Origin of the sequence: Pseudomonas sp. 20P_3.2_Bac5 (assembly GCF_025466035.1) — a bacterium.
Taxonomy (GTDB): Bacteria; Pseudomonadota; Gammaproteobacteria; order Pseudomonadales; family Pseudomonadaceae; genus Aquipseudomonas.
In genome coordinates, this window is the sequence record NZ_JANLOA010000042.1 from 57,672 (window position 1) to 115,342 (window position 57,671).

General features: G+C 64.8%; 46 protein-coding genes (2 of these 46 cut by a window edge). 22 read left to right on the forward strand and 24 right to left on the reverse strand.

Features of this window, described 5'->3' with window-relative positions; genetic code table 11:
* The 11 genes from NTD88_RS06545 to NTD88_RS06595 all read left to right on the forward strand — a co-directional run.
* Positions 1-597: the 3' portion of an acyl-CoA dehydrogenase family protein gene (locus NTD88_RS06545; protein WP_262156177.1), read on the forward strand. It extends 558 nt beyond the left edge of the window; 597 of the gene's 1,155 nt are visible here — the last part of the coding sequence; the start codon falls outside the window, past its left edge; its stop codon occupies positions 595-597.
* A gap of 18 nt (positions 598-615) precedes the next feature.
* The gene (locus NTD88_RS06550) at positions 616-2,295 is read left to right on the forward strand and encodes a class I adenylate-forming enzyme family protein (protein ID WP_262156178.1); all 1,680 of its coding nucleotides are present in this window, start codon (positions 616-618) and stop codon (positions 2,293-2,295) included.
* A 98-nt stretch (positions 2,296-2,393) separates the two neighbouring features.
* Positions 2,394-3,776 (forward strand): DUF1329 domain-containing protein, encoded by a 1,383-nt coding sequence (locus NTD88_RS06555; protein WP_410017260.1) that lies wholly within the window; start codon positions 2,394-2,396, stop codon positions 3,774-3,776.
* 516 nt (positions 3,777-4,292) lie between these two features.
* The gene (locus tag NTD88_RS06560; RefSeq protein WP_410017261.1) at positions 4,293-4,484 is read left to right on the forward strand and encodes a DUF2170 family protein; all 192 of its coding nucleotides are present in this window, start codon (positions 4,293-4,295) and stop codon (positions 4,482-4,484) included.
* 16 nt (positions 4,485-4,500) lie between these two features.
* Positions 4,501-5,208: a PspA/IM30 family protein gene (locus NTD88_RS06565; protein WP_095153490.1), complete on the forward strand. Its 708-nt coding sequence runs from the start codon at positions 4,501-4,503 to the stop codon at positions 5,206-5,208.
* 69 nt (positions 5,209-5,277) lie between these two features.
* Positions 5,278-5,838 carry a rhomboid family intramembrane serine protease gene (locus NTD88_RS06570; RefSeq protein ID WP_262156180.1) on the forward strand — a complete coding sequence of 187 codons (561 nt, stop codon included), beginning with the start codon at positions 5,278-5,280 and terminating at the stop codon, positions 5,836-5,838.
* A gap of 19 nt (positions 5,839-5,857) precedes the next feature.
* Positions 5,858-6,523: a YjfK family protein gene (locus tag NTD88_RS06575; RefSeq protein ID WP_262156181.1), complete on the forward strand. Its 666-nt coding sequence runs from the start codon at positions 5,858-5,860 to the stop codon at positions 6,521-6,523.
* A 12-nt stretch (positions 6,524-6,535) separates the two neighbouring features.
* Positions 6,536-6,961 carry a DUF350 domain-containing protein gene (locus NTD88_RS06580; RefSeq protein WP_095153487.1) on the forward strand — a complete coding sequence of 142 codons (426 nt, stop codon included), beginning with the start codon at positions 6,536-6,538 and terminating at the stop codon, positions 6,959-6,961.
* Between the two features lie 17 nt (positions 6,962-6,978).
* The gene (locus NTD88_RS06585) at positions 6,979-7,770 is read left to right on the forward strand and encodes a DUF1190 domain-containing protein (protein WP_262156183.1); all 792 of its coding nucleotides are present in this window, start codon (positions 6,979-6,981) and stop codon (positions 7,768-7,770) included.
* Positions 7,771-7,782: 12 nt separating this feature from the next.
* On the forward strand, positions 7,783-8,937 hold the full coding sequence (locus NTD88_RS06590) for a glutathionylspermidine synthase family protein (protein WP_262156184.1): 1,155 nt from the start codon (positions 7,783-7,785) through the stop codon (positions 8,935-8,937).
* A gap of 94 nt (positions 8,938-9,031) precedes the next feature.
* A complete protein-coding gene (locus tag NTD88_RS06595; protein ID WP_262156185.1) occupies positions 9,032-10,126 on the forward strand; it encodes a metal-dependent hydrolase in 1,095 nt (364 codons plus the stop codon).
* Positions 10,127-10,153: 27 nt separating this feature from the next.
* Here the strand turns inward: NTD88_RS06595 and NTD88_RS06600 are convergent, their stop codons facing one another.
* The 11 genes from NTD88_RS06600 to NTD88_RS06650 all read right to left on the reverse strand — a co-directional run bounded on the left by NTD88_RS06600 (position 10,154) and on the right by NTD88_RS06650 (position 27,963).
* Positions 10,154-11,305 (reverse strand): alginate O-acetyltransferase AlgX-related protein, encoded by a 1,152-nt coding sequence (locus tag NTD88_RS06600; protein ID WP_262156187.1) that lies wholly within the window; start codon positions 11,303-11,305, stop codon positions 10,154-10,156.
* The gene (locus NTD88_RS06605; RefSeq protein WP_262156188.1) at positions 11,305-12,720 is read right to left on the reverse strand and encodes an MBOAT family O-acyltransferase; all 1,416 of its coding nucleotides are present in this window, start codon (positions 12,718-12,720) and stop codon (positions 11,305-11,307) included. The genes NTD88_RS06600 and NTD88_RS06605 overlap by 1 nt, the downstream gene beginning before the upstream one ends.
* An 18-nt stretch (positions 12,721-12,738) precedes the next feature.
* Positions 12,739-13,407: an alginate O-acetyltransferase AlgF gene (locus tag NTD88_RS06610; RefSeq protein ID WP_262156189.1), complete on the reverse strand. Its 669-nt coding sequence runs from the start codon at positions 13,405-13,407 to the stop codon at positions 12,739-12,741.
* Complete coding sequence (locus tag NTD88_RS06615) at positions 13,404-14,063, reverse strand: SGNH/GDSL hydrolase family protein (protein ID WP_262156190.1); 660 nt, start codon at positions 14,061-14,063, stop codon at positions 13,404-13,406. Before NTD88_RS06615 ends, NTD88_RS06610 begins: the two co-directional genes overlap by 4 nt.
* 21 nt (positions 14,064-14,084) lie before the next feature.
* Positions 14,085-18,086 (reverse strand): cellulose biosynthesis protein BcsC, encoded by a 4,002-nt coding sequence (locus NTD88_RS06620; protein WP_262156191.1) that lies wholly within the window; start codon positions 18,084-18,086, stop codon positions 14,085-14,087.
* Positions 18,062-19,282 carry a cellulose synthase complex periplasmic endoglucanase BcsZ gene (gene bcsZ / locus NTD88_RS06625; RefSeq protein WP_095153478.1) on the reverse strand — a complete coding sequence of 407 codons (1,221 nt, stop codon included), beginning with the start codon at positions 19,280-19,282 and terminating at the stop codon, positions 18,062-18,064. Before bcsZ ends, NTD88_RS06620 begins: the two co-directional genes overlap by 25 nt.
* A gap of 3 nt (positions 19,283-19,285) precedes the next feature.
* The gene (gene bcsB, locus NTD88_RS06630) at positions 19,286-21,601 is read right to left on the reverse strand and encodes a cellulose biosynthesis cyclic di-GMP-binding regulatory protein BcsB (RefSeq protein WP_262156192.1); all 2,316 of its coding nucleotides are present in this window, start codon (positions 21,599-21,601) and stop codon (positions 19,286-19,288) included.
* Positions 21,598-23,823, reverse strand: a complete 2,226-nt coding sequence (gene bcsA / locus NTD88_RS06635) for a UDP-forming cellulose synthase catalytic subunit (RefSeq protein WP_262156193.1) — start codon at positions 23,821-23,823, stop codon at positions 21,598-21,600. The genes bcsB and bcsA overlap by 4 nt, the downstream gene beginning before the upstream one ends.
* On the reverse strand, positions 23,820-24,986 hold the full coding sequence (gene bcsQ, locus NTD88_RS06640; protein ID WP_262156194.1) for a cellulose biosynthesis protein BcsQ: 1,167 nt from the start codon (positions 24,984-24,986) through the stop codon (positions 23,820-23,822). Before bcsQ ends, bcsA begins: the two co-directional genes overlap by 4 nt.
* 448 nt (positions 24,987-25,434) lie before the next feature.
* Complete coding sequence (locus tag NTD88_RS06645) at positions 25,435-27,426, reverse strand: peptidase U32 family protein (RefSeq protein WP_262156195.1); 1,992 nt, start codon at positions 27,424-27,426, stop codon at positions 25,435-25,437.
* Positions 27,427-27,582: 156 nt separating this feature from the next.
* Complete coding sequence (locus NTD88_RS06650) at positions 27,583-27,963, reverse strand: RidA family protein (protein ID WP_095153473.1); 381 nt, start codon at positions 27,961-27,963, stop codon at positions 27,583-27,585.
* A gap of 137 nt (positions 27,964-28,100) precedes the next feature.
* Between NTD88_RS06650 and NTD88_RS06655 the strand changes: the two genes are divergently transcribed.
* The gene (locus tag NTD88_RS06655; RefSeq protein ID WP_095153472.1) at positions 28,101-28,370 is read left to right on the forward strand and encodes a PepSY domain-containing protein; all 270 of its coding nucleotides are present in this window, start codon (positions 28,101-28,103) and stop codon (positions 28,368-28,370) included.
* A 41-nt stretch (positions 28,371-28,411) separates the two neighbouring features.
* Here NTD88_RS06655 and NTD88_RS06660 read toward each other — a convergent pair whose 3' ends face one another.
* Entirely contained in the window at positions 28,412-28,972 is a 561-nt protein-coding gene (locus tag NTD88_RS06660; protein WP_262156196.1) for a type 1 glutamine amidotransferase domain-containing protein, read from the reverse strand.
* Between the two features lie 175 nt (positions 28,973-29,147).
* Between NTD88_RS06660 and NTD88_RS06665 the strand changes: the two genes are divergently transcribed.
* Genes NTD88_RS06665 through NTD88_RS06675 form a run of 3 tightly spaced genes read left to right on the forward strand, consistent with a single transcriptional unit; the run spans position 29,148 to position 30,754 of the window.
* Positions 29,148-29,390 (forward strand): hypothetical protein, encoded by a 243-nt coding sequence (locus NTD88_RS06665; protein WP_095153470.1) that lies wholly within the window; start codon positions 29,148-29,150, stop codon positions 29,388-29,390.
* The gene (gene xth, locus NTD88_RS06670; RefSeq protein WP_095153469.1) at positions 29,387-30,187 is read left to right on the forward strand and encodes an exodeoxyribonuclease III; all 801 of its coding nucleotides are present in this window, start codon (positions 29,387-29,389) and stop codon (positions 30,185-30,187) included. Before NTD88_RS06665 ends, xth begins: the two co-directional genes overlap by 4 nt.
* A gap of 3 nt (positions 30,188-30,190) precedes the next feature.
* Positions 30,191-30,754, forward strand: coding sequence for a cupin domain-containing protein (locus tag NTD88_RS06675; RefSeq protein WP_095153468.1), 564 nt, complete (start codon positions 30,191-30,193; stop codon positions 30,752-30,754).
* On the opposite strand, the gene NTD88_RS06680 is transcribed toward NTD88_RS06675, so the two are convergent.
* The 5 genes from NTD88_RS06680 to NTD88_RS06700 all read right to left on the reverse strand — a co-directional run bounded on the left by NTD88_RS06680 (position 30,731) and on the right by NTD88_RS06700 (position 34,600).
* Complete coding sequence (locus NTD88_RS06680) at positions 30,731-31,411, reverse strand: class I SAM-dependent methyltransferase (protein WP_262156197.1); 681 nt, start codon at positions 31,409-31,411, stop codon at positions 30,731-30,733. The genes NTD88_RS06675 and NTD88_RS06680 overlap by 24 nt on opposite strands.
* Before the next feature lie 58 nt (positions 31,412-31,469).
* Positions 31,470-31,898: a molybdopterin-binding protein gene (locus NTD88_RS06685; protein WP_095153466.1), complete on the reverse strand. Its 429-nt coding sequence runs from the start codon at positions 31,896-31,898 to the stop codon at positions 31,470-31,472.
* A 64-nt stretch (positions 31,899-31,962) separates the two neighbouring features.
* Positions 31,963-32,628, reverse strand: a complete 666-nt coding sequence (locus tag NTD88_RS06690) for a M24 family metallopeptidase (RefSeq protein WP_262156198.1) — start codon at positions 32,626-32,628, stop codon at positions 31,963-31,965.
* A 90-nt stretch (positions 32,629-32,718) separates the two neighbouring features.
* Positions 32,719-33,246, reverse strand: a complete 528-nt coding sequence (locus tag NTD88_RS06695) for a YbhB/YbcL family Raf kinase inhibitor-like protein (protein WP_095153464.1) — start codon at positions 33,244-33,246, stop codon at positions 32,719-32,721.
* Positions 33,247-33,292: 46 nt separating this feature from the next.
* The gene (locus NTD88_RS06700; protein WP_095153463.1) at positions 33,293-34,600 is read right to left on the reverse strand and encodes an MFS transporter; all 1,308 of its coding nucleotides are present in this window, start codon (positions 34,598-34,600) and stop codon (positions 33,293-33,295) included.
* 448 nt (positions 34,601-35,048) lie between these two features.
* Here NTD88_RS06700 and NTD88_RS06705 point away from each other — a divergent pair, with 448 nt between their 5' ends.
* The 3 genes from NTD88_RS06705 to NTD88_RS06715 all read left to right on the forward strand — a co-directional run bounded on the left by NTD88_RS06705 (position 35,049) and on the right by NTD88_RS06715 (position 40,447).
* On the forward strand, positions 35,049-36,371 hold the full coding sequence (locus tag NTD88_RS06705; protein WP_262156199.1) for an alginate export family protein: 1,323 nt from the start codon (positions 35,049-35,051) through the stop codon (positions 36,369-36,371).
* A 63-nt stretch (positions 36,372-36,434) separates the two neighbouring features.
* Positions 36,435-38,120, forward strand: a complete 1,686-nt coding sequence (locus NTD88_RS06710) for an arylsulfatase (RefSeq protein ID WP_410017262.1) — start codon at positions 36,435-36,437, stop codon at positions 38,118-38,120.
* Between the two features lie 71 nt (positions 38,121-38,191).
* Positions 38,192-40,447, forward strand: a complete 2,256-nt coding sequence (locus tag NTD88_RS06715; RefSeq protein WP_262156200.1) for a tetratricopeptide repeat protein — start codon at positions 38,192-38,194, stop codon at positions 40,445-40,447.
* Between the two features lie 21 nt (positions 40,448-40,468).
* Here NTD88_RS06715 and NTD88_RS06720 read toward each other — a convergent pair whose 3' ends face one another.
* Both NTD88_RS06720 and NTD88_RS06725 read right to left on the reverse strand, forming a co-directional pair.
* Positions 40,469-42,532: a hypothetical protein gene (locus NTD88_RS06720; RefSeq protein ID WP_262156201.1), complete on the reverse strand. Its 2,064-nt coding sequence runs from the start codon at positions 42,530-42,532 to the stop codon at positions 40,469-40,471.
* 107 nt (positions 42,533-42,639) lie between these two features.
* Complete coding sequence (locus tag NTD88_RS06725; RefSeq protein WP_262156202.1) at positions 42,640-43,116, reverse strand: OsmC family protein; 477 nt, start codon at positions 43,114-43,116, stop codon at positions 42,640-42,642.
* Between the two features lie 193 nt (positions 43,117-43,309).
* On the opposite strand from NTD88_RS06725, the gene NTD88_RS06730 reads away from it, so the two are divergent.
* The 4 genes from NTD88_RS06730 to NTD88_RS06745 all read left to right on the forward strand — a co-directional run bounded on the left by NTD88_RS06730 (position 43,310) and on the right by NTD88_RS06745 (position 46,600).
* Positions 43,310-45,004 carry an FAD-dependent monooxygenase gene (locus NTD88_RS06730; RefSeq protein WP_262156203.1) on the forward strand — a complete coding sequence of 565 codons (1,695 nt, stop codon included), beginning with the start codon at positions 43,310-43,312 and terminating at the stop codon, positions 45,002-45,004.
* A 10-nt stretch (positions 45,005-45,014) separates the two neighbouring features.
* On the forward strand, positions 45,015-45,197 hold the full coding sequence (locus NTD88_RS06735) for a DUF2783 domain-containing protein (protein WP_095153457.1): 183 nt from the start codon (positions 45,015-45,017) through the stop codon (positions 45,195-45,197).
* 105 nt (positions 45,198-45,302) lie between these two features.
* Positions 45,303-46,106, forward strand: a complete 804-nt coding sequence (locus NTD88_RS06740) for a helix-turn-helix transcriptional regulator (RefSeq protein ID WP_262127812.1) — start codon at positions 45,303-45,305, stop codon at positions 46,104-46,106.
* A 26-nt stretch (positions 46,107-46,132) separates the two neighbouring features.
* Entirely contained in the window at positions 46,133-46,600 is a 468-nt protein-coding gene (locus NTD88_RS06745) for a GNAT family N-acetyltransferase (protein WP_262156204.1), read from the forward strand.
* Positions 46,601-46,627: 27 nt separating this feature from the next.
* Here the strand turns inward: NTD88_RS06745 and mgtA are convergent, their stop codons facing one another.
* The 5 genes from mgtA to NTD88_RS06770 form a co-directional block, all read right to left on the reverse strand.
* Positions 46,628-49,342, reverse strand: a complete 2,715-nt coding sequence (mgtA, locus tag NTD88_RS06750; protein ID WP_262156205.1) for a magnesium-translocating P-type ATPase — start codon at positions 49,340-49,342, stop codon at positions 46,628-46,630.
* Between the two features lie 221 nt (positions 49,343-49,563).
* Positions 49,564-50,268, reverse strand: a complete 705-nt coding sequence (locus NTD88_RS06755) for an MgtC/SapB family protein (RefSeq protein ID WP_110972361.1) — start codon at positions 50,266-50,268, stop codon at positions 49,564-49,566.
* Between the two features lie 402 nt (positions 50,269-50,670).
* A complete protein-coding gene (locus tag NTD88_RS06760) occupies positions 50,671-52,287 on the reverse strand; it encodes a mechanosensitive ion channel family protein (protein ID WP_410017263.1) in 1,617 nt (538 codons plus the stop codon).
* A 209-nt stretch (positions 52,288-52,496) separates the two neighbouring features.
* Positions 52,497-57,452: an RHS repeat domain-containing protein gene (locus NTD88_RS06765; RefSeq protein ID WP_262156206.1), complete on the reverse strand. Its 4,956-nt coding sequence runs from the start codon at positions 57,450-57,452 to the stop codon at positions 52,497-52,499.
* Positions 57,453-57,577: 125 nt separating this feature from the next.
* Positions 57,578-57,671 carry the final stretch of a hypothetical protein gene (locus NTD88_RS06770; protein WP_262127817.1) on the reverse strand. Its footprint extends 1,046 nt past the window's final position, so only the last 94 of its 1,140 coding nucleotides appear in the window; its start codon lies beyond the right edge, outside the window; its stop codon occupies positions 57,578-57,580.

The window sequence follows — 57,671 nt, forward strand, 5'->3', positions numbered from 1 at the left end:
CTGCTGCCGGCCGACACCCCGGGCCTGATCTGCAGCGCCTTGCCGCTGATCGACGCGCGCAACAGCGCTCGCCTGCAATTGCAGCAGGTGCGGGTCGGCCGCGTTGCGTTGCTCGGCGAAGCGGGGCAGGGTTGGGCACTGCTCGACGCGGTCCTCGACCGTGGCCGCGCCTGCCTGGCGGCGGAACTGCTGGGCATCGCCGAGCACCTGTTCCACACCACCCTCGATTACCTCAAGACGCGGGTGCAGTTCGACGCGCCTATCGGTTCGTTCCAGGCCCTGCAGCATCGCGCGGCGCGGCTCTATGTCGATCTGGCCCTGGCCCGCAGCGCGGTGATGGCCGGGCTTTCGGCGCTGGACGACGACAACCTCGACGCCGCCGCCTGTGGCCGCCTGGTCAGCCTGGCGAAATGGAAGGCCGGTGACACCGCGCTCAAGGTCGCCAACGAGGCGGTGCAGATGCACGGCGGCATCGGCGTCACCGACGAACTGGACGTCGGCCTGTACCTCAAGCGGGTACGGGTGGCCCAAGCCTGCCTCGGCGACCGGGATTTCCATTGCGAGCGCTACTGGGCCCTCGACCCGGCCCGCGCCTGACGTTCAGGAGAACGACACATGAGCATTGAACAGTGGCGCACGGCGTGGGAGCAGTTGACTGCCGCAGGCGCGCCGTTTGAAGTGGTGACCCCGGCGGACGGCGCGCCGCGTTACTTTCGTCACGCGGCGCGGACCCTGCAGGAGGTGATCGACGCGGGGCGGGTGCATGGCGAGCGCGAGTTCCTGGTCTGGCAAGACCAGCGCCTGAGCTTCGCCGGTTTCTTCGATCAGGTCGATCGCCTGGCCGGGCAATTGATTGCCCGCTTTGGCCTGCAACCCGGCGAGCGGGTGGCGATCGCCATGCGCAACCAGCCGGCGTGGCTGGTGGCGTTTGCCGCGATCCAGCGCTGCGGCGCGGTCTGCGTGCCGCTCAACAGTTGGGGCCTGCGCGATGAATTGCTGCATGGCCTGGAAGACAGCGGCGCCGGCTTGTTGCTGTGCGACGAGCCACGCCTGGCGCTGCTGCGCGATGACCTCACGGCGCGGCAGCGGACCACCCTCGTGGTCGGCCTGGCATCCGCGGCGGGGCTGCCCGATTACTGCTTCCGCTACGAAGACCTGCTGGCCGCCGAGGCATTGGTGGTGCCGGCGGTGCCGGTGGAGCCGCACGCGCCTGCGATGATCCTCTACACCTCCGGCACCACCAGCCGGGCCAAGGGCGCGCTGTCCAGCCACCGCGCGGTGTGTCAGGCGCTGGCGGCGCTGGATTTCCAGAGCGCCTTCTGCGCCCTCAGTTCACCGCAACGAATCGCCCGGGTGATCGACAGCGGCTTTGCGCCGACCTCGCTGATGGCGGTGCCGCTGTTCCATGTCAGCGGCCTGCATGCGCAGTTTCTCTCGGCGCTGCGCGGCGGCCGGCGCCTGGTGTTGATGTACAAGTGGGACGTCGAGCGGGCCATCGACCTGATCCGTGACGAGCGTTGCACCCAGTTCAACGGCGCGCCGGTGATGATGCAGCAACTGCTGGCCTCGCCGCGCTTCGGCGGTGCCGACACCGCCAGCCTGTTCGGCCTCGGCCTGGGCGGCGGCGCGTCATCCGCCGGGCTGCTCGGCGACATGGCCCGGCGCAAGCCCGACGTGATCGGCGGCAGCGGTTACGGCCTGACCGAAAGCAATGGCATCGGCGCCGCGATCGGCGGCGATCCGTTCCTCTACAAGCCGGCGAGTTGCGGCTGGCCGCTGCCGATCGTCGAGGTGCGCATCGGCGACAGCCCGGCACACCCCGTGCCCAACGGCCAGCCCGGACTGATCTGGCTGCGCTCGCCGACCTTGATGAGCGGCTACTGGAACCAGCCCGTGGCCAGTGCCGAGACCCTTTGCGACGGCTGGCTGAACACCGGCGATATTGGCTACCTCGACGACGAAGGGTTTCTCTGCATCAGCGGACGGGTCAAGGAATTGATCAACCGCGGCGGCGAGAAAATCTCGGCGGCGGAAATCGAAGCGTGCATCAGCGAGATGCCGGGCGTCGAGGACGCGGCGGTGTTTGCCGTGCCGGACCCGTTGCTGGGGGAGGCGGTGGCACTGGTCATCCAGGGCGCGCGCCTGCCTTCGGTCCAGGACGCCCAGTTGTTCATCGCCGCGCGGCTGGCCGGGTACAAGGTGCCAGCGCATGTGTACCGGGTAACGGAGGCACTGCCGAGGAATGCGACCGGGAAGGTGCTCAAGGCGGAGTTGAAGCAGCGGATTTCTGGTTGATAAACCGCAATTTCTTAGTCTTTCCGGACGATGTTTCCTACCCCGGAAAACCAACAATGAAGCACATCCGAAAGGCTTATCAGCGAAGGAGGCAATACATGAAAACAACAAGAACAGGTGTCATGCTCGCGGTCGCTCTCACTGCCAACTGCATGGCTATTGCTGGCGCATGCGCCGCTGTATCGCCCGACGAGGCTGCCCGCCTGGGCAAGGACCTGAACTGTGTTGGCGGCGAAGTGGCCGGCAACGCCGAAGGCACCATCCCGCCCTACACCGGCAAGTACCTGGGCGAAGTGCCGGGCTGGAACCACGTGAAATTTTCCGGCGACCAGCCGGTCGATCCCTACGCCGATGAAAAGCCGATCCTGGTGATCACCGCGGCCAACATGAGCCAGTACGAGTCGCACCTGACCGAGGGGCAGAAGGCGCTGCTGAAGAAATACCCGACCACCTACAAGATGAACATCTACCCCGGCCACCGCGATTTCCGCTACCCGGACTACGTGTGCAAGCGGGCCATGTCCAACGCTCTCAACGCCAAGCTGGTGAATGACGGCCTGGGTATCGAGGGCCTTGGCCAGGTGCCGTTCCCGATTCCGAAGAACGGCATGGAAGTGCTGTGGAACCACCAGCTTCCGGCCCGGGCCTACACCGAGGAAAAAATCTCCGACCTCGCCTCGGTCCTGCCCAACGGCAGCATCGGCTGGGGCCGGGCCCACGCCCGCAACCTGTCGCAGGCCAACTCGCCGACCGTGGAACCGAAGACCGAGGACGGCGTCCAGGCCATGAGCTACAACACCACCCTCAAACCGGCCCGCGACAACGGCGTGATCAGCATCGCCCACGAGCCCTACAACTTCGTCACCTCGTCGCGCCAGGCCTGGTCCTACAGCCCGTCGACCCGGCGTGTGCGGCAGATGCCCGGCTACGGCTACGACCAGCCGATGATTGGCACCAACGGCACCATGACCGTGGACGAAGACCGCCTGTTCAACGGCGCGCCCGAGCGTTACACCTGGAAGCTGCTGGGCAAGCGTGAAATCTACAGCCCGGCCAACGCCTTCAAGGCCAACTCGGCGAGCTACAAGTACAGCGACATTCTGACGCCCAACCATCCGAACCCGGATGTCATGCGCTATGAGTTGCGCCGGGTCTGGGTGGTGGAAGCGGACCTGAAGGAGGGCTTCCGTCACGTCTATGGCAAGCGCGTGCTGTTCATCGACGAAGACACCTGGAACGCCGTGATGGCCGACAACTTCGATGCCCGCGGGCAACTGTGGAAGCACGCCATGATCAACTACTACTACCACCCCGACATGAGCGGCTGGCAGGCCGGCTCGCAGTTCTTCATGGACCTGAACTCCGGGCAGTACACCGGCTACGGCATGACCAACGAAGCGAAGAAGGGGCCGATCCTCAACGAAGGCAAGTACAGCCCGGATATGTACACCGCTGATGCGGCGCGGGCGATTGGGCGGTGATTTGATCTGCTGTTGAGTGTTGTTTTTGAGCCCTGCCGGGAATTGGCGGGGCTTTTTTTTGGGTTTTACTGAGGGGCGACTAGGCGCTAGTCGATAGCTTTATCAGCGCTCTCAAGATCGAGCGCCGCCCGCGCGGCGCATCGCGAGCAAGCTCGCTCCTACATTGGTTGCAACGTGCCATGGCCTGTCAGAAGGGTGTTGCCCTCCTTTGGCGATTGGCGATGAACCGCAGGGAGGCTGTCGTACAAACAAGGCAGTCAACCATGGCCTGACAGACATAGGTACGTTGCAAACCACTGTAGGAGCGAGCTTGTCGGGGCGCCGAACCGTCGCGATGCGCCGCGCGGGCGGCGCTCGATCTAACCGGCACTGGAAAACTTCCGACATGCACTAACCCCACCCAACCCCCAAAGAAATTGCTTGTTAAAAAATTCACCTGTACCGTCGCGCCCCTGCGCAGGCAGGATTCGCGCGCATCGCAGTAGAGAAGCCTTGGGTAGCGGGAAACCCGCACCCTTGACACGCGCGACATCGCTCTTTCGAGAGTCGATCAATATCGAGACCCCCGCCGACGGCACCGACGTGTACTGCATGTTCGGCGCGCTGAGAGCCGCGTCCGCGCAGGCGGTGGTTGAGCACGAAATCACCACCCTGGCCGACAACGTGATTCACGCCGTTGAAGCCTTCGAAGACCATTTTGACGTTTGAGTACAAGGGTTCGTCCATGAGCATGTGGAAAAAACTGGTGACCGCCCTGCGTGGCGGCGCCTCGGAAGTTGGTGAAGCGATCATCGACGCCAACGCCATTCGTATCCTCGAGCAGGAACAGCGCGACGCCGACGCGGCGCTGGTCAAGGCGCGCAACGGCCTGATCGAGATCAAGGCCAAGCACAAGCTGGCTCTGCAACGTATCGCCGGCCTCGAAGGCGATGTCGCCAGTTGGGAAGGCAAGGCCATCGCCGCGCTGAACGCGGATCAGGAAGGCCTGGCCACCGAATGCGCGGGCCGCGTCGCGGAAGTCGAGGCGCAATTGGTTCAGGAGCGCGAGATGGCCAGCCAGTTCGGCCGTCAGGTCGACCTGCTGCAAGCGCAGATCATCGAAGCCGAAAGCCGCCTCAAGGGCATCCGCCAGCAAACCGAAATGGCCAAGGCCCGCGAGACCGTGCAGCAAGCCCGTATCGCAACCGCCAGCGCCACCGGCGGTGCCAACGGCAAGGTGGAAACCGCGGTCAACTCGCTGGCGCGGATCAAGCAGCGCCAGGACGAGCAGGACGCCAAGCTGGACGCCGCCCGCGAACTGGCCGAAGTGTCCAGTGGCGATGATCTGGAGCGTCGTCTCCAGGACGCCGGCATCGGCGCCAAGACTGGCGGTGCAAGTGATGTGCTGGCACGCTTGAAAGCCAGGCAGCAAGGTAGCGCCACCGTCGAGTGACAGTGCGCGCGAGGGCATGCGGAGTGATCCGCCTGCCCTTTTTTCATGGCCTGGATTCTAAGGTGACCCATGGCATTCGGTAATCGGCTGCGCGTCGTGCTCGGCCTGGGCGTGTTGCTGGTGGTCGTGCAAGTGCTCAACTGGCTGAGCGGCTACGCCCTGGTGCAGTTCGGCATTGTTCCGAGAACCCTGCACGGACTGGTGGGCGTGGCGTTTGCGCCGTTCCTGCATGGCTCCCTTGCGCACCTGTTGAGCAATCTCCTGCCATTCATGGTGCTGAGCTGGCTGGTGTTGAGCGAAGGGCTGTCGCGCTTTATCCGGGTGGCGCTGTTGATCGCCGTGATCGGTGGCGTGCTGGTCTGGGCGCTGGGACGTACCAGCGTGCATGTCGGCGCCAGCGGGGTGATCTTCGGTTTGTGGAGCTATCTGCTGGCCCGCGCCTGGTATCAGCGCAGCCTGGCGAGCGTGTTGGTCGCGCTGGGGGTGCTGGTGGTGTATGGCGGGCTGGTGTTCGGCTTGCTGCCGGCGCGCGGGGTGTCGCTTGAGTCGCACCTCGCCGGGGCATTCGCCGGCATCTTCGCCAGTTGGCTGATGCATTCGAAAAGACTGCTGGCACACGGCACGAACTGACGTAATAAAGGACCATTGAATGAGTTGGATAAAACGCCTGCTGGGGATGCAGGCTCCGCTGCCCGCGAAAGCGGACGGCCGCCCGGCGATGGGGCCCCAGGCTCCGCTGGGCCTGGCATCCGGGCGTATGCTTTGCCTGGATTCGAAACTCGCGCTGTTGCTGGCGGACGCGTCCAGCGTCGTCGTCCCGGAGGATGAAAAGGTCTGGGCCACCGGCACTGTCGATCTCGGCCAGGGCACGCGCCTCGAGCGCTTCTACCTGGACAACGAGGATTACTTCCTGCAGGTGGTGATGCACGGCAATGGCGCCGATGACATCGAAGACATCATCCTGTTCGGCTATCACCAGGTCACCACCATCGCCAGCCGTGACGAACTGCTGCGCCTGACCGGCCCGGATTCGAAGGTCGGCCTGCCGTTCTTCGAACTGGACGGCGTCGAGTACCAGCGCCAGTGGGGCTCGGAAGACGGCCAGACCGAGCTGGTGCCAATGCTCGAACGGGTCAGCAACCCCGAGGCCAGCTATCAGGTCCGTCATCGCGGCATGCTCTACGCCCGTGACCTCGAACTGACCCACCGCCGCGAATTCCTGCTGTTTTCCGTCGAGGAAGACGAGGAGGGCAATGTCGCCCTGTCGTCCGCCATCGGCGTCACGCTGCAACTCACCGATATCACCGTCATCTGACAAGGAAGCACCATGCTTGAAGCACTCCGTATGTCGCTCAACGCGACCGCCGTATTCGGATTCGTTCTTTATATCGTCGTCGCCGTGGCGCTGTTCGCGCTGTTCCAGTTCCTCTACACCCGGATCACCCCGCACAAGGAGTTCGAGCTGATCCGCGAGAACAACCCGGCGGCGGCGATTGCCCTGGGTGGCTCGCTGATCGGTTTCGCCCTGCCGGCCAGCAATATCATTTCCTACAGCGTCAGCGTGGTGGACTTCGTGGTCTGGGTGCTGATCGCTGCGGTCGTGCAACTGCTGGCCTTCGTCGGCACCGGCCTGGTGCTCAAGGGCCTGGCGGCGCGGATTGCCCGTGGTGAACTGGCCGCGGCGATCTACGCAGCGTCCGTCGCCATCAGCGTCGGCTTCCTCAACTCGGCCTGCATGACCCCAGCAGCCTGAACCCCAAGGAGAAGCCCATGAGAGCCCGTAGTTCCGCAAAACTGCTGCTGGCCAGCGCGCTGCCCCTGGCGATCAGTGGCTGCAGCGACCCCGAGCAGACCGTCACCTACTCGCTGAAAAGCAACTTCAAGAACGTCCAGGCCTGCGTCGACGCCAGCTTCCCGGCGGACGTCTGCTCCGACGCCTATATCCAGGCGATGGTCGATCACCGCCAGGTCGCGCCGACCTACGACGATCAAGCTGCCTGTGATGCCGACTTCATCGAGGGCTATTGCCAGCCCACTTCCGACGGCAAATACATGCCGCAACTGGCCGGTTTCGAGCTGGCCATGAGCGGTGATATGCCCAAGGATCAGATGGAGCAGGTGCAACAGCAGGCCCAGCAACAGGCCGCGCAGTCGGGCGGCAGCGGTCTCGGCAACGGTGTCGCTGCGGCGGCCACCGGTGCGCTGGCCGGCATGTTGATCGGCCAGGCGATGAGCAACCGCAGCGTGCCACGCTACCAGTCGCAGCCGGTCTACCAGAGCCGCGATAGCCGCGGCGCCTATCAGACCTCGACCTTGTCGAAGCAGATCGAGCAGGGCAAAACTTTCAGCCGCTCGACCCAGGCCCGTCGCGACGACAGCGGCAGCTACAGCAGCTCGACCCTGGGCCGCAGCCTCGGCACCTCGAACAGCCGTTCCGCCAGTTCTTCCAGCTACAACTCCAACGTCGGCTCGACCATCTCCCGCGGCGGTTTCGGCCAGCAGGCCACGGCCCGCAGCGGCTGGAGCGGCAAGCGCTCGTCCGGCTACAGCTTTGGTGGTTGAGGGAGCCCGGCGGTGAAAAAGATCAGTATCGAAGAGCGCCCGGACTGGCGTCGGACCGTCGAGGCCGAAGGCTTCGACTTTCACACCATCGACGGCGAACGCTACTGGGATGAGCGCGGCTACTACCTGTTCAGCGAGGCGCAGATCAGTCGCGACATCGAGGCGCCGACCAAGGCCGTGCACGAGCTGTGCATGGACGCGGTGGAGCGGGTGGTGCACAGCGAGGAATTGCTGACCCGCCTGGCGATCCCGCCGGCGTTCTTCGATCTGGTCCGCGATTCGTGGCGCGAAGGGCATCCGCACCTTTACGGCCGTTTCGACTTCAGCTACGACGGCAGCGGCCCGGCCAAGTGCATCGAAGCCAACTACGACACGCCGACCAGCCTGCTGGAAGCGGGTTCGGTGCAGTTGCTCTGGCTGGAAAGCCAGATCGCCGCGGGTGTGTTACCGGCGTCGGCGACGCAGTTCAACACTATTGCCGAAGACCTGGTGCAGGCGTTCTCCGCGTTTCCCACGCAAGGGCCGTTTCACTTCTCGGCGATGTCCGGCTCGGTGGAAGACCGCGGCACCACCGATTTCCTGCGCAAGATGGCGGCGCATGCCGGCATCGATGCGCGGCATATCGATATCGAGGACATCGGCCTGCGCGACGGTCGCTTTGTCGACCTCGACGGCCAGTGGATTCAGCGGCTGTTCAAGCTGCATGCCTGGGAGCACATCTTCCACGAGGCATTCGGCAAGGCGGTGCCGGGCTGCGATACCCAGTTCGTCGAGCCGGCGTGGAAATCCATCATCAGCAACAAGGGCATCCTCGCCTTGCTGTGGGAGTTCCATGAGGGACACCCGAATCTGCTGCCAGCCTTCGTTGATCGCGAACCGCAACGGCCGGTGCCTGCCGGCTGGGTGCGCAAGCCGTATTTTTCCCGCGAAGGCGCCAATATCGAATTGCGCACCCGCGAGGGTGAGTTCGTTGCCGAGGACGGGCCGTATACCGATGCGCCGTTCATCCTCCAGGAATTCGTGCCGCTGCCGCGGTTTGGCGACAGCTATACGTTGCTGGGTTCGTGGGTGATCGGGGATGTGGCGTCGGGGATCGGGATTCGCGAGGACGACAGTTTGATCACCAAGGATACGAGCCGGTTTTTGCCGCATGTGGTGATGGATTAGTCGGATGTCCTCATCGCGGGTTGTTCACGGCATGGTGTTTTCCTGCAGCCCACTGCGCTAGCATCGACGCTTTCGCAATCGGAAGGGGACGCCGTTGGACTCATTGACCCAGGCCGTTTTGGGCGCAGCGCTTCAGGGCACTGTGCTCGGCAAGGTGCAGGGCCGCCGCTCCCTGCTGTATGGCGCGATGCTCGCGACGCTGCCGGATCTGGACGTGGCCATCCGCTACGCCGACCCGGTGTCGAAGATGACGTTCCATCGCGGTTTTTCTCATTCACTCTTCGTGCTCACCGGGCTGGCGCTGTTGCTGACCTGGCTCACTATGCTGGTGGTACGCAGGCGACGCCCCGACGCGGGCTACAGCGGGCCGCGGGTGTTTCTCGCGTACTGGCTGGTGTTGGTCACCCACCCGTTGCTGGATGCCTTCACCGTCTACGGCACGCAACTGTTGTGGCCGTTCCAGCCGACGCCGCAAAGCTGGGCCGCGGTGTTCATCATCGATCCGGTCTACACCCTGCCATTGCTGGCGGGCGTGATCTACGCCGTGGCAAAGGGCATGACCGGCCGTGTCAGGGCGGTGCTCACCGGCCTGTTGCTGTTCAGCACCGCTTACCTGGGCTTCGGCCTGCTGTCGAAGAACATCGCCGAACAACGTTTCCACTCCGCCTTGCGGGCCCAGCAGATCGAAGTCACGCAACTGCGCGCGGTGCCGATGCCATTCAATACGCTGCTGTGGCGGGTCATCGCGAAAACCCCGGACGGGCATTACTACGAAGGCGTCAGCGGCCTGTTCGACAGCGAACCGCCGGAGTGGCAGCGCCAGCCGCTGAACCTCGATGCGGCGAAGGTGTTGCAGGATTCGCCGCTGCATGAGCGGCTGCGCTGGTTCACCGGGGACTGGTTGCGTTACGACGTGGTCGGCGATGCGCTGGTGGTCAGCGATCTGCGCATGGGCATTCCCGGTAATTACACCTTCCGGTTCCGCATGGCGGGGTGTGACGGCGAAGGCAACTGGCAGGTGCAGACGCCGGGTTCGTGGCCGGGAGCGGGGGTCGACTCGATCCGTAATCCCGAGGCGCTGAAGTTGATCCTGCACAGGATCGTCGAGCAGCAACCGCCGTTGCCGTTGGCACAGTGGACGCGCGAGTACCTGGACGGGCCGGCGCCGGCTGCGGGGTGTGCGGGGTAGCGGCGCTGTTCGCGAGCAAGCTCGCTCCTACAGATTTGGGGCGCCGACCAGTACCGTTTGCAAGTCCCGCTCCGGTATTTCCCAGACCAGCAGCTTCGGCGGGGTCTGGGCAAACGCCGGGCTGGCGAAGTACGCCGTGGCCGCACCCGAAAACTCACCCCCGTCCTTGGCGAAGTTGCCGATCGGCGCCGACAGCGCCTGTTGCAGGAATCCGGCGAAGTTGGAGTTGCGCGAGAACGAGGTGCCGATCAGTGCCAGGTTCGGCAGGTTGTCGTCACCGAACAGGTCGTCGAGGCTGTCCCCGGCGTTGTCGGCGTCCGGGGTCCCTTCGTTGATGGCGGATGCCGCCACCTGTTCTTGCTGCGGCTGCAGGTGCGCCGGCAGCCAGTCCAGCCCGGCCAGCCGCACCAGGTCGCCGGGGCGCGGCGCGGCGGGTTGCGGGCTGACGGCGAAGGTGCGCTTGGGCGTCGCTTCGATGCCCATGGCGGCAATTTTCTGGCTGACCGCGATGGCCGCGGCGCGGGCGCCGGCTTCGCTCCAGTGCGTGTCGAGGCGCAGGAAGGCCTCGGCGCCCAGCGGTTGCAGGGCCGGGGTGAGGTCGAGGACGGCGACGCTGGCGTTTTGCAGCGCGATGGTCCAGTCGCGAATCCGCAGCGCCAGGCTGGCCGGTCGCGGCAGGCCGCACAACTGGCTGGCGGCGATCCGGCTCTTGTCCGGCACCACGCTGACCAGCAATTCGATCCCGCGCTGTTTCAACTGATCACGCAGGGCGATCACCGCCTCGGCCTTGGCCCGGGCGTTGTCATCGCGGTGGCGGTTGATTTTGAGTTCGTCGCTGATGAACAGCCACTGTGGGCAGCCTTCACGCACCCGCGGGCCGGTGTCGCCGAGCGTCAGCCAACTGCCGCCGCGTTCCAGTTGCGCGGCTTTTTCCGGCAACGGCGCCTTGGCCAGTTCCTTGGCGATGCGGTGGGTGATCTCGCCTTCCAGCATCGCGTCGTTGGACAGCGGTTTGCCGGGCAGCAGTTCGAGCTTGCCGCTGACCACCAGCCAGCCACAGGACAGCAGGCCGGCGGCGAGAAACGCGGCCAGAGTGACGCCCGCCAGCGGGCTGGTGCGCAGGGCGATTTCGCTCGGCGGGGTCGGTGCCGTACTCGGCGGAGGCGTCTTGGTCGTCATCAGAACTGGAAGTACAGGAAGGGCACGGCATCACGGCTGGCGATCAACGAGAACGCCAACAGGAAACCGGCCACGGGCCAGAGGGCAGCCACCACCGCGTACAGCGCGCTGTGACCGAAACGTTGTTCGAGGCGCGCCTGGTACAGCGGCGCGACCACGCAGAACACGCCGAGCGCCGCCGCCAGGGCGTGCACCGGGCGCACCGTGGCGGCCAGCGCTTCACCCAGGGCGAAGGCGTGCAGGCCGAACTGGCCGGCGTACATGGACAGCGCGGTGTCGAAGTCCGGCGCGCGGAACAGGGTCCAGGCCAGGCAGACGAACAGCAGGGTCAGGGTGTGCGACAGCGCTTTCGGGATCGCCGGCAGGCTGGAGCGGTTCCAGGCTCGGTCGACGCACAGCGCCACGCCGTGGGCCGCGCCCCAGAGCAGGTAGTTCCAGCTATCGCCACCGTGCCAGAGGCCGGCGATGGCCATGGTCAGGAACAGGTTGCGGTAGGTGTTCCAGGTGCCGAAGCGGTTGCCGCCCAGGGCGATGTACAGGTAGTCGCGCAGCCAGCTCGACAGCGACAGGTGCCAGCGCCGCCAGAAGTCCTGAATGCTGCTGGCGAGGTACGGCCGGTTGAAGTTTTCCGGGAAATGGAAACCGAGCATCAGGCCCAGGCCGATGGCCATGGCGCTGTAGCCGGCGAAGTCGAAGAACAGTTGCAGCGAGTAGGCCAGGCAGCCCAGCCAGGCATCGAGGAACGACGGGTTCTCCAGGTGGAAGGCCACGTCCACCAGCGGCGACAGGGTGTCGGCCACCAGCACTTTCATGCACATGCCGATCATGAACCGGCGCGCGCCGAGGGAAAAATTCTGCCAGTTGAAGTAGCGCTGGTTCAGCTCGCGGCGCACCCAGTCATAGCGAATGATCGGGCCGGCGATGGAGTGGCCGAACATCGAGATGTAGGTGGCGAAGTTCACCAGGCTGCGTTCCACCGGCACGGTGTGACGGTGCACATCGACCAGATAGGAAATGGCCTGCAGCACGATGAACGACAGCCCCGCCGGCAACGCCACGCGCTGCCACTCCATCGGCAGCGCGCCGTAGTGGGTGATCAACTGGTTGTAGGTCGCGGCGAGGATGTTGGCGTACTTGTACCAGCACAACACCAGGGTGTTGAACACGATCAGCGCCGCCAGCAGCCGCAGGCGCCCCAGTGAGTCCTCGCGGCTGCGGTCCACCGCCAGGCCGCCGGCCCAGGCGATCACCGTCAGCACCACATGCAGCAGCAGGAACAGCGGGCTCAGCCAGCCATAGAAGAACCAGCTTCCCAGCAGCAGCACGAGGTTGCGCCCGCGCGCCGGGCTGAGCGCATAGACCAGCATGAACAGCGGCAGGAACAGGGTGAGGAACTCAAGTGAGGCGAAAACCATGGCGCAGCGGACGTCCTGTCAGTTGGACAACGTGTCGGTGGTGTTCAGCAGGCGCGGGCCTTCGGCGCCCGGCAGCAGCATCACGCTGTAGCGCTCGCCGGCCTTCAACTCGCCCAGGTCCAGCGGGTTGCCGACGTTGGCGTTGGCGCAGACCAGTTGCACCGAGAGCTTCACCGGGTTGATCGAGCGGCGCTGCACGCTGCCATCGGCGGCGTCCTTGAACAGGTCGGCGTTGCGACCGGCCGGGCGCAGGCCGGGGGCCTGGCACGCGGGGTCGAGGCTGATGAAGGCCAGCGAGGCTTTCAACGCGTTGAAGTCGTCCGGTTGCTCGCGCACCACGCGCTGGCTGATCTTGCCGCCGTCGTTGAAGGCGAACACCGTGGCGAATTCGCCCGGCGCGACCTGCAGGTCCAGCGCGGCGCTGGCGGCACCGTTGCTGAGGGTGCCCTTGATCGCCTTGTTGGCCGGCACCGGCAGGTAGGCCGAGACTTTCTGGCTGTCGTCCAGGTTGAGGCTGGCCTTGGAGCCGCTGGCTTCCATTTTCAGCACGCCCGGGGCGACGTTGACGAAGCGCAGAAACGCCGAATCTTCGCTCGGCCCGGTCGGGTACAGCGCGACGTCGGCGCTGGCGACGCCGGCCGCGAGGGCCAGCGGCAGGGCGGCGAGCAGTGCGGTCAAGCGGCTCATTTCTTCACGTCCTTGACCGCCGGGCTGGCCAGCAGTGCGTCGGTGATGGCCTTGCTCCAGCTGATGTAGCCCATGCTGGTCAAGTGCTGGCCGTCGATGGTGGCCCACTGGCCTTGCTTGGAGAACTTCAGCGAGTCGATGTAATCGCACGGGGCGACGTTGCTGGCGAGGAACTTCGAGGTCAGTTCGACGCGGGCGTAGGTCTTGCCGTACTTGCCGCCTTCGCTGCCCCAGTTCGGTCCGACCCAGACGCATTTGGTGCCGGCGTTCTTGATTTCCTTGGTCAGGCTGGTGGTCTGTTGCCAGATCCAGGTCTTCGGGAAGGCCGGCTTGGTGTAGTCGGCCATGGTGTCGCCCATGACCACCACGATCAGGTCCGGCTTGTCGGCGGCAATCAGTTGGCTGATCGGCTGGGTAGTGGCCTTGTTGCCGAGGACCACGGCCTTGTCTTTGTTGCGCCGCTCGGCGCCGCCGCATTCGCCCGGCGTGACTTTGGTCCAGTCCCCGGCCTTGGAGCCGCAGACGCCCAGCGAGTGCACTTGCGCGCCCTGTTGCACGAGGTTGTCGTGCAGGCTTTTGATCAGATAGTCCGGCGTTGCCAGGTGGCTGTCGCCGATCATCAGGATCGTCAGACCAGCGAGAAGAGAAGCAGCCATTTCATTAACTCCTTTTTTGGCTCAGTTCGAATAAGGCGAACGGTAAGGGTTGACGGGCAGCGGCATGGCGCCGCCGCCGTCCTCGAACAGGTAGCGCAGGTAGAGGCCACCGGTGAATTGTCGATAGTCGCGGGCGTTGTCCACGCCGAAGGTGCCGCCGAAGAAGAACCCGTCGCCCAGGCGGTATTCGCCGCTGGCGCCCAGCGAGTAGCCGATGCCGGTCTTGTTCTGCGATTCGTAGCGGGTGTTGATCGTGGTGCCCAGGGCGTCGGCGATGTCCGCGGCCGCTTCCAGGTAGGCCTGGCCGCCACCTTTACGGAAGTACGGCGCGCTTTCCTGCTCGATGTGCTGCAGGCCGACCGAACTCTGGATCTGATAGCTCCAGTTCGGCCCGCGTTGTGCCCAACTGACCGGCAGGCCAATGGAGAAGAAGGTCTGCGGGCTGAAGTAACCGCCGTGGCCGTAGGTGAAGAAGCTCTGGTTGTTGTCGTAGGTGGAGCCGGACAGGCTGAGCCCGCCGGTCAGTCGCCAGTCCTGGTTGTTGAGCAGGTACCAGTAGATGCCGCTGCCCAGTTCGACGCGCTCGTTGTTCTCGACGTTGTTACCCGTCAGCTTGTGCCAGCCAGCGTAGGTATAGGCACCGAAGCGCTGGTTGTCATAACTGGCCTGGGCCCGCAGGCCGTTGGCGGTGACGCCACCCCATTCCACGCCGGTACGCGCGTCCCGTGCGCCGGCGAACGACACCAGGCTGTCGGTCACCGAGCGCCGTGACAGGTTGAGGTTGTAGCGGAAGTTGCTGTTCTCGGCGAACGCCCGGTCCAGGCTGATACCACCGACCACATTGGTTTCCCGGAAGCCCATCGGGCTTGTGCCGATATCGGTCTTGATCCCCAGCGACGGCATTTCATAGGCCACGGCCAGGCCGACGCCGGTGTCTTTTTGTGAGCCAACGCTGTCGCCAAAGCTGTCGAGCGCGGTCAGTTGGTCATCGAGGGTTGGCAGCGCGAGGATGGATTCGACCTGGGCCGCGGTGAACCCGCCGAAGCGGCTGTAGCCCGAGTCATTCTCGTCCAGCCCGCCCGCATTCAACGACACCGGCGTCACGCGCACGGCCATACGGTCATCACCCACCGGGAAACTGATTTCCAGCGGGTTTTCGATATCGGTGATCTTGCTCAGTCCCGACTCACCGTTGTTGGTCCGCACGGTGAAGCCCTGCTTGATCTGCGGGCTGCGCGCCTCGCGGATGCTGTCCAGTTCGGTTTCGATCGCGGCACGCGGGTCGGGGTTGACCACCGCGCGCTCGGGCTCGTCCACCGGCAGCGCGCGGCGGCGCTGGCCGGGTTCGACCTCGCGGCTGGCGACCAGCACGGGTTCGTCGAACGGCTCGCGGTCCTCTGGCGCGGCGGCGACACTTGCGGCCTTGCGCGCCCTGGCCTGGACCTGCGCCGGCTCGGGAATCTCGTTGAAGGCCATGTCTTCCAGGCGCGACGCCTTGCGCTGGCCGGGCTGGCCGACGAAGGGGTTGGCGGCGATGGCCTGGCCGAACGGGTTGTCGATCAGCTCATCCTTCGGCCCTTGCAGGGCCAGTGCCTGGGCATACAGCTCCTGAGCCTTGGCCAGCTTGCCCCGGCTGCGATACCACGCGGCGGCGGTGCTCAGCACTTGCGGGTTTTCCGGGGCCAGTTGCAGGCCGCGCTCGATGGCCTTTTCGGCCTGGGCGGTCTGGCCGTTTTGCTGGAAGGCCAGGGCGGCGCCCATCTGCACATCGGCGTTGTCCGGCTGCGCGGCCAGCAGTGGCCGATACAGGTCGACGGCTTTCTGTGGGTTGCGGTTGTCGAGGTACATGCGCGCCAGCGACGAGACGGCCTGGGCGTCGTCCGGGCGCTGGGCCAGGGCCGGGGCGAGGGTGTCGTAGGCGGCGACCAGGTCGCCTTTTTCCCGCAGCAGGTCGGCCTGGCGCACGGTGTACTGGAACAGCAGGTCGTCGTAGCTGCGTTGTTCGGCGCGGCTCAGCGGCACGCCGCGGACTTCCCGCAGGATGTCGCTGACCTCCACGTCCTTGCCGGCCTTGAGCAGGGCGCCGCCGTAGGCGATGCGCAGGCCCGGGGTCGGCTGGCTGCTCTGGGCGATGGCGTTGCGCAGCAGGGTTACCGCACGGTCGGTGTAGCCGATGTCGATGTAGGCCGAGGCCAGTGCGGCGTACAAATCGGGGCTGGCGCGAAGGCCGCTTTCCGCCCGCTGCAACAAGCCCAGCGCCTGGGAGCGCTTGCCCTGTTTGGCGAGGGCCTGGGCCTGGCTGGCGAGCAGGCGCAGGTCGATTTCTTCGGCGAGGCTGGCCATGGGCGCAGTGCGTTGGCCGACGGGAATGCGGTCGAGCAATTGCCGGGCCTTCGACCATTGCTCCTGACGGCTGGCGAACAGCGCGCCAGCGTATAGCGCTTCGGCCTTGTTGGGATTGGCCTGGACCAGCTCGTCCATGATCTGCCGCGCTTTGTTCGGCGCGTCGGTCTTCAGGTAGATGTTCGCCAGGTCGGAGCGGGTCCACGGGTTTTGCGGGTCGTTGCGCACCGCGTCTTCCAGGGACTTGCGCGCGCCTTCCAAGTCACCGCGGCGCTCGGCGTCCTTGGCCTGGCCGACGGCGATGGCGGCCCGCAGCTTGCGCAGGTCGCCGAGGCGCTGACGCTGGGCATCGCTGAGGTTATCGATCAGGCGCTGGGCTTCACTGAGCTTGCCGTTTTGCGCGAGTACGCTGACCAGGCCAGCGAGGGCGTCGGGCTGGCTGGCGTCCAGGCTCAGGGCATGACGGTAGGTGGTTTCGGCGCTTTCGAACTGGCCCTGGGATGCCTGCAGGTCGGCCAGGCTGAGGTGGCCCTGGACTTCTCGCGGGTTGGCGGCGATGGCCCTTTGCAGCAGCTCGCGAGCCTTTTGGGGATTGCCGGCCTCGCGGGCTTCGGCCGCTTCGTCCAGCCAGACCCAGTAGCGGTTGGCGACCAGCGCACTCTGCCAGCGGCTGGCGTTGCCTTGCTTGATGGCCTGGCGCAGCAGGGCGTCGGCGTCGTTCAGCCGGCCCTGGCGCTGGCGCACCAGACCGAGGCCGCCGAGGGCGTCGGCATCTTGCGGGGCTTCACGCAGGCGCGCCTGGAAAGACTGTTCGGCAGCGTTCAGGTCTTCGTCCTGCAGCGCCTTGAAACCGCGCTGCAGATGGGGATTCTGCTGATAGGTCGATTGCGCCTGGCGCAGGCCGGTGCGCATCTGTTCACGGATTTCCTCGTCGTCCGGGTAGGCCTTCAGGTAATCCTCGTACAGCGCGATGTCGGCCTTGCCGCCGCCGAGCCAGGACAGGCCCTGGCGCCAGGCTTCCACGGCCTGGCTGCCGATGGCCGGGTCGTTGCGGTACGACGCCAGTCGGCGAATGCCCTCGGCGCGTGTGCTTTCGTTGCTCAGCAACAGCTTGGCCAGGGTCAGCTTGATCCGGCCATTGTCGGGGTCCTGGCGTTGCAGGCGTTCCAGACCCTGACGCGCTTCTTGCCAGCCGTTGGCGGTATAACCGAGGGTGCCGTAGAACTCCAGGGCCAGTTCGCCCTGCGGAGCACTGCCGTCGAACAGCTCGCGGTAACCCGCCACGGCCTTGTCGCCTTCACCGGACTCGACCTGTACCCGCGCCTGGTTCAGGCGCTCGGCGTTGTCGTCGCCGTGCAGCTTGATTTCCTGTTCCAGCAGCAGCGCCTGGCGCTCGCCGGGATGGGCTTTTTTCAATTGCTCCAGGTAGCGCTTGGCGCCGTCCGGGCGATTGCCGTCCAGTTCCAGCAGGCCGAGGTTGTAGATGGCATCGGCCTGTTGCGGATCGATCAGCAGCAGCTTGCGCCAGGCTTCGGACGCCCGGGCCCGGTCCTTGCGCGCTTGCCAGTACTGACCCTGTTCGAGCAGCGCCTTGCCGTTCTCGTTGAGTTCGGCGTGGCCACTGTTGTGGATCAGGGCGGCGAGCAGGCCGACGGCTATGGTTTGGCGGCGCGAGCGCATGAAGTCTCCCAGAGAGGTTGCAGCTTCCCGTCGGCGAGGAAGCGGTAGTGCTGGTCCATGTAGCCGAGGGCGAACAGGCTGAGCACCACGTCGTAATAAGGGGGTTGTCGGGCCTGGACCGCTTCCGGGGTCAGGCTCTTGGCCAGCAGCGTATCGACGCGCGCGCGCTGCTGTTGCTCCAGCCAGGGTTGCTGGCGGGCCTTGAAGTAGGGCAGCAGGGCGGCGGAGAAACCGAAGGGCCCGTCGCCGCTGGTGGTGTTGCTTTTGACCTGGACTTTTTCCGGCGGCGTGCCTTGGGTCGCGACGGTCTGGGCCATGCCGCCGAGGCTGTCGAGCATCGGTTTGAACAGGGGGTCGCTGTTGGGGGTCAGGCCCGCCCACAGGTAGACGCGTATGGCGTCGTAGCTGCCAACTTCGCCCTTGACCGGGTCGATGACGAACAGGCCGTTGCCCGGCCCGGTGCCGCGGTAGCCAACCCAGTCGGCGACGAAGCCGTGCTGCCCGGCGCCTTTCATCAACGTGGCGGTGCTGCGGGCGATGTCGTTCCACGGACCTTGCGGATCGACCCCGGCCATGCGGCGCAGCACTGGCACCGGCAGATAGCTGGGGTTGAGGTGCCAGAAGTGGTCGGGTTTGGCGAAGCCTTGCGGGCCGGGCAGCATGATCTTGCCGAGGCCTGGCAGGTCGGCCACTTCCTTGGTCTTGATGTTGTTCAGCAGCAGCGCGGCTTCCTTGCTGTAGCTGTCGTCCTGCCACAGCCGCGCGGCTTCGGTCAGGGCGTAGGCGAACCACAAATCGGCGTCGGAGGCCGAGTTGGTGTCCAGCAGGCGCCACTGGCCCTTTTCATCCTTGCCCCACCACCAGCCGGGCAGGTTGTTGCCGATGTCGCTGCCGGCAAGGTTGTTCTTGGCCCAGGCCCAGAGCTTGTCGAAGGCGGCGCGATCGTTGGCCACCAGGGCGAAGAACATGCCGTAGGACTGGCCCTCCGAAGAGCTGTGCAACTGCGGCGTGCTGGCATCCAGCACCCGGCCGTCTGGCTGGATGAAGTGCTGGGTGAAGCTGTGCCACAGCGGCCACTCGGAGACGGCGCACTGGCTCGCGGCCTGGCTTGCGCCGGGTAGCAGCCAGGCGCTCAAGGCAGCGGCCAGCAGGGTTTTGAGCGGCGCGCGCCGTTTGGCGGATTTGACGATATTCATGGATTACTCGTCTTTGAGCCGGTGACGGGCGATTGCCCGCAGCGAAAAGTAGGCCGCGCAACTGACCAGGGCCACACCCAGTACGGTCAGTCCAAGCAGCAGGAAGACGTGCTGCGATAACACCCACTGGATGTATTTGAACGGGCCGAGATGACCGACGTAATAAGACTCGTCGGCCACCAGCGACTGAATGTGCTTGCCCTTGATCATCGCCAGGCTGCCTTGCAGCGATTGGGTGTAGTGTTCGCCGCCGATCAGTGCGTCGGTAACCTCTGCCAGGTGCTGGGGCTGCGGGCTGGACAGCAGGACCACGCTGCGACCGCGCTTGAGCGGCGACTCGAAACCGCTGACGTAGGAGCTGCCGTTTTCGCCGCTGAAGGTCAGCGCGCCACGGGCCTTGCGCTGGTTGGCGACCGGGTCCGGGCTGATCCATTCGCGCAGGCGCAGCGGCAGGTCGGAGAACTCCACATAGCGCTTGGCATCCTCGCCGCGGCTCGGCAGGAAGTCGGCCCATTCCTTGAGCAGCGGCTGGTTGTTGCCGGATGCCAGCACCAGCAGGTCCTTGTCGGCGAACTGCGCGACGTTGTCGGCCTGGCCCACGCTGACGGCGGTGGCCGGGTAGCCGGTGGAATCGCCGAAGCGGCCGAGTACCGTCAGGTAGGCGTCCCAGTCGGCGGGGCCGGCGTTGTCCGGGAGGATCACCGCGGTCTGCGACAGGTCGGCCAGGCGCGTGAAGGGGAAGCCGCTGTCCTTGAACACGCCGAGGTTGGGCATGGCCATGAAATGGTCATAGTGGCTGAGGTCGACCGTGGATTCCGGGTCGATCGCGCTGCGCATGTTGTCGATGATGATGTCGTTGCATTCGCCTTGCTTGATGTAGTCGTACATGAAGCGGAACTGCAGGCGTGATTGCAGCGCCACCGAGTCCAGTGGCAGCAGCATGCTGGCTTCGCGGAGCAAGCTGTCGTCGGCCTTGAGCGCTGTCATCAGCTTCTCGCCGGTGCTCATGCTCTGGATCGACGGCAGGTTCATCGAGCGGATGAACCGGTCGTTGAAGGCCACCATCAACGACGAACTGGTCGACGTCTGCTGGAGCGTGTAGCGGTACTTGAGGTTCAGCCGGGCGCCGTCTTCACGCCAGTTGAACAGGTCCGGCGGCAGGCGCATCGGCACGGTGATCATCGGCGGTGAATAGCCGGAAACGTTGAGCTGGCGCGGTTCGAGCAATTCGCCCAGGCGCACCGGGCGATCGCTCGGCAACCAGTTCGGCGCGTCGTAAGGCTGGCGTGGCAGCAGGATATCAACGGCGTCGATCTGCACGCTTTGCCCGGACAGGCTGCGGCTGCCCACCACCAGCGCGGTGGCGGCGCGCTTGATCTCGTCGCTGTCGCGGCCGGCAATCACCAGCAGCTTGCCGTACGGGTCGTTCGGGTTGCTCACCAGCGACAGGGTCGGGCCTTGCACCGTCGGCAGGTCGAGGCCGTCGAGATGGCTGGCCTCAACGCTGTTGACCAGAACAATACCGTTACCTTTGGCCGGCAGGCTCTGCACCTGGCTGGAGAAACGTGCGCCACGGTAGCTGGCCAGCGCACCCAGCCACGACGACACCGCACCGGCGGCTTCCAGGGTGGCGGAGTCCGGCGCCGTGGCAAACACGAACGGCATCGCCATGGCACGGCGGTCGCGGCGGTCGAACAGCGGCAGGGGCAGGCCGGCGAGGTCGTTGGGCAACTCGACCTGGGACACCTGGATGCTCAACTGGCTGTCGTTGCTGACCTTGGCCCACAAGCTCGAATGCGCCGGATCTTCGCACTGCATGGAGTAGTGACCGATCAACTGCACGCTCAGGCGGTTGAATTCGGTGATCAGGTACGGCGGGATTTCGATGGTGTGCTTCTGTACCGTGCCGGCGTTTTCCTTGGGCAACGGCAGGCTGGCGGCCACCTCGTCGTTGACCATGATGTTGATCTGCGACAGGTCGCTGAGCAGCGCCGGCGAATAGGTGTATTGCAGGGTCAGTTGCGCACCGGTCACCACTTCATCGGCGCGCATGTCGAAGTTGATCGTGTCGCTCGACTCGATGCCGCGCAGGCTCATGGTGTAGTCCTTGCCCAACTCCTTGAAGCTCAGCCGGTAGCCCGGGGCCTCATTGGCGGGCAGGGCGGTGGTCCCCGGGCTGGCAGCGACTGTCGTCGCTGGTGCGGTTTCTTCGGCGACGGCCGCCTGTCCAAGGCCGCCCAGCAGCAGGGCACAGGCCAACAGGGTGCGCGAACGGCGCAGCGGATTCACTTTTTCGCCGGTGAGAGCCGTGACAGTCATTGCGTTTCCAGTGCTGGTTCGATGTTGGGGTTGTCGGTCTTGCGGAAGTAGTGACGGTGACGCAGCGCGGCCAGGGTGGCCTTGGCCAGGTCGGCCATGCCGCGCAGGCCGACCTTGCTGACGTCGCGCAGGCCGCTCAGCGGGGTGTCGACGTTGCTGCTGCCCCAGGACGAGGCCCAGGTGTCGGCGCGGGAGAACGTCAGGCGGACCATGTCGCTCTGCTGGCGCAGGGTCAGTTCGTGGAAGCGCATGCCGGCCGTATTGCCGCGGGCGAACATCACCCGCGCCGGCAGCACGCAGGCCTGGCCCTGGCGGTGCAGGGTGACGTTCAGCTCCATGTCTTTGTTCAGGCTCACGCCCGGCGGCAGCTTCACGCCCACGCCGCTCTGCGAGAAGTCGAGGGTGTGGCAGTCGATCTCGCGGCCGTCCGGCAGGTTCAGACGCACCGGCAGTTCGGCATGGACCCGCGGCTCGGTGCGCACCTGGCGGCTTTCACTGGCCACTGCCACGGCGGTGCTGCTCATGATGACGTTGTAGAGCGTCCAGCCGAGGTTGATGACGATGGTGAGCACGGCGTTGGGGTCGCCGATGAATAACTGCACGATGCCGCAGACGATACCAATCAGGTTCAGCACCAGGAGCACGATATAGGGTCGGGCCAGCTTCCAGTCGAAGTAGTCCTTCTCGATGATCCCGCCCTTGTCGGTGACGTTGAAACCACCAATCTTCGGGTTGATCAGCGCCACCAGCACCGGGCGCATGATGTACCAGGCCAGCACCGAATCGTACACCTCGTTCCAGAACGAATGGCGGAAGCGCCCCTGGATCCGGGAGTTGGTCAGGCTGGCGTGGAAGATGTGCGGCAGCACGTAGGCGGTGATCATCATGGCTGACGCTTGGAAGATCTGGGCGCCGAAGATCAGGTAGGCCAGCGGCGCGGTGAGGAACACCAGGCGCGGCAGGCCGTAGAAGAAGTGCATCATGGCGTTCACGTAGCAGATTCGCTGGCCAAAGCTCAGGCCCTTGCCGATGAACGGGTTGTCGGTACGGAAGATCTGCGCCATGCCCCGGGCCCAGCGGATTCGCTGGTTGATGTGGCGCGACAGGCTTTCGGTGGCCAGGCCCGCGGCCTGGGGAATGGCCAGGTAGGCGGTGTTATAGCCCTTGCGGCTGAGCTTGAGGGCGGTGTGGGCGTCCTCGGTCACGGTTTCCACCGCCACGCCGCCGACTTCCAGCAGGTGGGTACGGCGGATCACCGCGCAGGAGCCGCAGAAGAAGGTGGCGTTCCACAGGTCGTTGCCGTCCTGCACCAGGCCGTAGAACAGTTCGCCCTCGTTGGGCACCGAGCGGAAGGTGTCGAGGTTCTTCTCGAACGGGTCGGGCGAAAAGAAGAAGTGCGGTGTTTGCAACAGCGACAGCTTCGGGTCCTTGAGGAACCAGCCCATGGTCACTTGCAGGAAGGAGCGGGTCGGCACGTGGTCGGCGTCAAAGATCGCGATGAATTCGCCATCGGTGACTTTCAGCGCCTCGTTGAGGTTGCCGGCCTTGGCGTGGTGGTTGTTGTCACGAACCACGTAGTTGACCCCGATCTGCCGGGAGAACTCGCGAAACTCCTCGCGGCGGCCGTCGTCGAGCACATGAACGCGCAGCTTGTCCCGCGGCCAGTCCATCGCCTGGGCTGCCAGCACGGTGAGTTTGACGATGCTCAGTTCTTCGTTGTAAGTCGGCACGAACACGTCCACCACCGGCCATTCTTCCGGCGGCGCGGTGAGGATCATCGGTTTGCGCTGGAGCGGCCAGGCGGTCTGCATGTAGCCGAAGGAGAGGATGATCAGGGCGTAGATGTCGGCGGCCACGAGGCCGTAGCCGAAGAACATGTCCAGCCAGTTATCGAAGCCGAGGGTGTCGGTCAGGCGCCAGTACACGTAGCGCAGGGTGGCGATCAGCGACAGGGCGATCATCGCCATCACTGCGATGCGCCCGGGGATTTTGCGCAGGATCAGCAGCAGCGCCAGGCACAGCCCGGCGAAGGCGACCTGCGACGCCAGCTCCAGTGGCGTGGTGACCACGGCAACCAGAAGCAGCCCCCCCAACACCGCCGCGGCGATCTTCAGACCGAGCTTGAGGCTGTGCGGCAATTGCTCCACGCGGGCAAACCAGGCTATCGCCCGCGCCCTCCTGGACGTCGGCAAGACCGGCGTCGGTTTAAGTTGGGCAGTCATGAGGCGCTGGTTTCTTCGCGGTATTGCTCGATTCGTTGAGCCAAATCATGGGCAACCGTACGCAGCACCTGGCAAGCAGGGCTGTCGAGCGGTTGTTGCAGGGGGTCGTACTCGTAGGCCAGGGCCTCGTCGAACTGGTGGTCCAGCGGCAGGGCAGCCAGCCAGCGGTTACCCAGTTGCTGACGCAGCACTTCAGCCATGTCCAGGCTCAGCGGACGCTGGGCATCGACCTGATTGACGAGGAAACCGCAAGTGCCGGGGCGCAGCGGGGCGAGCCAGGCTTGCAGTTTGTCCAGCACCCGATAGGACGCGGCGTCGGCCAGCGTCAGGGCAATCACCTGGTCGGCAACGCCGAGCATCTGGTGCAACCAGGGCGTGGCGCCGGTTGCACTGTCGATGACCAACAGATCATCGGCGCCCAGTTCGAGGGTCGCCAAGTGTTGCATCAGCCAGTTGGGATTGGCCGCCAGTTGCGCTTCGAAGGCGCGCACATCGGCGGCGTTGCTCGGGCCGAAGGGCAGGCATTCGATACCGCTTTCGGTCAACGCGCGGATGCCGTCCCAGCCAGCATCCTGCAGCCGCGCCTGATTGATACCGGGCGTGGAACGGGACAGGTTGAAATGGCTGAGCAGGGAATTTTGCGGGTCCAGGTCGAGCACCAGAGTGCGGCCGGTGGTGCGCTTGAGCAGCTTGCCCAGGGACGCCGCGACGGTGGTCTTGCCGGCGCCGCCCTTGGCGGACAGCACAACGATGACATGGGCCTTGGGCCGTTGCGGCGGTTGGGCCCGCAGGGCGTTGTCGAGGGCGCGGCGGTTGTTTTCTTCGGCGGCGGCGCGGCGATCACGGGCCACCACGGCGAGGCGTTCACGCAGGGAACTGCCGGGCGCGAGGTCGTCGCTGTTGTCTGCCGTGGCTGCCGGAAGTACAGGCATCGGCGGCGATGACACCACCGGCAGGGCGGCGGCGACAGGCGGGCGCTTGGTTTCGACCAGGCTCATCGCCACCGGTTTGGCCGGCGCGGGCGCGGCGGGCGGCGGTGGAGCAGGGACGGCAGCGACCGGCAGCGGTTCGAGGAATTCGAATTCGGTGTTGATTTCTTTGTAGCTGTCAGCACTTGCCCCAAAGCGGTGGAACAGGTTTCCAATATCGTCTGCTTGACTCATATATGTACTTCCAGCCTACGGCTATCTGGACTACAGAAGGGCAGGTTCGGGTCTTCCAAGTGGGTAAGGGTGTGATATCAAAATGATTGTGTCAATATTTTGGTTATTTGCTACGGGTCATTTCGAGTGCCGGCATGAAGAAAATAAACGCCGGATTTTTGACCTTTTCAGCGAAGGCTCTAAATCGGCCTGTTATTCGTTGCATCGGCCCGCAATTCCGAAAGTTGAACAGCGCTAAAGAATAGCCTGACAAATTTCCCTGAGGGGAACCCTGACCCGTGTAGGAAAAAGCGTACAGATGATATCAATAATTCCTACAGTTTGCGCAAAGCACAACCGGTCGATGGTCGGCTGGAGCAGAGGAAGTGGATAATTTTCGGGACCGCGCCGCGGTCCCGAAATGATCACCGATGATTCAAGGCAGGCAACATCGATGCCAGCCCTGGCCTCAGTGAGGCGCGCGAGGAATGGTCTTGAGCAGGTCTTCGGCGCTGATATGGCCGACGATGGCGCTGCCGGGCTGCGGCAGGTCGAGGATATGGCCCTTCATTTTGCCCACCACATGCATTTCGCAGGGTTTGCAGTCGAATTTCAGGGTCAGCACTTCATCGCCATGCACCAGTTGCATCGGTGCCACCTTGGTGCGCACGCCGGTCACGCCTTTGGCCTGTTTGGGGCACAGGTTGAAGGAGAAGCGCAGGCAGTGTTTGGTGATCATCACCGGCACTTCGCCTGTTTCCTCGTGCGCCTCGTACGCCGCGTCGATCAGCTTGACCCCATGACGGTGATAGAAATCACGGGCCTTCTGGTTGTAGACGTTGGCCAGGAACGACAGGTGCGCCTCGGGGTACACCGGCGGCGGCGTGGCCTCGGCCTTGCGGCCACCGCGTGGATGGGCCGCGACGCGGGCGTTGGTCAGCGACTCGATGACCTCGCGGCGCAGGGCCTTGAGCTGCGAGTTGGGGATGAAGAACGCCTGTGGCGCGTCCAGTTCGATGGAGTCGGCGTGGTACTGGGTGGTGCCCAACTGGCCGAGCAGGTCGTGCAGTTGGTCCAGTGCCTGTTGCGGCTTGTTGGCTTCGCCGAACGGACCGTCCAGGTTGGCACTGGCGGCAACGCCTTCTTCGCTGATGGCGGTCAGTTGCAGGCGGTCTTCGCGCAGGCGCACGACCCACGACAGGCCGATACGGCGCTCGGCCGAGGTCTTCTGCAACGCCTGTTGCCAGTTGTGGTCGAGGTTGCGACTCAGCGGGTGGTTCGGCCGCAGCTTGAACAGGCCTTCGGGCATTTCATTCGGCTCGACGCGGTAGCGGTAGCGCTTCTCGCCGTCTTCCTCGAACTCGCCCTTGAGCTCGGCGATGTTGGCGCGGAAACCCACCACTTCACGCTTAACCAGGACATTGAGGCCGTCGCCGTTGGACAGCGGGTCATGGGTGACGACCTGCATGTCGCGCTTGCCGACCTTGTCCACCGTACCCACCAGCAGACCGGTGAAAGTCGGCGAGTCGAAGGCGCCGATGTCGATCTTGCGCTCGCTGACGAAATAGTCGGTGCTGCCGCGGTGGAAGGTCTTGTCCGGGTCCGGGAGGAAGAAATGCGCGGTGCGGCCGCTGGAGGCGCGGGCGAGGTCCGGGCGGTCTTCGAGGATTTCGTCCAGGCGCTGGCGGTACCAGGCGGTGATGTTTTTCACATAGCCCATGTCCTTGTAGCGGCCCTCGATCTTGAACGAGCGCACGCCAGCGTCCACCAGGTCGCGCAGGTTGGCGCTCTGGTTGTTGTCTTTCATCGACAGCAGGTGTTTTTCATAGGCGATCACACCGCCTTTTTCATCCTTGAGGGTGTACGGCAGGCGGCACGCCTGGGAGCAGTCACCGCGGTTGGCGCTGCGTCCGGTCTGGGCGTGGGAAATGTTGCACTGGCCGGAGAAGGCCACGCACAGCGCGCCGTGGATGAAGAACTCGATCGCCGCGTCGGTTTCGTCGGCGATGGCACGGATTTCCTGCAGGTTCAGCTCGCGGGCCAGCACCAGTTGCGAGAAGCCGGCCTGGTCGAGGAACTTGGCCCGGCCGAGGGTGCGGATGTCGGTCTGGGTACTGGCGTGCAGTTCGATGGGCGGAATGTCCAGCTCCATCACGCCGAGGTCCTGGACGATCAGCGCATCGACACCGGCATCGTAGAGCTGATGGATCAGCTTGCGTGCAGGTTCCAGCTCGTTGTCGTGAAGGATGGTGTTGATGGTGGTGAAGATCCGCGCATGGTAGCGCCGGGCGAATTCCACCAGTTCGGCGATTTCGCTGACCTCGTTGCAGGCGTTGTGCCGTGCGCCGAAGCTCGGGCCGCCGATGTACACGGCATCGGCGCCATGCAGGATGGCCTCGCGGGCGATGGCGACATCGCGGGCAGGGCTGAGCAATTCCAGGTGATGTTTGGGCAAGGACATGATGTTTTTCTAGGCTTCAACACGGTCAAGGCGCGCATTGTAGCGGCGAAATGCCTGACCGGCACCCGAATGCTGCCCGGTGGTTTTTGCGGGGCAGTGACAACCGTGCTGGCGGGTCCGGCCTCATCGCTGTGATGAGGCCATTTACCCGAGCAATCAGCCCTTGGCCGCCATTGCCGTCACTTCCACCCGCATGCCTTCCACTGCCAGCTCGGACACGCCCACCGCTGCGCGTACCGGCCACGGCTTGCTGAAGAACCGCTGATAGACCTCGTTGAACGCCGGGCGGTCGGCCATGTCGGTCAGGTAGATGGTCAGGTGCAGCACGCGGTCCATGCCGCTGCCGGCTTTTTCCAGGGCCACTTTCAGCGCCTGCAGGGTGCATTCGCTCTGGGCGGTGATGTCGCCCAGTTCCAGGCTGCCGTCGGCGCGGGTCGGGATCTGGGTGGACACCAGAATGCCGCCGAAACCGGCTACGTCGGAGGAAATGGAGTCCGCATCCGGGTCGGGGATGTAGGTGATGTCTTGATTGGCCATGGGATCTCTTGCGATGACTGAGTAAAACAGGCCGCACAGTGTAAGCCGCGAGCCGGCTTGCGGCGAATTCGTTTGAACCCTCGGCGCCGGGGACCAGTCCCAATCAGGACCTTTCATGCAAAACAAGGAGAAGTGCAATGAAACCTATCACCTCGATGTTCGCTGGCCTGGCCCTGGTGGGTGCGCTCGCGGCCCCGGCCTGGGCGGACCAGCCGGGTGCCGACTGGAAAGTCACCCAGGAACAGGCCTCCGCGACCCTCAAGGCCGCCGGCTACACGCAGATCACCAAGATCGAGGCCGACGATGGCCATTGGGAAGGCGAGGGCACCAAGGCCGACGGTATGAAATATGAATTCAAGGTCGATCCGCACACCGGCAAGATCGTGAAGGATGAAATGGATCACTGATCCCGCCGCTGTATCCGGGGCCGCCAGGCGGCCCCGAAACCTCAAGCGGCCCGCAACGCGTCGACAATCGCCTGATTGAACGCCGGCAAGTCATCCGGCTTGCGCGAGGTAATCAGGGTCCAGCCATTGGCCGTGCAGTGTTTCACCTCGGCATCCACCCATTCCGCTCCGGCATTCTTCAGGTCGATGCTGACGCTGGGGTAGGACGTCAGCGTCTTGCCACGGGCGACGCCGGCGTCGATCAGCGCCCACGGGCCATGGCAGATTGCCGCAACCACCTTGTTGGCGCCGACGAATTCCTTGATCAGGCGCCGGGCATCGCGGTCCTGGCGCAGGGTATCGGCATTCACCGTGCCGCCGGGAATCACCAGCGCCGCGAAATCCTTGCTGTCCAGGCCTTCCAGCCGCGTGTCGGATTCGACGGTGCGGTCTTTCTCGGTGTCGTGGAGAAAGGTCTGCACGCTCCCGCCCTTGATCGACCCGTGGACCAGGGTTGCGCCTTCGGCGCGCAAGGCCTCCAGTGGTTTGAGCAGTTCATCGCGCTCGATGCCGGTGTTCGAGGTGATGACCAGAATCTTCTTGCCTTGCAATGCGTGACTCATGAATGACAGTCCTCTGCGAAGTCGGTGAGACGGCGGATCGCGCCGCCTTACTGTTGAGGCATGGCTCCGCAGAAAAGTTTGGTTTTTTCAGCGGGCAGCGATCTGCGAGCAGCGGATTGAACGTCCTCGGCGCGGCGGCGCTCAGAACTAAAAGGCACCCACAGGATTCACGGCCATGAACGACACCGCGCAACGCCCCGAACTCAACGCTTGGCACGCGATGCTGACGGACGACGGTTACCGCCTCGACTCGCCGGATGCCTGGCACGCCAGCCTGTTGCGCGGCGCCGATGAGTTGCTGGCCAGCGGCGTGGTGGATCGGGACGAATGCCAGGCGCTGAAAGCCCTTGCCGAGGGCGGCCACGCCCGCGCGCTGGAAGACGCGGTGGACAGCCGTGTCGCGGACCCCGACGCATGAAAGCGCTGAAGATTGCCACCTTCAACATCAACGGCATCCGCGCCCGCCTGCCCAACCTGCTGGCCTGGCTGGAGCGCGAACAGCCGGACATCGCCTGCCTGCAGGAATTGAAAGCGCAGGACTTTCCCAGCGAGCAACTTGCCGACGCCGGCTACGGCAGCCTCTATCACGGCCAGGCGGCCTGGAATGGCGTGGCGATCCTGGCTCGCGATGCCGAGCCGCTGGAAATCCGCCGCGGCCTGCCCGGTATGGAAGACGACGGCCAGAGCCGCTACCTGGAGGCCGCGGCCCACGGTGTGGTGGTGGCGTGCCTGTACCTGCCCAATGGCAATCCGCAACCCGGCCCCAAGTTCGACTACAAACTGGCCTGGTTCGAACGCCTGATCGAACACGCCCAGGTGCTGCTGGACAGCGACCATCCGGTGGTACTGGCCGGCGACTACAACGTGGTGCCCACTGATTTCGACATCTATAACCCGCGCTCCTGGCTCAAGGACGCGCTGCTGCAGCCGGAAAGCCGCGCTTGCTACCAGCGCCTGCTCGACCAGGGCTGGACCGACGCGCTGCGCCACCTGTATCCGGACCAGCGCCTGTACACCTTCTGGGACTATTTCCGCGAGCACTGGCCGAAAAACTCCGGCCTTCGCATCGACCACCTGCTGCTCAACCCGGCCTTGGCCCCGTACCTGAAAAACGGCGGCGTCGATGCCTGGGTGCGCAATGAAACCAAGGCCAGCGACCACGCTCCGGCCTGGATCGAACTGGGCCCGCGCAAGCGCAAGGCCCGAGAGGACTGACTGATGAACGACGCGCTTTTCGTCGATCTACAACACGTTGCCGAGACCATGCGGCAGTTGCACTTCCACGATGACGGGGCCACGCCCAACAGCCCGTTGCCGGTCATTCGCTATCACCTGCGGTCCAAGCCCGGCAGCGACATGGCGGCGGCGTTCGAGGCGCTGTTCAACCGCAACCAGTGGACGCCGCTGTGGCGTGCCGGCATTTTCGACTATCACCACTACCATTCCACCGCCCATGAAGCGCTGGCCGTGGTTCGTGGCGAGGCGCGGGTGACCTTGGGCGGGCAGTCCGGGCAGACCCTGAGCATTGCCGTCGGCGATGTCCTGGTGTTGCCGGCCGGAACCGGCCACCGCTGTGTCGAAAGCAGCCGGGATTTCCTGGTGGTGGGGGCGTATCCGCGCGGACAGGAAGACTACGATATCCAGCGCCCCGGCAGCGCCAGCCATGCCGATTCGAAAGCACGCATCGCCCGTGTTGCGCTGCCGCTGGCCGACCCGGTAGCCGGCCGGGACGGTCCGCTGATGGTGGCCTGGAAAGCCTCAGGCAGCGCGCGCGGCGAGTAGCAGCGAGGCCGGCTTGCCGGTAAGCGGGTGTGGCGGTTCGATGATGGCGTCGAGGCGCAATCCGCTGGCGTGCAGCAGCGTCACCCAGCTTTCCAGCGTGCGGAAATACCAGGGCGCCGGGTCACGGAACGCCGCGTCAAAGCCTGCCCATGAACCCGCGCGCCAGCCGTCGACATAAGGCTCATCGCCACAGGCCACGTGGGGGTGCAATGTCTGGATCAGCAGATGGCCCGGACGCTCCAGCCACGCCGGCAGCGCCGCCAGCAACCGCTGCAGTTCCTCGGCGCCGAACAGCGAGAAATTGCAGGCGATCAGATCGACCTGACGGTGCGGCGTCTGCTGGCTGAACGCCGCATAGTCGAGGCATTCGTAGTCACCCTCGGGATCGCTGATCTGGGCGGCTTCGATCAGGCCCGCCGTGGCGTCCACACCCCAGGTCGCGATGCCCCAGCCGCGCAACGCACGGCACAGCCAGCCCTCGCCACAGCCAAGATCGAGAACACGTCGTGGCCGCCGCGCATCGATGGCGCTTAACATCGCGTGGTCGGTGACCAGCCGGCGGCTTTCGATCCGCGCTTCGCGCACGGCGGTGATCCAGGGTTCGGCGTTGGTTTGCCAACTGGAGAGGATCAGGGATTCGGGGTTGTGGTCAGGCATGGGCGGGCTCCCGTGGCGGGATGACGTGGAGCACCGGCAGGTGCTCCGGGGCAGTGGATCAGGCGGGGACGCCGAGAATCACATGGGAAGCCTTGATCACCGCAGTGGCGCTGACGCCCTTGGCCAGGCCCAGCTCCTGCACGGCGTCGCGGGTGACGATGGAATAGACCCGGGTGCCGCCGGTCAACTCCAGCACCACTTCGGCATTGACCGCGCCATCGGTGACGCTGATGACCTTGCCTTCCAGGCAGTTGCGCGCCGACAAGCGAATGCCGTCGGCATCGGTCATCAGCATCACCCAGGGCGCCTTGACCAGTGCGATGGCTTCGGCGCCGGGCACCAGGTTCAGGCTCTTGACGCTTTCCACGGTGACCACCGCCACCAGCGTCTCGCCGCCGCCCAGTTCGAGGATGACCTCGCTGTTGACGGCGCCGGGGCGTACCTCGCTGACCTTGCCTTTGAATACGTTGCGTGCGCTGACTTTCATCGTCTCTCCCTCGATTGTGAGCATCGGCCTGGCCGTAAAGAGGGAGAGTGTAGCCGGGGTCGGTTCAGCTCAGAAGGTCTTCGTAAAACGCCCCGTACGGCTTGCTCGGGTGAGCGATCTGGATTTCCAGGATCCACAGCCCGCGGTTCGGCCGCTCGGCCAGGTCGCCAAGGTCGCCGGCGCGGTAGATGGCGTGGGGGAAGTCGCTGACGCGATGGCCCTTGATGTCGAGGTTGAGCGTCCAGCCCATGGCTTCGGCTTCCTGGCGGGCGAAGTCGTAGAGTTCGACGCCGCTGCAGTTCTCGCCGCGCCAGTGTGCTTCGACCCGCTGGTACAGGGTCTTGGCTGCGGCAGCGCAGGCGATCATTTCCGGGTCGTCGCCCACGGCGAAGGTGGCGCCGGCATCGCCTTCATGGCCTTTCCAGACGATGCCCATGTCGATGAAGAAAATGTCGTTGTCGCCCAGCACCGGATCGCCGTCCGAGCGCTGGTTGAAGGCTTTCAGGGTATTGGCGCCGAAACGCACCAGCAGCGGGTGCCAGATGCGTTCCATGCCCAGCTCGGCAAGGATCTCCTTGCCGCGGGCGGTGGCTTCGGACTCGCTCATGCCGGGGCGGATGACCGCGGCGATAGCGTCCACGGCTTCCCAGGTGCGGGCCTGGGCGTACTGCATCAATTCCAGCGCGTAGTTCGCGCCAGTGGCTTCCTTGGGGTACACGGCGGTGTTCATCGGTGGCTCTCTGTTCAAGGGCTCTTGGGTGTTTTCGCTGTATAGACTTCTATATGGCGATGGCTCTTGCAACATTTTGTTTGGTGAGCCTCAGTGCCCGTACAAGCCGACCAGGCTCTGCGCCCCCAGCGCGTGCCCTTGCAACGCCTTGAGCAAGCCGTCCCGGTCGAGCCCGTCGGGCAGCGTTCCGGGCGCCAGGTCAGTGGCGATCAGGGTCAGGGCGTAATGATGAGGATTGTCCCCGGCGGGCGGGCAGGGGCCGCGATAAACAGTGGCGCCCTTGACGTTCTTGCCGACGGTGATGCCTTCGCTGACGCCTTCGGCCAGTTCGCCACGTTTGGCATCGATGTTGTAGGCCACCCAGTGGACGACGCCGAGGCCCTTGGCGCCATCCGGGTCGAACATCACCAGGGCCACCGAGCGGGTGCCTTCGGGCAGGTTCGACCAGCTCAACTGCGGCGAGCGCTCCTGGCCCTTGCCGCAGGCGGTATCAGGACCGACCTGGGCCAGGGCAATCCGGCCACCATCGGTGAAGGAGGTGGAGGTGATGGACAGCGGCGCCGCATGTGCGGCGCCTGCGAAGGCCAGCAGGGCGAGGGCGGGGATCAGTGTTTTCACTGCGGTTCACCTTTGAATGAGCTTCGGGGAACCGCAGTGTAGACGCTTACTCGACGCCGGCGCGGGGCACCGGCGGCGACCCGGCGTATTCGCCCATTTCCGGTACCGGCGGATGTTCCTGGGCGGCGTGGCGCAAATCGTCGGTCACCCGCAGTTCGGCACCGGTCGGCGAAAAGGTCGCGGACGGCACGAACGGCGCAGGATTGGCCGGCACCGGGCGCTTGCCGCGGCGCCACAGGAAGAAGCTCACCAGCGCCAGGTTGATCACCGCCATGGCCCAGAACAGACCGACCTCGCCGTAGCGGTTCATCACCGGCGAAATCGCCACCGGACTGATCGCCGAACCCAGCGAGTTGATCAGCAGCATGCCCTGGATCATCGGCACCAGCGCCTCGACCGGAGCACGGTCGGCGGCATGGCTGACCGACACCGGGTAGACGGCGAACACGCCACCCCCGAGCAGGAACAGCATCACCGGCAGCAGCACCGAATCGGACGGCAGCAGCAGGATGACCACCGACAGCACGGTGCAGAGCATGCCGAGCACGATCAGCACATCCTGGCGGTCCTTGCGGTCCGACCAGCGTCCCACCGGGTACTGCAGCAGCATGGCGCCGAGAATCACCCAGGCCATCATGGTGCCGACTTCACCGACTGCCAGGCCGATGCGTTGCAGGTACAGCGGCAGCAAGGTGTAGACCGCGGCGATGGCGAGGCCGGAACCGAAGCAGCCGACCAGGCCGGTCGGGGTCACGCTGAGCAACTGGCGCGGTTTGAGCGGCTCGACGTGCTCCAGCAGCGGCGACACCCGCGGCAGGATCACGATCGGCAGCACCGACAGCGCCGCCAGCATGCCGGCCATCATGAACGGCGCCTGGTCACCCCAGCCGGCAATTTCACCCAGCGCCGCCTGGCTGACCACGCCCGCGCCATAGAACGCGATCATGTACAGCGCCAGCAGACGCCCGCGGACCTTGGTGTCGCCGGCCATCAACAGCCAGCTTTCGATCACCAGGAACACGCCGACCGTGGCCCAGCCGTTGATCATCCGCAGCACCATCCAGCCCCAGGTGTCGACGAACAGGCCCTGGGCCAGGATGGTCACGGCGATCAGCGAGGCGAAGCTGCTGTAGGCGCGGATATGGCCGATGCGCAGGATCAGCCGGTCATTGAACACGGCGCCGAGGGTCAGGCCGATGAAATAGGCAGACGAGACCACACCGATCATGGTGGCCGACTCGCCGGCTTCATCCAGGCGCAGGGTGGTCAGGGAAGACAGAAAGCCATTACCCAGGGCCATGATGAACAGCCCGAGCAGGGGTGCCAGCGCCATGGCCAGCAAACGCGGAGACATACGTACCTCAAGAGTTTCGATTAGCGGTCAGACCCTTGGTACGCGCGCGCACGTCAGCCGGACCGTTGCGGACCGGGGCTGCTCGTTGTTGGGATTGTCGCTGCTCGAAGTGACCAGGCGAAAAAGGGCGCGAGATTCTAATGGGTTTTCGAGGGTGGCTGACAGATGGGCAGGGGTGTGGCGGAGTGTCGCAGGCACCTGGAGCCCCCCACGCACCATTCCACCCACACCCCTGTAGGAGCGAGCTTGCTCGCGAAGGGCCATCAGCGCATATCGCGAGCAAGCTCGCTCCTACAGGGGGGGGAGGTTCAGTGGCAGGGACCTGCAAATCCCCCGGCAGCCAGGTACAAGAATCCTGTCCACCCAGATGAGTTAATCCCCCAGCGATCAAGATTCAGATGAATCGCACCTTGCGGTAATCCTTACGATAAAAACAAAGGGGATTGATGTGAACAGGTTTCGCCATGGCTCATTACTGGCCGCGGCCCTCAGCGCCATTTCTTCCGGCGCGTCGGCCTACGAGCTGTACTCCACCGCGGATTCCACACTGAAGTTGAATGTCCAGGGTGCCCTGGGCTTCTTCCACAGCGACGAAAGCTACAACCAGGGCGGACCGATCGACCCGGGGTCGGTGGCCTGGCAGGAAGCCTTCCTGCGTTATGGTCTGAGCGGTACCACGCGTTTCCCGGAGGCAGGCAATTCGTCGCTGTACGGCGAGTTCAATCTGGTCAGCAACGGCACCTGGGGCGAGGGCGATGCCGCCGGCTACACCGATGGCACCGAGCGTCGCACCGACGTCGACCGTGCCTACGCCGGCTGGCGCTCGGGGGATCTGTTCCCGGCGCTGGGCAAGGACGGCGTGGATATTTCCGTAGGCAGCCAGAAAGTGAAGGTCGGTGACGGCTTCATCATCAATGGCGACGGCCTGAGCGTCGGCAACAACCTCGCCGGTGGCAGCGCCAATCGCGGCGGCGCCTATTACCTCACCGCGCGCAACGCGTTCGACAAGACCGCCTGGCTGCGCCTCGGTGGGCAGCAGGGCTGGCGCGGCGACCTGATCTGGCTGAAATCCGACAACGAAATCAAGGCCAAGCCTGAACTGGGCGTCGCCGTGCTCGAGCATGTCGCGCCGGAGGGCACGGTGGGCCTGACCTACGTCAAGGGCCTCGATGTCGAGGACAAACTGGCCAACGCCTTCAGCGGCCAGCGCGACGGCCTGAAAATCACCAGCCTGCGAGCCCAGGGCAATGCCGGGGTCAAGGACCTGTTCCTGTCCTTCGAGTACGCCCACGAAGACAAACGCCTGGGCGACGAACACGCCTGGTATGCGGAAGCCGGCTGGACCTTCTCGGGCATGCCCTGGCAGCCACGGGTCGGCTATCGCTACAGTCGCTATTCGGAGGATTACGACCCGTTGTTCAGCGGTTTCAGTCGCGGCTACGGCACCTGGTTCCAGGGCGAAGTGGCGGCCAACTACTCCGGGCCGTTCCAGCGCAACGCCGGTATCCACATGCTCAGCCTCGGCCTGACGCCGCACCCGGACGTGGCGATGGGCGTGTTGTATTTCGATTTCAACACCCTCGACCGCACGCAAGGCGACCTGGATGCCAAGGAACTCGACCTCTACGTCGACTGGACCATAGGCAATTTCACCGTCAGTCCGCTGGTCGGCCTGTACAAACCGAAGAAGAGTGCCGAGGACGGCGGATCGCAACTGGGCAGTGATGACCTCAATCTCTACAGCCAGTTGGTAATTTCCTTCGCCTTTTAATGACTTTTCCGGCCCGAGTGGCTTCCCACTTCCTAAAACCAATTATAAAAAAGGACATTCCTGATGCGTGTTCCCTTTTTCCGCACGGCGCTTGCCGCAGCCGTCGGCATGACCGCTTCGCTGGCCGTCGTCTCGGTCCAGGCAGCGTCCAGCGATCCCGCGCGCCCCAACATCCTGCTGGTTGTCGCCGATGACATGGGCTACGCCGACCTCGGCAGTTTCGGTAGCGAGATCGAGACGCCGAACCTCGATTCCCTGGCCGCCTCGGGCGTGCAACTGACCAACTTCCAGGCCATGCCGGCCTGTTCGCCGACCCGTGCCGCGCTGCTGACCGGCGCCGACCCGCATCAGGTCGGGTTGGGCAACATGGCCGAAGAGACCGCGCCCAACCAGGAAGGCAAGAAAGGCTACGAGGGTTACCTCAATGACCGCGCGGTGACCATCGCGTCGCTGCTGCGCGACGCCGGCTACGACACCTACCTGACCGGCAAATGGCACCTGGGCAAGACTGAACAGACCGGCCCTGACCAGCGCGGTTTCGAGCATTCCTTCAGCCTGCTCAGCGGCGGCGCCAGCCACTACCCGGACATGAAACCGGCCTACGCGCCGACCCCGGACGCGAAGGCGCCTTACGCCCAGGACGGCAAGCGCCTGGACGCGCTGCCGGCTGATTTCAGCTATTCCAGCCAGTACTACGCCGACAAGATGATCCGCTACATCGCCGCCGACAAAGACAGCGGCCGACCTTTCTTCGGCATGCTGGCCTTCACTGCGCCGCACTGGCCACTCCAGGCGCCCGACGCGGCCATCGCCAAATACCGCGGCCGCTACGACGCCGGCTATGACGCATTGCTCGAAGCACGGTTGAACAAACAGAAAGCGCTCGGCCTGGTGCCGCAGGACGCCGAGCCCGCCGCGCGCTCGCCGAAAGGCCGTGCCTGGGCCAGCCTCAGCCCCGAAGAACGCCAGCGTGAGGCGCGGGCGATGGAGATCTACGCGGCGATGGTCGACCAGATGGACGCCAACACCGGCCGGGTGTTCGACTACCTGCGTCAGAACGGTCTGTACGACAACACCGCGGTGATCTTCATCTCCGACAACGGTGCCGAAGGCCACGACCTCGACGAGACCTGGCCGGCGGACCAGTTCCCGGAGATCCGCAAAGTGATCGACGAGACCAACGACTTCAGCTACGCCCACATGGGCAAGCCGGGCTCCTACACCTTCCTTGGCCCGAACTGGTCGCGGGTGTCCGCGCCGACCCTGAGCCTGTTCAAGGGCTTCCCGACCGAGGGTGGCACGCGTACGGCCGGGATCATCCGCATTCCGGGGGCAGATTCGCAGGGGAAAAAGCTCGATCAACTGGTCAGCGTCAAGGACTTCGCGCCAACCCTGCTGGAGTTGGCGGGGGTGAAGCATCCGGGGCAGCAGTACAAGGGGCGCGATGTGGTGCCCATGACCGGCACCTCGATCATCCCGCTGCTCAAAGGCGAGAAAGTCGCCGAGCGCACCCAGGGCGGCGAACTGTTCGGCAAGCGCTTCGTGCGCAAGGGCGACTGGAAACTGGTACACATGCCCAAACCTTGGGGCACGGGCGACTGGCAGTTGTTCAACCTGCAGTCGGACATGGCCGAGCGGCATGACCTGAGCGCCAAGGAACCAGGGAAAGTGGCGGAACTGAAAAAGGTCTGGGACCAGTATGCGCAGGAGAACCATGTGATCCTGCCGGACCACGTTAGCGGTTACTGATCCCTCGCTGCGGTTCGGGGCCTCGAACCGCAGCGATCTCAGCAAAGCGCTCCTCAAGACAGAGAACAACAATGCCTTTGCGTGCGCACCTGCACTGCCTGACCTTGCTACTGATCCTCGCGTCCCCCTTCGGCGCGGCCGAGCCGCGCCCGCCGAGCGAACACCTCTCCGACGGCTACGTCGCCCAGGCACGCTGCACCGCCTGTCACCAACCCCAAGCCAGCGCCTGGGCCAACTCCCATCACAGTTGGTCGCTGCGCGAGGCCAACAGCGCCAACGTGCTCGGCGACTTCAACGACACCACCTTCAGCGACGCCGACGGCATCCGCATGCGGTTTTTCAAGCGCGGCGAGCGCTTCTTCGTCAACGCCGAGGGCGAAGACGGCAAACCCGCGGATTTCGCCATTGCCTACACCTTCGGCTTCGATCCGCTCCAGCAATACCTGATCGAGCGCCCCGGTGGCCGCCTGCAAAGCCTCACCGTCGCCTGGGACAGCCGGCCCGGCGACAAAGGCGGACAACGCTGGTTTTCGCTACATCCCGGACAGCGTTTCACCCCGGATGACGCCCTGCACTGGACCGGCCGCTACCAGAACTGGAACGCCATGTGCGCTGATTGCCATTCCGGCAACCTGCGCAAAGGCTACGACCCGGCCAGCGACACCTTCCAGACCACCTGGAGCGAAAGGGCGGTGGGTTGCCAGAGCTGCCATGGCCCTGGCCAGCGTCATCTTGACTGGGCTGAACAGCACCCGGACAAACCGTCGCCCGCCATGAGCCCGGCGCAAATGGGCCTGGCGGTGGACTTCCATCGCGCCGAGCCAGGCTATCTGGTCGAGCAGTGCGCCCGCTGCCACAGCCGGCGCCAGCCGCTGGGCAATGGCAGCCAGCCGGGCAAACCGCTGCTCGACGCCATGCGTCCGGCGGTGTTGTCCGACGGGCTCTACCATGCCGACGGACAGATCCTCGACGAAGTCTTCGAATATGGCTCCTTCACCCAGAGCAAGATGTTCGCCAAGGGTGTGACTTGCAGCAACTGCCACGAGCCGCATTCCACAACGTTGCGCGCCGAAGGCAACGACCTGTGCAAGGCGTGCCACAACCCGGCGGGCAACCCGCGCTTCCCGAGCCTGGTCAAGCAGGACTACGACAGCCCGCAGCACCACCACCATTCACCGGGAACGCCGGGTGCGCAGTGCGTCAGTTGCCACATGCCGACCCGCACCTACATGGGCGTGGACGCCCGTCGCGACCATGCCTTGCGCATTCCGCGCCCCGACCTCGACGGCACGACCGGCGCCCCGGACGCCTGCACCGCCTGCCACCAGGACAAGCGCCCGGCATGGGCGGCCAACGCCATCGAGGGCTGGTTTGGCCAGCCGAAACGCGAGCCGCACTACGGCGAAACCTTCGCCGCCGCCCGCCGCCACGCCCCCAGTGTCATCCCGCAACTGGCGAAGCTGATCGAAGACGCTAGCAAACCGGCGATTGTCCGCGCCAGCGCCGTCGAACTGGGCGCGGGTTACGGTGATGCCCTCCAGCACAGCCTGCTTGCGGCGCTGGGCGACGACAGCCCGCAGGTGCGCCTGCAAGCGGCCCGCGCCCTGGAAGGGCAAACGCCGGCGCAGCGCCTGAAATACCTGCTGCCATTGCTGCAGGACCCGAGCCTCGCAGTACGCGATCAGGCGGCGAGAGGTCTGGCCGACCAACGCAGTGCCGACCTTGCGCAACCCGTCGCCGACCGCCTGGAAGCGCAACTGAACGACCACCTGGAGCGCCTTCGAGAAAACACCGACTTGCCCGCTGCGCGCTTGAATCTCGCTGTGTTGCAGGAGCGCCTGAACCGTCCCGTCGACGCGATCGACAACTACCGTCAGGCGCTGAAGCAGGATTCGCGCTACGTCCCGGCGCGCACGGGGCTTGCGCGGCTGTTGATGGCGCAAGGACAAGTCGCCGAAACCGAGCAACTGCTGCGCACCGGCCTGGCATTGCAGCCGCAACAGCCTGAGCTGGCTTATTCCCTAGGTCTTGTGCTCGGCCAGCAGGGCAAGAATGACGAAGCGATCACCTGGCTACAACGCGCCGACGGCCCGCGGGCCCAGTACAACCTGGGCTTGCTGTTGAGCCGGATGGGGCGCACGGAAGAGGCGAGGGCGGCGTTTTTGAAAGGGCTGGAGCAGGACCGGGACAATGCCGACCTGCGCTATGGATTGGCTTACCTCAGTGCGCGGGCGGGTCGCACCGACGAGGCGCTGGGTTATTGCGATGGCTCGCCGGACCCGCGCTGTCAGCGCTTGATCCGGGCGATCCAGATGAGACGACCGTGAAGCCAGGCGCGACCCGGTCAATTATCGGCTGGCCTGCCTGTCAGCGTTCTCCCGGCAATCAAGGTGCGGCGCTTGCGGCAAGGTCCGGACAAACCTGAAGTGCCCGGCGTCGTTGTTCAGCACGGCCTGAAACGACATACCGGGGTAGCCGCTGAACACCGTGGTGACGGCCAGGTCATCGGCACCGCCCGAGGCCGAGGGCCGTTGCGAGACGACCGTCTGACTCATCTGCCAGCGGCTGGCAAGGTCGGCCGTGGCGGTTTGTCGGGTCTGTTCCGTCAACGCCTTCTTGCTTGGTTGGCCGGCCTTGCGGTTGGCGGCCCCGCGAATGGCCGCCGCGTCCAATGAATCGATCTGCTTCGTCAGGTCGAGGGTACAACTGAACGCGCCAACCGTCGGTAACGGTGCGCTGGCGGGGTCCAGACGGGTCAGCCTGACATCGAACGAGACGGTCGGCCGTGACGTATCGCCGGTGGCGGTCATGCGCGTCCAGACCACGACGGGTGCCGCGATACCGGCATCGACGACGACGGGAGGGCGGGTAACGAAGCCTTCGTGCAAATCAGCAGGCAAGACCACGGGCTCCTGCCTGACGAACTGCTGAGAGCGTTCGCGCAATTGCCAAACCGAGAGAATCGGCGGTTCCAGATTTTTCTGTTGATCGTCGAACCTGGCCAGGTCCGTGGGTTTCCAGCTCAGGCCGACCAGTGCCACGCCGGCGCCCGGTGCCAACCGCACCAGGGAAAGCGGATCGCCGGTTTCGGCGGCATCGATGAGAAAACGTTGGGTATTGCTGGCTTCGCCATCCGCCAGAGACTGGCGGATCACCAGCATTCGCTCTGCATAGCCTTGTGCGTCGGGATTGCGGGTGATGTGACCTTGAGCGTCCAGTTTCATCCCGCGCACCAACACCCAGGCGTGGGTGTCTTGTCCCTGCCGGTCCTTTTCCAGCAGCAGTTCGTTCTGCAGGAAGCGGTAGCGGTCACCGATGCGATTGTCGCCATCGAGCCGGTAATCGCCGATGTTCTTTCCTGTCTCCAGGCTCAGACGCTCCAGCGCCATGGAGGCGCCGTCGGTGGCGGAGTTACTGTGCGCCAGGGACACCAGAACAGGGTGTCCTGCGACATTGGCCATTCTGCCGATGCTAGGCGAATCGCTCGGGCAGCCGCTCAGGGGCGAAGGACAGCGCTGAAAGCTCAGCGTCGTGCGGCCGTCTTCGACGGTCGTAAGGAACTGCACGAAGCGTTGACTGGTATTGCTGGCGCCCTTGCGTGACAGGGCGATCATGCCGGTCTGGGCGTTGCCCAGCGATTCTTCGGTCGGCGCGGTCGGAATGTACTGCTCGGGCCAGGGGACCGCAGGGCTTTTGCCATCCAGCAGACGTTGCGGGTCAGCGGGATCGACCCGCAACGTTCTGGCCACAACGGTGTTACGGAAAAAACGGTAGGTCAGCACACCGAGATCGCCTGCCGCGGCCTGCTCGCGGGCGAGGTCATAGGCGCGGGCGACGACATAGTCGTTGGCCTTTTCCGGCATCGGGTCGTATTCGAAGTAGGTCGATTCGCCGCCGGGCTTATAAGACCCGGCGCCGCCCAGCGACACCCCGAACAGCACTTTCTTGGCCTGCACCTGGCAGTTTTCAAAGACGTTTCCCTGGTCCTTCAGCCCATTGATCTGCCGGCACATCCGGTAAGCGGACGCCTGCAGGGCACGATCGCAATCGGCCTGCGTATAGCCATAGGTGGCATAGCCATGGCGGTAGCACAGGTCATGCATCACGCAGGACGGGCGAAAGTGCAGGCTGACATCTGCTGTTTCGGCGGGGGTCTTGAAAAAGCTTTTGCCTAGCGAGGGAATGGAGCAATTCAGCCCTTGTCCGCGGCCGCCGAGGATTGCCTGGGTAATGGCGGAAGAGGGGAACTGCTTGAAGGTGGGCGGCGGCTCCAGGTCGCCAGGTTCCTGCAAGTCCGGGTAAACCTTCTCGGCAACCGAGTCGCCGATCCAGGCGCAGCCCTGAAGCGAAGCTGTCGCCAAGGCAGTGGCGAACATCGCGCCGCGCCATGCATGCCGGTAAACGAAATCCATGTTCCAGCCTCCCTGTCAGCACGGATCCGCCGTGTTTTCGGGAGTATTGTGGCGAAATGATGTCAGTGCAAGCCGGCTACAGTCGTTGCCGGCCTGGCGAGGCGGGTTCAGGCTTGCTGGCTGATGTCCGGCTCATGCGTCACCGGAAAATTCACCGACCGGGCGATGAAACACTTCTGATGCGCCAGGTGATGCAGTTCGCGGGCGGTTCCCAGGTCTGAGCCGGCGGCGATCACCACCCGCGGCCGCAGTACCACCGAGGTGAATTGCCCGGCGCCGCTGTGTTCTTCGACCATCTCGCCTTGCGCGTCGTCCTCGTAGCTGAGCACCACCACGCCGGCTTCGGCGCAGAGGCCCAGGTACCAGAGTTTGTGGCAGGCGGAGAGGGAGGCGACCAGCAGGTCTTCGGGGTTCCAGCGCGCCGGATCACCACGGAAGGCCGGGTCGGACGAGCCGTCGATCGGCGCCTTGCCGGGCGTCTGGATCAGGTGGTCGCGGCTGTAGCCGCGGTAGCTGGAGGTCCCCGTGCCCTGGTTGCCAGTCCAGGTGACGTTGACGTCGTAGCGGTGTTGTTTGTCTGCCATGGGACCCTTCCTGAATGAACGTGGCCCCGAGCCTACGCCGTGGCGGCGTCGGGCGAAACAGGCACGGGCGCCGGGCCGGATTGTCCGCGCGCAACAAGCCTGACCGGTTGTCTCCTTTTGGGGACATGCCCGCGCCTCGATCACGCTTAGCATGCCGTCCCATAACCACAAGAACACCGGAGACGCATTGACGATGCACAGCCCCTCGACCGAGCCGCGGCGCTCGCTGTATTTCGATTATCAGGTTTATCCCGCTTTCACCGCCGACATGGCGGCCAGCGCAACCCGGTGCGAGGCGGTGGTGGTGGTCGGCGCCGGGCCGATCGGCCTCACCGCCGCGCTGGAACTGGCCCGCTACGGTATTCCCTCGGTGGTGCTGGAGGCCGAGCAACAGGTCAGCGAGGGCAGCCGCGCCATTGTGTTTACCCGTCGCTCGATGGAGATCCTGCAGCAGGTCGGCGTTGCCGGGCGGGTGACCGAGGTCGGCCTCGGCTGGCGCTTCGGCAACTCGTTCTACCGCAATCAGTTGGTGTTCCGCATGGAAGCGCCGCATGACCCGGACGACCGCTTCCCGCCCATGACCAACCTGCAGCAGCCGTGCCTGGAACGCGCGTTGGTGGAGGCAGCCGAAGCCAATCCGCTGATCGAGCTGCGTTGGGGCAACAAGGTGGTCGGCCTGACCCAAGCGCCGGACCATGCCCGCCTGGAGGTGGACACCCCGGCTGGCGTGTATGCACTGGAGAGCACCTGGGTGATCGCCGCCGACGGCGCCCGCTCCGGGTTGCGCAGCCTGCTCGGGCTGAAGCTGGAGGGCGCGGCCTATGAAGGCCGTTTCGTGATCGCTGATATCCGCATCAAGCTTGACCTGCCCACCGAGCGCCTGGCTTACTTCGATCCGCCCTGGAACCCGGGCAACACCGTGTTGATGCACCGCGAGCCGGGGGATATCTGGCGCATCGACTATCAATTGCCCGCCGATGAAACCCCGGAACAGGCGTTGGCCCCAGCCTCTTTGCGACAGCGCATCGACGCCCAGCTCGCCTTGATGGGTGTGGCGGATCGCACCTGGGAACTGGACTGGTGCTCGGTGTATTCCGCCCGCGCCCTGACCCTGGTGGACTATCTTGCCCAGCGGGTGATTTTCACTGGTGATGCCGCGCACCTGCTGCCGATCTTCGGTGTTCGCGGGGCCAACACCGGGTTTCAGGACGTCAACGACCTGTGCTGGAAGCTGGCGTTGCAGATCAAGGGCCTGGCCGGGCCGCGGCTGTTGCCGTCCTACAGTCATGAGCGGGTGGCGGCGGCTCGGGAAATCATCGAGGAGGCGGGCAAGAGCACGCGCTTCATGACGCCGCCCAGCCCCGGCCAGCGCCTGCTGCGCGACGCGGTGCTGTCGTTGTCACTGACCCAGGACTTTGTGCGACCGCTGTTTCACTGGCGCACCTCGCGGCCCCATGACTACGCCGACTCGCCGCTCAATTGCGCCAATGCCGACGACAACCTGTTCCAGCACGGCCCACGGGCCGGCGCGCCGCTGCTGAACGTGCGCCTGGGCGACGACGATTACCTGTTCGATCACTTGGGGGCGGCGTTCCACTTGCTGTATTTCACCGATGACGGGGCGTTGCCGCTGGAGATCCAGGCGCAGGTCGCGGCAGTGCAGGCGCGGGGTATTCCCCTGCGGCTGATCGCGGTGGGGAGCGCGCTCCCGGTCGACGCTGCCGATCTGACCCTGGTCGATCCCGAGGGCCATCTGCGGCGCAAATACGCTGCGCAGGCCGGCAGCGCTTACCTGGCCCGCCCGGACCAGCATGTCTGCGCCCGCTGGCGAGCACTGGGCACTGACGCACTGACCGCCGCCTTCCACGCTGCATTGGGAAACGACTGAGGACATCGCCATGGCACACCTGACCACCCCCGAACTGGAAATCCTCTATGACCGCCTGGCCGACAGCCTGGACCAGGCGCCTGACGGCAAGCGTGAGCTGCTGCTGGTCAAGCTCGCCCTGTTGGCCGCCGAGGCCCTGGGCGATGTCGAGCGCTTCAGCGAACTGACGGTGATCGCCGGCCGCGACTTGTAACGGCCCGCTACCTTCCTCATATGGGCCTGGACGAGGAAGGGCGTCCAGCTTGCCCGGGCAGCCTGATAGACTCGCGCTCTTCGAAACCCCCGAGAGGGAAACGCCATGCAGTTCTGGCCGTTGCGTACCGTGCCGCCGCCGCAGAGCCTGAATATCGGCCAGGCCGCCAGGCTGCTTGCTCATGTCGGGCACGACTATCGCCGGCAATTGGCCGGCGATCTGTTGCAGTTGATCGGCAACGGTATTCCGCTGGCTCAGTGCACGGTCTTCGCTTATGCGCCGCGCCGCAACCCGCAGGTGTTCACCTTCGCCGACCGGGCGCGGGAAGTGTCGCTGCCGAAGATCTCCTCCAACTATGCCGAACGCTTCTACAACCAGGATGGCAACCAGCAGGCCATGAGTGGCGGCGGCGGTGAACGGATCATGGTGCAACGCCAGCACATCGATGACATCGGCCACGCCGAATACCGGCGCATCTGCTACGAGCAGCCGAAGATCGCCGAACGCCTGGCGCTGCTGACCCGTTGCGACAATGATCGCTGGCTGTCGGTGAACTTCTACCGGGGCCGGGAGCATGGCTGCTTCAGCAACCAGGAGCTTGACCACCTGGAAGCCTGGGCACCTTTGTTGATGCAGATCGTGCGCATGCATTACCTGGCCTGGCGACAGGTCGACGAACTGCCGCAGGTATTGGCCGAACGCCTCGCTACCCTGTACCCGGAGCTGACCCCGCGCGACCTTGAGCTGCTGCGCCTGCTGCTGACCGGCATCGACAACGACGAAATCGCCCGGCGCCTGGGCGTGCGGCCGTCCAGCGCGGCGACCTATATCAAGCGGCTGTACCGCAAACTCGGCACCGGGAGTTTGCGTGAATTGATCGGCCTGGTAACCCAGGGCTACCGAAACTGAAACCCGCGCGTCAACAAGGACTTCCCATGCCGCACCTGGATTGGCTTGAACACCACCTGCACCACAGCGACACCCTGGCCACCTGGCTCCATCGCCAGTTCAGCTACGAGTTCGAACAGCCATTGGCGGAGTGGCAGGCGGAATTCGCCGCGGGGCAGCATGACGGTGAGTGGAAATGCCTGATCGCCCTCGACCAGGACGAACTGCTCGGCGGTGCCGCGCTGGCCCGCGATGATCTGCCGGAGCGCCCCGATCTTGGACCGTGGCTCGCCTGTGTGTTCATCCGCCCCGAAGCACGGGGGCGAGGGTTGGCGGAGCAGTTGATCGAAGGCATTTGTGATCACGCCCGGGCCACCGGCATCGCCCGCCTGTACCTGCACACCCACGACCAGAGCGAGTATTACGCCAAGCGCGGATGGCAGGTGGTGGAGCGGTTCGAGGCATGGGGCAAGGCGCAATGGTTGATGGCGCGGGAGCTGTCCCGCGCCGGTTGATGAAATACAGGCGATCCCGGAAACGGCTTATTGCCAGCCATAGCGGCGGGTGAACCAGCCTTTCATCGCCTGCACCACGCCGACGTACCCCAGCAGAATCGCCAGCAGGAACGGGAAGTAGCTCAACGGCAGCGCCTGCAGCTTGAAGTAGCTCGCCAGCGGCGACATCGGCAGCAGCACGCCGACAGCGACGATCAGCAGCGTCATGGCCAGCAACGGCCAGCCCGCGCGGCTGTGCACGAACGGCAGCTTGCGGGTGCGGATCAGATGCACCACCAGCGTCTGCGACAGCAACCCTTCGACGAACCAGCCGGACTGGAACAGGGTCTGGTGCTCCGGCGTGTTCGCGGCGAACACGAACCACATCACGGCATAGGTGAGGATGTCGAAGATCGAACTGAGCGGTCCGAAGAACAGCATGAACCGCCCGATGTCCTCGGCCTGCCAGCGCTGCGGCCGGGTCAGTTGCTCGGCATCGACGTTGTCGAAAGGGATCGCGGTCTGCGACAGGTCGTAGAGCAGGTTCTGCACCAGCAGGTGCAGCGGCAGCATCGGCAGGAAGGGCAGGAACGCGCTGGCCACCAGCACGCTGAAGACGTTACCGAAGTTGGAACTGGCGGTCATCTTGATGTACTTGAGCATGTTGGCGAAGGTCTTGCGGCCTTCGACCACGCCTTCTTCCAGGACCATCAGGCTTTTTTCCAGGAGGATGATGTCCGCGGCCTCCTTGGCGATGTCCACCGCCGAATCCACCGAAATGCCGACGTCCGCCGCGCGCAGCGCCGGGGCGTCGTTGATGCCGTCGCCCATGAAACCGACCACATGACCGCGCTGGCGCAGCAGGCGGACGATGCGTTCCTTGTGCGCCGGGGTGAGGCGGGCGAACAGGTTGCCTTCGGCGGCACGGTCGCTGAGCTGGCGATCGTTGAGGGCATCGATTTCGCTGCCCAGCAACAGGCCGACGACCGGCAGGCCGACTTCACGGCAGACGCGTTGGCTGACGCGCTCGTTGTCACCCGTCAGCACTTTCACCGCCACGCCCTGTTCGGCCAGAACCCGCAGCGCGGCGGCCGTGGTTTCCTTGGGCGGGTCGAGGAAGGCGATGTAGCCGGTGAGCAGCAGATCGCTTTCGTCGGCGACTCGATACTGCTCGCGCCCGCCCGGCAGTGGCTTGACCGCCACCGCGACCACGCGCAGGCCTTCGTCATTGAGCAGGGCGGTGTGTTCACGGATGCGTGCCAGCAGTTGCGGGTCCAGCGGACGTTCCTCGTCGCCCAGGCGCACCCGCGTGCACACCGCCAGCACTTCCTCCAGCGCGCCCTTGCACACCAGCCGATGGCCATTGCCGTCGTGCCCGACCACCACCGACATGCGCCGGCGCTGGAAGTCGAAGGGGATCTCGTCGACCTTGCTGAAGGCGCTGCCCAGGCGGGCCTGCCGCTGCGGGCCGGCATGTTCCAGCACGGCGACGTCCAGCAGGTTTTTCAGCCCGGTCTGGTGATGGCTGTTCAGCCAGGCATCGTCCAGCACCGCCTCGCAGGGCACGCCGAACACATCGGTGTGGCGCTCGAGGACGATGCGGTCCTGGGTCAGGGTGCCGGTCTTGTCGGTGCACAGCACGTCCATGGCGCCGAAGTTCTGGATGGCGTCCAGGCGCTTGACGATGACTTTCTTGCGCGAGAGCGCCACGGCGCCCTTGGCCAAGGTCGAGGTGACGATCATCGGCAGCATTTCCGGGGTCAGGCCGACGGCGATGGACAGCGCGAACAGCGAGGCCTCCAGCCAGTCGCCCTTGGTGAAACCGTTGATCAGCAGCACTAGCGGGGTCATGACCAGCATGAAGCGGATCAGCAACCAACTGACCTTGTTGACGCCCTGCTGGAAGGCGGTGGGCTCGCGGTCGCTGCTCAACACCCGCTCGGCGAGGTTGCCGAAGTAAGTGTGCTGGCCGGTGCCGACCACCAGGGCGCGGGCGCTGCCGCTGACCACGTTGGTGCCCATGAAGCACAGGTTGTCGCATTCCAGCGGGCTGCCGACGGCGCGCCGGGCATGGGCGAATTTCTCGACCGGCAGTGATTCGCCGGTGATCGCCGCCTGGCTGATAAACAGATCCTTGGCTTCGAGCACCCGCAGGTCGGCGGGGATCATGTCGCCCGCCGACAGCAGCACCAGATCACCGGGGACCAGATCGCGAAACGGTACTTCCACCGCACCGCGCCGATCGACAGCCGGGTCGCCGCTGCGCAGCACGCTGGCGGTGTTGCTGACCAACGCCTTGAGACGCTCGGCGGCGCGGTTGGAGCGGGCTTCCTGGAAAAAGCGCAGCAGCGTCGAGACCAGCACCATACTGCCGATCACCAGTGCGGCGGTGAGGTCTTCGGTGAGCCAGGACACCAGGGCCAGCAGGCTGAGCAGCAGGTTGAACGGGTTGCGGTAGCACCACCACAGGTGCAGCAACTGCGGGACTGGTTTTTCCTGGTTGACCACGTTGGCCCCGACCCGGTCGCGCACGGTTTCGGCGCGGCTCGCGTCGAGGCCTTCGGCGCCGGTGCCGAAGCGCTGGTAGAGGGCACCGGCTTCAAGGCCGGCGACGGTGGACAGTTGCCGAATGAATTCGACCGGCAGGTTGCCGCGGGCGCTGCCGTTACGCAGCAGTTCCAGCATTGCCTGGCGGCGGAAATGCCGGCTCAGGCCGTGGTCGAAGAACGCCAGCAGGCGCCGGCCGAAACGTTTGAACAGCATGATGCACTCCTGGGCGGTCGCAAGGACGCGACCACCGGATGGTGTTGTGCAGCACGGCAATTGCCGCCGCTGCCGGTCAGGCCGGGCAGCGGCGCGAGAAAACGCGTCAGCCGCCGCCCGGCCCGGGTCTGGGTGACACGGGACTGGGGTCTGGATTCATGACTGGGCTCCGGAAGCTCCTGTTTGGGGTGGATGAGTTTGGGGTGGAGGGGGTGGCCGGGTCACTCGCCGGCCAGGTCGAACACTTGCCAGCGCACCGAGCTGACGCCTTTTTCCAGGCTGATGCGGCTGACCAAGCGCTCAAGCTGGCTGGTGGCGCCGTGATTGCCGAGCAGTTCGGCGCGCACTTCCAGCTTGGCCGGGTTGGCCTGGTCTTCGCTGTGCAGCGATTGCAGGCGCAGGGCAACGCCGTCGAGGCTGTGCAGCATCAGGCTGCGCACCTGGATTTCGTCCTCGGCGCGGCAGACGATTTCCACGCCGTAGCGCTGTTCGACTTCGCTGGCGGGGACCACGTCCTGCTGGTTCAGGCGCTGGGCGATGTCGCGCAGCAGGATGTTGGCGCAGAGCACCACCAGGCAGCCAATCACCGCTTCAAGCAACAGGCCCATGCTGCACAGCACGCCGATGGCGGCGGTGCACCAGAGCGTGGCGGCGGTGTTCAGGCCACGGACGTTGAGGCCGTCGCGCATGATCACGCCGCCCCCGAGAAAGCCGATGCCGGAAACCACATAGGCGGCAATGCGTGACGCGTCGCCGCCCAGGCCCGGTACGGCCTGGGTCATCAGCACGAACAGGCAGGCGCCGGTGCTGACCAGTGCGTTGGTGCGCAGGCCGGTGAGGCGCTGGCGCAGTTGACGTTCGGCGCCGATCAGGGCACCGAGGATGAGCGCTGCGGCGGCGCGCAGCAGAAAGACTTTCCAATCCATGATTCACCTCGTTTTTCCGGCCGCAGCCGGCGGGTGCGCCAGACGAAACTGGCACGCTATTCGGGGTTATGGATTGCGCGGTCGCAAGGCTCCCAAGGCCGCGCGTAACAGCCGCGCCGCGGAGGAAAACTGCAAGGGAAAATGGGGAGTCGTCATCCCGTCAGGGATGCGAATCGCCACTGTCCGCTGTAATCAGCGAGACAGTGGCAGGGGAGTGCTGCCGGACATGCTCGCTGTTCAGACCTGTCGCAATCGACTGGGGCTACTGTCCAAGGCAGGACTCCTGTGTGGGAAGAAAACGGAGCGGAAAGTACGCCCTCCGATGAGCTCAGTCAAGGCCCGGTTGTGCCGGGCGTCAAGGCCGTTTGCGGCGCGTTCAGCGAAGCGACAGAAAACCCTTCATTACTGCTGTTGTGGCGGCTCGGGTTCGTGCGCCGGCGCCGCGTACCAGCGCTCCTTCGGCACCCGTTTTTCGTGGTTCGGATCGCTCATGTAGTGAGGCGACATCATCTGCACGCCGTACTCGTTGAACACATCCTGGATATTGGCGTGCAGCACGCTCAGCAACTCCGCCCGCGGTCGCGGCTCGCTGGGCACGGCCTGGGCCACCAGACGGTATTCCGGGTAGAAATCCGAGAGGGCGATCTGGAACACCTGCGGACGCGGGGTATCCAGCACACCGGGTGTGCGCCGCGCAGCTTCCAGCAGGATCGCCTCGACCTGGCGCCAGGGCGTGTCGTAGCCGATGGTGGCGGTGGCGTCGACCACATAGCCGGCGCCCTGGACCACCCGCGAGTAGTTCTTGGTCACCGCGCCGGTGATCATCGAGTTGGGGATGGTCAGCACTTCGCCGAGCCCGGTGCGGATGCTGGTGGTGAACATGCCCAACTCGGTGACCGTGCCTTCGTGCTCGCCGATGCGCACGAATTCGCCGGGGCGCAGGGTGCGGGTGTAGGTCAGGATCAGCCCGGCTGCGGCCTGGCCCACCACGCTGGTGGCGCCGAGGGAAATCATCAGGCCGATCAGCACCGACAGGCCCTTGAACGCCTCGGTGCCGGAGCCGGGCAGATAGGGATAGGCCATGGCCAGGGCGAACAGCCAGATCGCCAGCGAGGTGAGGCGGGTGGTGGGCGGCAGGGTTTCGTCGTTGAGCCAGTTGATGTTGCCGGGTCGTGCCAGGCGCGCCAACAGGCGTTTGCTGAAGGCGCTGATGCCGCGGGCGATGAAGAAGATCAGCAGCGCGATCACCAGCCCGGGAATGGCGCTGGCGATAGCCTCCAGCAGATACCCCGCCAGGTTCAGCAGGTACTGGTTGAGGCTTTCGCCCCAGGGCCGGGTGTAGGGGAAGCGCTGCAGCACGAAGCTCAGCCACTCGTAGCCGACCAGCAACGCCAGCAGCCAGTAGACCAGGTCGACCAACCGGCGCGAGGCGAGCAGCAAGTTGCTGGTGTCGAGCAACTGGGTCTGGCCGATGCGTAACACGCCGGTGTGTTTACGCACGCTGATGGGCAGCCAGCCCAACAGCCGCGCACGGCCCCAGCCAAACAGGCGCAGCAGGCCAAGGAACAACAGCGTCGCGGCGCTCGCGTAGCCGCCGGCCTTGAGCATGAATTGCAGGTTGCGCGCTTCGTGGTTTTCCGCGAGCACCTGGCGCAGCCTCGCGGCGGCGCCGTCGGCCAGGTCCGCTACCGAACCCTCGCTGTCGACGAGGTCGTCGGGGGTGACGATAAACGCCCGGCGTTGGCCCATCAGCACCAGGTACTGATCCTTGATGCTGTCGAGGTGGACGTGCGGGTCTTCCTGGCTGTCCATGACCTGGCGAATCACGTTTTCGGCGCGCTGGGCGCGGATTTCCGGGGTCTCGCCGAGCAGATCGGCCTGGAAGGTGATGATGGTGCGGTTGGCGATCTTCAGGGGTGCCGGTTCTGTCTGTGCGACCGTTTTTTCCTCGGCCGCGCCTGCCGGCATCGCCAGTGTCCAGAGCAGCGCCATGCTCGCCAGCCCAATCCCTTTAAACATCTTTCTCGACTCCTGCGCTGGTGATTAGCACCAGACTAGTGTCGGTCGTGGGGCTTGTCTCCCATATGTGGCGTTGTGAAGAGCATGATGCGCTAGGCGATAGCCCCTCATCGCTGGCAAGCCAGCTCCCGCAGAGTTCTTTGCCAGCCACAAGTTTGGTGGTCCACGCGATTGAACTGTGGGAGCCGGCTTGCCGGTGAGGTGCCTGGTCAAAACTCCATGGGGACGCCGTGGGGATAGAACGTCTTTATCCCGCCGCTTTCCTTGACCACGCCATTCGCCCCCCAGAGCCATTCCAACGGTTGCAAGCCGTCGGTTCTACTGAGCGTATCTATTAGCTTCGGCAATCCTTGGCCTTTGAAATATACAAGGCCATGGTGAGCTTCCACGGTTTTGTTCAGCTCGGTCGCCAACTCCTGTCCCAAGCTGAGGCCTGTTTTCGGGTTAATGTCCGCAGAACAGCACGCGATGATGTGAACGCTGTCGATATCACTCAATGAACCGCCACGAACAGAGGTCAAGTTCTTGGCTAGTTCGGGGGCGTCGACGTACCTATAGACTTTTGGTTTTACCTCGACCGCCAACTTACCGTACGTTCCGTGCGATACGATGTTCAGGCGCTTGCCCGCTCCGCGTGTGGACGTATCTTCGAACAGAGTTATGCCGCTCCTGCCGTACGGGTTCTCGTGAAGGACGTTGCTCACTTCGCCGCCTAGCACCACCAAGTGCTCGCTTTCCACCTGCACTCCACGTACCGCGCGGGCCGTGTCTTGCGCCGCCTCGCCGGCGGCCGGCAGCCAACGGCTGGCGGAGCGGGCGAGGCTGGCCGCTCCGGAGACCATGCCTGGCAAACCGAAGGCCAGCGACGCCCACCCCAGCGCAGAGGACGCGATGGGGCTGGCGGACTCCAACGCGCCGCTGGCGATGGCGGTGACATCGGCCACCAGGCCCAGACCACCGATCACGCCGACTGCGGAGGCACCGCTGGCTGCCGCGGCCAGCACGCCCTCTGTCGCCAGCAACGGCGCCGCCGCTGCACCGAAGGTCACCGCCGTGGCGACAATACCGACGACGCCCAGACCAATACCCAGCCAGGCTTGCCAACTCAGGTGGCCCGTGGGGTCGGTACGGTTGATCGGGTCGCCAACGCAATAGGCATAGGGGTTCAGGCCACCCGCGCCGAACGGGCTCAAACTGTCCGGCGCGTTGAAGCGCATCAGTACCGGATTGTAGGCGCGGTAGCCGTTGCCCAGGTGGTAAGTGCCACTGACCGGGTCCAGGCGTTCTCCGGCAAACCCCAATGAGGACTGCAGCGCACTGTCGGCTTGTCGGTGGCCGTAGGCGGTGTAGGCGCAGGCGCGGGTTTCACGGTTGTGCCGCGACAGCAGCACACTGCCCTGAGTATCGGTGCCGAGGAGGGCGGTGCCGGCGTTCGCGCCGTCACGGTGTTCTGCCACACAACTGCCACCGGCGCGGACAAAGCGGGTGGTCTGCGCGGTTTCACGGAGGGTTTCGTTGATCAGTTGGCCATTGCGGTAATACAGGTCCCGGGTATTGCCCGGCCCGGCAAGCTGGGTGATCACCTGATTCATGGCGTTGTAGCGGTAGGCGCCGTCGGTGCCGGCGCCCGTTACGCGGACCAGTCGGCCAAGGTTGTCATAGTCCAGCGTGCGGCCTGCTTCATCCTTGATCAGGCGACCGCACGCGTCATACGCAAGCTTGATGCTGGTGGGGTAGTCAGGATGGTCATGGCGGACCTCAATCAACTGGTTGGTATCGCTGGCGTCATAACGGAACGTCGCGGTGTCACTGCCTCCGGTGAACTCGGTATGGCACTGGACAATGTTGTCCAGCGCGTCGTAGCTGAAGTGCTGTTGCATGATCGGCTTGCCCCAGGGGTCGAGCGGCAAGTAGCGCGGTTCACCCGCGCATTGGTACAGGGACAGGCGATTGCGGGCGTCATAAGCGTAGGCTTCGTGGCGCGCCAACTGGCCGTCGTGCCAGGTTTCACGGGTGCTCAATTGGCCATTGCGATGGTAGGCGCGACACACCTTCCAGGTTTCGCTGGCCGATTTCAGCTCGCGACTGGACTCGCGGCTGAAGGCGTCATAGGTCATCGACAACTCCAGAACATCACCGCTCTGGTTGTCGGTCACCGTGCGACGGGCGACGCGGCCGGTGGTGTCATAACTGATATCGACATCGGCATGGTTGTTCTTCAAGCGCTGTAGTCGGCCACTATCGTCGTAAACCAGTGACTCGCTGGCGCCAGCAATATCGACGTAGGACAACGGCAGGCCGTTCGGCGTGTAGACGCGGCTGGCCGTGCGACGCGTGTTGCCGGTAGCGCTGAAGGACTCCGTGAGCAGTTGGCCCTGGGTGTTGTAATCGCTGTGGTAATCGCTTTGGTAGCCGCCGCCGGTTTCGCCGGCGTTTTGCATCCAGCCCATGGCCGGTTGGTAGTCGAAGCGCTGCTCGCAGCCGTCCGTGCTGACGCTGCGGACTGCATTGCCCAGCTCGGTGATGTAGTTGTAATGGGCGATGCTGCCGTCCGGCGCGGTGATACGTGCCGGCAATGGATCGCTGTCGTGGGCGAAGTCATATCGGTACTGACGCTCGCCGCTACGGCTGTTCTTGAGCCGGCCGAGGCCGTCGAATTGCTGGCTGCCTTGACTGACCCCGTTGACGGTGATGGCCGTAATCGCCTGCGGGCTGCTGGAGTCGTCGGCATAACGCTTGGTTACCGTGGTGCCGTCGGGCAGGTCGATACGAATCACGCGGCCCCAATCGTCGTACTGCCAGGCGGTTTGATGGTCCAGTTCGTCGCGACTGCGGATCAGCCAGCCGACGCCGTTGTATTCGTTGGCAATTACGCCATCCACGCTGCCGTCGGGGTTCAGGCGTTCGACACGGACCGCTTTGCCCTGGGCGTTGAACCAGGTTCTGCGCATCCCTTGGTTGTCGCCTTGCAGTGTCGTTTCGGCGCTGCGCGAGACGGGGTCATAGCGGCTGATCAAGTGGTAGCCGTTGCTGCGAGAAAGGGTGTGCACCATGCCCCAGCCGTCGTAGCTGCGTGTTTCGCTCGCTTGCAGCACACGCGGCGCGGCGCCGTTGAGGGTGATCGTGTCAAAGGTGGTGGATTCGACGAGCCGGCCCCTGGCGTCGTAGCGTTGTGCGGACACAGCAGTCCAGATCTGGGCGTCGGCGGCTTTCTGTTCCTGGTGAATGGTCCGGCCCAGTCCGTCGAACGTGGTTCGGGTCATGTTGCCCATGGGATCGCTGGCGACGGTCTGCGGCAAGCCACTGTCGTCGGTCTGGTAAAGGATGGTGCCCTGTGCCTCGAAGGCAGTCCCCGGGTTTTTGTGGGTTCGCACCACACGGCCGAGTCTGTCGTAGTCATACGAGGTCGTGTTGCCTTGCGCGTCAGTGGTTGACCAGAGCCGACCGCTCAGGCGCGATTGGACCCTGGTGGTCGAGTTGCGCAGGTCGTCGTGGGTGCGATAGCCGACGGATTGAATCGAACGTTCGCCGTCGTTGCTAAAGGTGAAGTCCTGGGTAGTGACGTACGCGTCTTTCCCCGCCTGCAAGCTGTCTTGAATGCGGGTGATCCGACCGAGTTCGAGCGACTGTTCGTCGCTTACGTATTCGGTGCTGCGGCTGTTGAGCAGGCGGTCATCGGCGAAGCTGTCTTCGCCGACCTGAAGTGCCGCCGATGCGGGAAGCACCGTGCGGCTGCCAGGGACGGTGGGCTTGTTGGCGTACCGATAGCGGGTGCTGCGCAGCGGCGCCGGACCGAGATCGGCGGGTGGCTGCACGGACTTGCATTTGAGCAATCTGACAAAACCATTGGGCTCGGCGGGCGCCAGCCCCTTTTCGCCCTCGGCCGGATAGTACTCCCAGCGGTTCAGGGTGCCGTCGGGGGTCAGTTGCGAAGTCGGATTGCCCTGGTCGTCGAAGTCGTTGACGGTTTCCTCGGTGCGCGATGCCTTGTCGGCATTGGTGTAGGTGACTTTGACGCTCTGGGGTAACTGAAAGATCGGCGGCTGCTGGTCGAAGCCGCTGGCTGCCTTGGCGAAGTAGCGGGTTTCGGTGTTGGTGGTGCAGCCCGCGTCCCGGGTTTCTTCCGAGACCAGCAGGTGAAAGTTGTTGTAGGTACGTTTTACTGTCTTGCCGTCCGTGGTCGCCCGGCACCAGTACGCATAGTCGGTCAGCATGCCGTAGAGATAATCCGAATCGTTGGACCAGGTGCCGCCCTGACCGGCGTATCCCAAGTAGTTGTAGGTCGAGTAGCTGTAGTCGGTGATTATCGCCGGCTGGCCAGCGTTGGCCTGTTGGGTGAAACGCATGACTGCGGGCAGCCCGCCACTGATCCGCGAGGCGTCCGGGAACCGTTGGGCATCAGGCTGGTACTGGGCACGCTGGACCATTCCCGTGGGCGCGGCAATGGTGGTGACCAGGTTGCGCCCGCCGACGTTTTCATAGGTGAAGTTCCAGGACAGCGCCGGCGTCGCACCGCCATGTTTCAACTGTTTCAGGTAGCCGTTCTGGAAGGACAGGGTGATGTCATAGGCTTCACTCGTGCCCGGCCAGACGTGCAGCGTGGTCACGCTGGTAGTCCTCCCGTCAGGGTAAGACAGCGTCAGGAATGTCTGGCCGCGCTCATCCTTAACCGAGCGCAGGCGAGGTGGTGAACGGCTGAGGTCCCAGTCCAGGTCGAGGCGGTGACCCAGGGGCGAGAACAACGTGCACGGCACCTTGAAATCACTGGCCTTATCGGGGCCGACAAGTTGCTCTACTTCGCCGTTCTTGTGTACCACCAGATAAGCGTCCGACTTTTTGCTGAAGCGCAGGCTGTCCAGTTTCTGTTGGCGCAGAGTGACGGAATTGGGCGTTTCCACGACCGAGTACTGTTCTCCACTCGACAACGAAATGCGCTTGGCCTTGCGGTCGTAACAGCTCAGGCCGAGCGTCCAGCCGATACCGAAGCCGACATCGGTATTGTTCAGCGGCGTGTAGCTCAGGCCTAGCGGCAGGGCGGGACCAAGGTTGTCGTTGCCCTGTATTTGCAGCAGCGGGATGTTGATGTTGAACAGGCCTGTGCGGGTATCGACGCCGCCGTCCACGGCCGTTGCGAAGTTGAAAGCCTGGGAATAGAAGTCGCTCATGCAAAACTCCCTGTCGATTGCGCGTGCGTTGCCGTCGCGCGGCACCGATGGCACTGCGCGAGGGGGGGTAGAAGTTCAGGTTCGGGGGAGCGGAGCGGTGCGTGGGGGCACCGCCCCTCGCAGCATCAGCCGTGGGTGTCAATGGCGCTGGTGATGGGCGGGCGGTTGCCCTCGTCGGCGGTGGTAAAGGCGCGGATGGTCAACCAGCGCACCGTGCCA

Excerpts from the sequence above, each read along its gene's own strand:
- NTD88_RS06550 (WP_262156178.1), top strand. The coding sequence starts at position 616 with ATGAGCATTGAACAGTGGCGCACGGCGTGGGAGCAGTTGACTGCCGCA.
- NTD88_RS06555 (WP_410017260.1), top strand. The coding sequence starts at position 2,394 with ATGAAAACAACAAGAACAGGTGTCATGCTCGCGGTCGCTCTCACTGCC.
- NTD88_RS06565 (WP_095153490.1), top strand. The coding sequence starts at position 4,501 with ATGAGCATGTGGAAAAAACTGGTGACCGCCCTGCGTGGCGGCGCCTCG.
- NTD88_RS06570 (WP_262156180.1), top strand. The coding sequence starts at position 5,278 with ATGGCATTCGGTAATCGGCTGCGCGTCGTGCTCGGCCTGGGCGTGTTG.
- NTD88_RS06575 (WP_262156181.1), top strand. The coding sequence starts at position 5,858 with ATGAGTTGGATAAAACGCCTGCTGGGGATGCAGGCTCCGCTGCCCGCG.
- NTD88_RS06580 (WP_095153487.1), top strand. The coding sequence starts at position 6,536 with ATGCTTGAAGCACTCCGTATGTCGCTCAACGCGACCGCCGTATTCGGA.
- NTD88_RS06585 (WP_262156183.1), top strand. The coding sequence starts at position 6,979 with ATGAGAGCCCGTAGTTCCGCAAAACTGCTGCTGGCCAGCGCGCTGCCC.
- NTD88_RS06600 (WP_262156187.1), bottom strand. The coding sequence starts at position 11,305 with ATGACGACCAAGACGCCTCCGCCGAGTACGGCACCGACCCCGCCGAGC.
- NTD88_RS06605 (WP_262156188.1), bottom strand. The coding sequence starts at position 12,720 with ATGGTTTTCGCCTCACTTGAGTTCCTCACCCTGTTCCTGCCGCTGTTC.
- NTD88_RS06610 (WP_262156189.1), bottom strand. The coding sequence starts at position 13,407 with ATGAGCCGCTTGACCGCACTGCTCGCCGCCCTGCCGCTGGCCCTCGCG.
- NTD88_RS06615 (WP_262156190.1), bottom strand. The coding sequence starts at position 14,063 with ATGGCTGCTTCTCTTCTCGCTGGTCTGACGATCCTGATGATCGGCGAC.
- NTD88_RS06620 (WP_262156191.1), bottom strand. The coding sequence starts at position 18,086 with ATGCGCTCGCGCCGCCAAACCATAGCCGTCGGCCTGCTCGCCGCCCTG.
- bcsZ (WP_095153478.1), bottom strand. The coding sequence starts at position 19,282 with ATGAATATCGTCAAATCCGCCAAACGGCGCGCGCCGCTCAAAACCCTG.
- bcsB (WP_262156192.1), bottom strand. The coding sequence starts at position 21,601 with ATGACTGTCACGGCTCTCACCGGCGAAAAAGTGAATCCGCTGCGCCGT.
- bcsA (WP_262156193.1), bottom strand. The coding sequence starts at position 23,823 with ATGACTGCCCAACTTAAACCGACGCCGGTCTTGCCGACGTCCAGGAGG.
- bcsQ (WP_262156194.1), bottom strand. The coding sequence starts at position 24,986 with ATGAGTCAAGCAGACGATATTGGAAACCTGTTCCACCGCTTTGGGGCA.
- NTD88_RS06645 (WP_262156195.1), bottom strand. The coding sequence starts at position 27,426 with ATGTCCTTGCCCAAACATCACCTGGAATTGCTCAGCCCTGCCCGCGAT.
- NTD88_RS06650 (WP_095153473.1), bottom strand. The coding sequence starts at position 27,963 with ATGGCCAATCAAGACATCACCTACATCCCCGACCCGGATGCGGACTCC.
- NTD88_RS06655 (WP_095153472.1), top strand. The coding sequence starts at position 28,101 with ATGAAACCTATCACCTCGATGTTCGCTGGCCTGGCCCTGGTGGGTGCG.
- NTD88_RS06660 (WP_262156196.1), bottom strand. The coding sequence starts at position 28,972 with ATGAGTCACGCATTGCAAGGCAAGAAGATTCTGGTCATCACCTCGAAC.
- NTD88_RS06665 (WP_095153470.1), top strand. The coding sequence starts at position 29,148 with ATGAACGACACCGCGCAACGCCCCGAACTCAACGCTTGGCACGCGATG.
- xth (WP_095153469.1), top strand. The coding sequence starts at position 29,387 with ATGAAAGCGCTGAAGATTGCCACCTTCAACATCAACGGCATCCGCGCC.
- NTD88_RS06675 (WP_095153468.1), top strand. The coding sequence starts at position 30,191 with ATGAACGACGCGCTTTTCGTCGATCTACAACACGTTGCCGAGACCATG.
- NTD88_RS06680 (WP_262156197.1), bottom strand. The coding sequence starts at position 31,411 with ATGCCTGACCACAACCCCGAATCCCTGATCCTCTCCAGTTGGCAAACC.
- NTD88_RS06685 (WP_095153466.1), bottom strand. The coding sequence starts at position 31,898 with ATGAAAGTCAGCGCACGCAACGTATTCAAAGGCAAGGTCAGCGAGGTA.
- NTD88_RS06690 (WP_262156198.1), bottom strand. The coding sequence starts at position 32,628 with ATGAACACCGCCGTGTACCCCAAGGAAGCCACTGGCGCGAACTACGCG.
- NTD88_RS06700 (WP_095153463.1), bottom strand. The coding sequence starts at position 34,600 with ATGTCTCCGCGTTTGCTGGCCATGGCGCTGGCACCCCTGCTCGGGCTG.
- NTD88_RS06710 (WP_410017262.1), top strand. The coding sequence starts at position 36,435 with ATGCGTGTTCCCTTTTTCCGCACGGCGCTTGCCGCAGCCGTCGGCATG.
- NTD88_RS06715 (WP_262156200.1), top strand. The coding sequence starts at position 38,192 with ATGCCTTTGCGTGCGCACCTGCACTGCCTGACCTTGCTACTGATCCTC.
- NTD88_RS06720 (WP_262156201.1), bottom strand. The coding sequence starts at position 42,532 with ATGGATTTCGTTTACCGGCATGCATGGCGCGGCGCGATGTTCGCCACT.
- NTD88_RS06725 (WP_262156202.1), bottom strand. The coding sequence starts at position 43,116 with ATGGCAGACAAACAACACCGCTACGACGTCAACGTCACCTGGACTGGC.
- NTD88_RS06730 (WP_262156203.1), top strand. The coding sequence starts at position 43,310 with ATGCACAGCCCCTCGACCGAGCCGCGGCGCTCGCTGTATTTCGATTAT.
- NTD88_RS06735 (WP_095153457.1), top strand. The coding sequence starts at position 45,015 with ATGGCACACCTGACCACCCCCGAACTGGAAATCCTCTATGACCGCCTG.
- NTD88_RS06740 (WP_262127812.1), top strand. The coding sequence starts at position 45,303 with ATGCAGTTCTGGCCGTTGCGTACCGTGCCGCCGCCGCAGAGCCTGAAT.
- NTD88_RS06745 (WP_262156204.1), top strand. The coding sequence starts at position 46,133 with ATGCCGCACCTGGATTGGCTTGAACACCACCTGCACCACAGCGACACC.
- mgtA (WP_262156205.1), bottom strand. The coding sequence starts at position 49,342 with ATGCTGTTCAAACGTTTCGGCCGGCGCCTGCTGGCGTTCTTCGACCAC.
- NTD88_RS06755 (WP_110972361.1), bottom strand. The coding sequence starts at position 50,268 with ATGGATTGGAAAGTCTTTCTGCTGCGCGCCGCCGCAGCGCTCATCCTC.
- NTD88_RS06760 (WP_410017263.1), bottom strand. The coding sequence starts at position 52,287 with ATGTTTAAAGGGATTGGGCTGGCGAGCATGGCGCTGCTCTGGACACTG.
- NTD88_RS06765 (WP_262156206.1), bottom strand. The coding sequence starts at position 57,452 with ATGAGCGACTTCTATTCCCAGGCTTTCAACTTCGCAACGGCCGTGGAC.